General features: G+C 43.4%; 30 protein-coding genes and 2 pseudogenes. 14 read left to right on the plus strand and 18 right to left on the minus strand.

The window, feature by feature from the left end:
- A pseudogene (locus MiSe_RS18925) lies at positions 1-1,511 on the minus strand (tetratricopeptide repeat protein); the annotation flags it as partial.
- A gap of 345 nt (positions 1,512-1,856) precedes the next feature.
- Positions 1,857-3,485: a peptide chain release factor 3 gene (gene prfC, locus MiSe_RS18930; RefSeq protein ID WP_226583570.1), complete on the minus strand. Its 1,629-nt coding sequence runs from the start codon at positions 3,483-3,485 to the stop codon at positions 1,857-1,859.
- A gap of 174 nt (positions 3,486-3,659) precedes the next feature.
- On the opposite strand from prfC, the gene MiSe_RS18935 reads away from it, so the two are divergent.
- Positions 3,660-3,995 carry a DUF4870 domain-containing protein gene (locus tag MiSe_RS18935; RefSeq protein ID WP_226583573.1) on the plus strand — a complete coding sequence of 112 codons (336 nt, stop codon included), beginning with the start codon at positions 3,660-3,662 and terminating at the stop codon, positions 3,993-3,995.
- 1,005 nt (positions 3,996-5,000) lie between these two features.
- Here the strand turns inward: MiSe_RS18935 and MiSe_RS18940 are convergent.
- Complete coding sequence (locus MiSe_RS18940) at positions 5,001-5,462, minus strand: hypothetical protein (protein WP_226583576.1); 462 nt, start codon at positions 5,460-5,462, stop codon at positions 5,001-5,003.
- Positions 5,463-6,099: 637 nt separating this feature from the next.
- On the opposite strand from MiSe_RS18940, the gene cruF reads away from it, so the two are divergent.
- From cruF to MiSe_RS18965, 5 genes are all read left to right on the plus strand, one after another.
- On the plus strand, positions 6,100-7,041 hold the full coding sequence (cruF, locus tag MiSe_RS18945) for a gamma-carotene 1'-hydroxylase CruF (RefSeq protein ID WP_226583579.1): 942 nt from the start codon (positions 6,100-6,102) through the stop codon (positions 7,039-7,041).
- Positions 7,038-8,234, plus strand: a complete 1,197-nt coding sequence (cruG, locus tag MiSe_RS18950; RefSeq protein WP_226583581.1) for a 2'-O-glycosyltransferase CruG — start codon at positions 7,038-7,040, stop codon at positions 8,232-8,234. The genes cruF and cruG overlap by 4 nt, the downstream gene beginning before the upstream one ends.
- Before the next feature lie 95 nt (positions 8,235-8,329).
- Positions 8,330-8,818 carry a hypothetical protein gene (locus MiSe_RS18955; protein ID WP_226583584.1) on the plus strand — a complete coding sequence of 163 codons (489 nt, stop codon included), beginning with the start codon at positions 8,330-8,332 and terminating at the stop codon, positions 8,816-8,818.
- Positions 8,819-8,820: 2 nt separating this feature from the next.
- Complete coding sequence (locus MiSe_RS18960) at positions 8,821-9,327, plus strand: hypothetical protein (RefSeq protein ID WP_226583587.1); 507 nt, start codon at positions 8,821-8,823, stop codon at positions 9,325-9,327.
- A 203-nt stretch (positions 9,328-9,530) separates the two neighbouring features.
- Positions 9,531-10,010, plus strand: coding sequence for a hypothetical protein (locus MiSe_RS18965; protein ID WP_226583590.1), 480 nt, complete (start codon positions 9,531-9,533; stop codon positions 10,008-10,010).
- 1,038 nt (positions 10,011-11,048) lie between these two features.
- On the opposite strand, the gene MiSe_RS18970 is transcribed toward MiSe_RS18965, so the two are convergent.
- On the minus strand, positions 11,049-11,936 hold the full coding sequence (locus MiSe_RS18970; protein WP_226583593.1) for a bestrophin family protein: 888 nt from the start codon (positions 11,934-11,936) through the stop codon (positions 11,049-11,051).
- Positions 11,937-12,155: 219 nt separating this feature from the next.
- Positions 12,156-13,304, minus strand: coding sequence for a nucleoside hydrolase (locus MiSe_RS18975; protein ID WP_226583596.1), 1,149 nt, complete (start codon positions 13,302-13,304; stop codon positions 12,156-12,158).
- Positions 13,305-13,493: 189 nt separating this feature from the next.
- Between MiSe_RS18975 and MiSe_RS51055 the strand changes: the two genes are divergently transcribed.
- The 3 genes from MiSe_RS51055 (at position 13,494) to MiSe_RS18985 (ending at position 31,630) form a co-directional block, all read left to right on the plus strand.
- Positions 13,494-13,622 carry a hypothetical protein gene (locus tag MiSe_RS51055; RefSeq protein ID WP_264196574.1) on the plus strand — a complete coding sequence of 43 codons (129 nt, stop codon included), beginning with the start codon at positions 13,494-13,496 and terminating at the stop codon, positions 13,620-13,622.
- Positions 13,623-14,917: 1,295 nt separating this feature from the next.
- On the plus strand, positions 14,918-31,045 hold the full coding sequence (locus tag MiSe_RS18980; RefSeq protein WP_226583598.1) for a DUF4347 domain-containing protein: 16,128 nt from the start codon (positions 14,918-14,920) through the stop codon (positions 31,043-31,045).
- A 222-nt stretch (positions 31,046-31,267) separates the two neighbouring features.
- The gene (locus MiSe_RS18985; protein WP_226583601.1) at positions 31,268-31,630 is read left to right on the plus strand and encodes an HAD family hydrolase; all 363 of its coding nucleotides are present in this window, start codon (positions 31,268-31,270) and stop codon (positions 31,628-31,630) included.
- A gap of 328 nt (positions 31,631-31,958) precedes the next feature.
- Here the strand turns inward: MiSe_RS18985 and gntT are convergent, their stop codons facing one another.
- The 8 genes and pseudogenes from gntT to MiSe_RS53870 form a co-directional block, all read right to left on the minus strand.
- A complete protein-coding gene (gntT, locus tag MiSe_RS18990; RefSeq protein WP_226583604.1) occupies positions 31,959-33,320 on the minus strand; it encodes a guanitoxin biosynthesis MATE family efflux transporter GntT in 1,362 nt (453 codons plus the stop codon).
- A gap of 190 nt (positions 33,321-33,510) precedes the next feature.
- Positions 33,511-34,890 (minus strand): acyltransferase family protein, encoded by a 1,380-nt coding sequence (locus MiSe_RS18995; protein WP_226583607.1) that lies wholly within the window; start codon positions 34,888-34,890, stop codon positions 33,511-33,513.
- Positions 34,891-34,911: 21 nt separating this feature from the next.
- Positions 34,912-35,703 (minus strand): phytanoyl-CoA dioxygenase family protein, encoded by a 792-nt coding sequence (locus tag MiSe_RS19000; protein WP_226583610.1) that lies wholly within the window; start codon positions 35,701-35,703, stop codon positions 34,912-34,914.
- A gap of 151 nt (positions 35,704-35,854) precedes the next feature.
- Complete coding sequence (locus tag MiSe_RS19005; protein WP_226583612.1) at positions 35,855-37,210, minus strand: aromatic ring-hydroxylating dioxygenase subunit alpha; 1,356 nt, start codon at positions 37,208-37,210, stop codon at positions 35,855-35,857.
- A 118-nt stretch (positions 37,211-37,328) separates the two neighbouring features.
- Positions 37,329-38,243 carry a CgnE/CgnB domain-containing protein gene (locus tag MiSe_RS19010; RefSeq protein ID WP_226583616.1) on the minus strand — a complete coding sequence of 305 codons (915 nt, stop codon included), beginning with the start codon at positions 38,241-38,243 and terminating at the stop codon, positions 37,329-37,331.
- A 747-nt stretch (positions 38,244-38,990) separates the two neighbouring features.
- Positions 38,991-39,911 (minus strand): CgnE/CgnB domain-containing protein, encoded by a 921-nt coding sequence (locus MiSe_RS19015; RefSeq protein WP_226583620.1) that lies wholly within the window; start codon positions 39,909-39,911, stop codon positions 38,991-38,993.
- 269 nt (positions 39,912-40,180) lie between these two features.
- A complete protein-coding gene (locus tag MiSe_RS19020) occupies positions 40,181-40,750 on the minus strand; it encodes a tetratricopeptide repeat protein (RefSeq protein WP_226583622.1) in 570 nt (189 codons plus the stop codon).
- 121 nt (positions 40,751-40,871) lie between these two features.
- A pseudogene (locus tag MiSe_RS53870) lies at positions 40,872-41,275 on the minus strand (NAD+ synthase); the annotation flags it as partial.
- Positions 41,276-42,005: 730 nt separating this feature from the next.
- On the opposite strand from MiSe_RS53870, the gene MiSe_RS19030 reads away from it, so the two are divergent.
- Positions 42,006-43,598 carry a hypothetical protein gene (locus MiSe_RS19030; RefSeq protein ID WP_226583625.1) on the plus strand — a complete coding sequence of 531 codons (1,593 nt, stop codon included), beginning with the start codon at positions 42,006-42,008 and terminating at the stop codon, positions 43,596-43,598.
- A gap of 456 nt (positions 43,599-44,054) precedes the next feature.
- Here MiSe_RS19030 and MiSe_RS19035 read toward each other — a convergent pair whose 3' ends face one another.
- The 4 genes from MiSe_RS19035 to MiSe_RS19050 form a co-directional block, all read right to left on the minus strand.
- On the minus strand, positions 44,055-45,536 hold the full coding sequence (locus tag MiSe_RS19035; RefSeq protein ID WP_226583628.1) for a bifunctional metallophosphatase/5'-nucleotidase: 1,482 nt from the start codon (positions 45,534-45,536) through the stop codon (positions 44,055-44,057).
- Between the two features lie 424 nt (positions 45,537-45,960).
- Positions 45,961-46,359 carry a hypothetical protein gene (locus MiSe_RS19040; RefSeq protein ID WP_226583631.1) on the minus strand — a complete coding sequence of 133 codons (399 nt, stop codon included), beginning with the start codon at positions 46,357-46,359 and terminating at the stop codon, positions 45,961-45,963.
- 1,051 nt (positions 46,360-47,410) lie between these two features.
- A complete protein-coding gene (locus MiSe_RS19045) occupies positions 47,411-48,403 on the minus strand; it encodes a DMT family transporter (protein ID WP_226583637.1) in 993 nt (330 codons plus the stop codon).
- Between the two features lie 142 nt (positions 48,404-48,545).
- Positions 48,546-49,940: a hypothetical protein gene (locus tag MiSe_RS19050; protein ID WP_226583640.1), complete on the minus strand. Its 1,395-nt coding sequence runs from the start codon at positions 49,938-49,940 to the stop codon at positions 48,546-48,548.
- 155 nt (positions 49,941-50,095) lie between these two features.
- Here MiSe_RS19050 and MiSe_RS19060 point away from each other — a divergent pair, with 155 nt between their 5' ends.
- A complete protein-coding gene (locus MiSe_RS19060) occupies positions 50,096-50,974 on the plus strand; it encodes a LysR family transcriptional regulator (RefSeq protein WP_307731465.1) in 879 nt (292 codons plus the stop codon).
- Complete coding sequence (locus MiSe_RS19065) at positions 50,922-51,365, plus strand: LysR family substrate-binding domain-containing protein (protein WP_226583643.1); 444 nt, start codon at positions 50,922-50,924, stop codon at positions 51,363-51,365. The genes MiSe_RS19060 and MiSe_RS19065 overlap by 53 nt, the downstream gene beginning before the upstream one ends.
- Before the next feature lie 232 nt (positions 51,366-51,597).
- Here MiSe_RS19065 and MiSe_RS19070 read toward each other — a convergent pair whose 3' ends face one another.
- The gene (locus tag MiSe_RS19070) at positions 51,598-52,224 is read right to left on the minus strand and encodes a Uma2 family endonuclease (RefSeq protein ID WP_226583646.1); all 627 of its coding nucleotides are present in this window, start codon (positions 52,222-52,224) and stop codon (positions 51,598-51,600) included.
- Between the two features lie 204 nt (positions 52,225-52,428).
- Between MiSe_RS19070 and MiSe_RS19075 the strand changes: the two genes are divergently transcribed.
- Positions 52,429-52,734: an SGNH/GDSL hydrolase family protein gene (locus MiSe_RS19075; protein WP_226583649.1), complete on the plus strand. Its 306-nt coding sequence runs from the start codon at positions 52,429-52,431 to the stop codon at positions 52,732-52,734.
- Positions 52,735-52,739: 5 nt separating this feature from the next.
- Positions 52,740-53,567 (plus strand): SGNH/GDSL hydrolase family protein, encoded by an 828-nt coding sequence (locus tag MiSe_RS19080; RefSeq protein ID WP_226583652.1) that lies wholly within the window; start codon positions 52,740-52,742, stop codon positions 53,565-53,567.
- Positions 53,568-54,003: the final 436 nt, after the last annotated feature.

The raw sequence follows: 54,003 nt of genomic DNA on the forward strand, positions 1-54,003 counted from the left end.
ATCGCATTTTCAATATTCTCTGCCTTCTCTCCCAATATCCTGTTACTGTAAGCATTACCCAGATTATTTTGCGTACCTGCCCAATCAACCGGAAAAGCATCGCGGGTTCTAATAGTCAGTGCCGCATTATAAGCAGCGATCGCATTTTCAATATTCTCTGCCTTCTCTCCCAATATCCTGTAAAGGTAAGCATTACCCATATTATTTTGCGTCGTTGCCCAATTAACCGGAAAAGCATCGCGGGTTCTAATAGTCAGTGCCGCATTATAAGCAGCGATCGCATTTTCAATATTCTCTGCCTTCTCTCCCAATATCCTGTAAAGGTAAGCATTACCCATATTATTTTGCGTCGTTGCCCAATTAACCGGAAAAGCATCGCGGGTTCTAATAGTCAGTGCCGCATTATAAGCAGCGATCGCATTTTCAATATTCTCTGCCTTCTCTCCCAATATCCTGTAAAGGTAAGCATTACCCATATTATTTTGCGTCGTTGCCCAATTAACCGGAAAAGCATCGCGGGTTCTAATAGTCAGTGCCGCATGATAAGCAGCGATCGCATTTTCAATATTCTCTGCCTTCTCTCCCAATATCCTGTTACTGTAAGCATTACCCAGATTATTTTGCGTACCTGCCCAATCAACCGGAAAAGCATCGCGGGTTCTAATAGTCAGTGCCGCATTATAAGCAGCGATCGCATTTTCAATATTCTCTGCCTTCTCTCCCAATATCCTGTAAAGGTAAGCATTACCCAGATTATTTTGCGTCATTGCCCAATCAACCGGAAAAGCTTCGCGGGTGTAAATAGTCAGTGCCGCATTATAAGCAGCGATCGCATTTTCAATATTCTCTGCCTTCTCTCCCAATATCCTGTTACTGTAAGCATTACCCAGATTATTTTGCGTCATTGCCCAATCAACCGGAAAAGCATCGCGGGTGTAAATAGTCAGTGCGATTTCATAGCCTGCAATGGCTATTTCCATATTGCTGGCTTTGTTTCCCAAGGGGAAGTCCTGAATCAGATTGCTAAAATTGCCAATAACTGCCGCAATCGATTGTGCTGCATCTGCTTCTACTTGTGCCAAGGTTGCGCTTGCCCAACGCCGCAATATTTCTGCGAAAATTAGATTGATTTTATCTGTATTAGCTGCCAATAAGGGATAAACAACCTCCGCGTCGCCGTTGCTGTCTGATATTGCTTGTAGTAGATTGAGTAAAAATTGCAAATAAGCCTGTAAATCTGACTCGCTGAGAGATTCTAAGTTCTGTGCTTGATTAACTGGCGATGATAAATTCAATGCTTCTACCAGTTTATTTTTCAAATTTATCAACCAATTTGCTGTATTTTCATCTCCCTCCTGCGAATACATTTGGGCTAACGCTTCCAGCACCTGCAAAAAGTCAGCATCGAGTAATTCTTGGTTGGCTGCTAAAATTTCTGGTTCTTCTCCATTGGGGCAATTTAGCAGTTGTTGGATCAGGTTAAGATAAGCTTCTTGGCGTTGTTCGTTCATCGGCGGGGCGGCTATCGGTTAATCTGTTTCTATTCTCAGATCTTGCACTACTCCACTCACCCGCCGTGGAATCAATTCCACGGCTAATAGCTCAATTCCATTAAAATGGAATGAAAGCCTTTAATGATAAGTCTTTAGTCCTGTTTAGAGGACTTTCGCTATTAGCCAGCGATTTGAATCGCTGGCGGGTCAGCGGGTAAGTGCAAGATCTGAGTAATGATGACTACATTGGCATAATTGTGTTTTCCGGACAAATAATGATTTATAAACCGGGTTTCTGCGTATATCTCTAGTTATAACTTAACGATTTTTCAGAGAAACCCGGTTTATTTGCGTCACTCCTGACTACAAAGATTGCGGTTGCTGTCCCGAAACTACCGGCGCTACCGAACTCAATTTTAAATCTGGATGATCGCCTTGAATTTGATGCAAATTCCATTCATTCTTAAACAGTAAAACCGGGCGTCCCCAACCATCTTTTACCGTCACGGTATTAAACAAGCGCCCAACTTTAGCTAACGCTTCCCAACCGCCAGTCACCCATCGGGCAACGCTGTAAGGTAAGACATCGAGTTGAGTTTCCACCCCATATTCATTTTGCAAGCGGAACTGCACGACATCAAATTGCAACTGTCCCACTGCGGCTAAAATTGGGTCTCGTTTAGCTTCATCGGCGGAATACATAATTTGTACCGCGCCTTCTTCTTGCAATTCAGAAACGCCTTTGCGGAATTGCTTAAACTTAGAAGGATTGGGATTTCTCAGAAAAGCAAATAGTTCTGGAGAGAAACAGGGAATCCCTTCGTACTCTAATTTCTGACCCGTGTAAATCGTATCGCCAATCGCGAACACTCCCGGATTATTTAACCCAATCACATCTCCCGCATAAGCTTCTTCAATTGATTCCCGGTCTTGGGCAAATAATTTCTGAGGTCTTGACAAACGCACCGTTTTACCAGTCCGGGCGTGATTGACCACCATATCTTTTTCAAACTTGCCGGTACAGACGCGGACGAAAGCAACTCTATCCCGGTGTTTCGGGTCCATATTCGCTTGCAATTTAAACACAAATCCGGAAAAATCTGGATTTGTCGGCGGAATTTCGCCTGCTGATGAGTTGCGAGATCCGGGTTTGGCAGCAAGTTCCAGAAAAGCGTTTAAAAATAGCTGGACGCCAAAGTTAGTCATGGCGCTACCGAAAAATACTGGCGTCAATTCACCTTGGTGTACTCTTTCGATATCGAGTTCTGGTCCCAATCCTTCCAAAACTTCTAAATCTTGTTTGAGTTGGTAGTATAAGTCTTGTTCTAGCAGTTGTTCAACGTCTGGATCTCCCAGAGCTACCGTTGTATCTTTTGCTTCCCGACTACCGTGGGCGGTGCGTTCAAATAGGTGAATTTGGTGTTGGTGTCGGTCAAACACGCCTTTGAAGCGATCGCCCATGCCAATAGGCCAGTTTACCGCATAAGTCTGCAAACCCAATTCTTTCTCAATTTCGTCCAGCAACTCCAAGGGTTCCCGCCCCGGACGATCCATTTTATTCACAAAGGTAAAAATGGGCAACCTCCGCATCCGGCAGACTTCAAACAGCTTGCGAGTCTGGGGTTCCAACCCTTTAGCAGCATCGATCAACATTACGGCATTATCAGCAGCTGCTAAAGTCCGATAGGTATCTTCGCTAAAATCTTGGTGTCCGGGGGTATCTAGCAAGTTAATCTGACAAAGGTCATACTCAAACTGCAACACCGTCGAGGTAATCGAAATCCCCCGCTGTTGTTCCATTTCCATCCAGTCCGAGGTTGCCTTACGCTGGGCGCGCCGTGCCTTAACGGCGCCAGCTTCGTGAATCGCACCCCCGTAGAGTAGCAGTTTTTCGGTCAGCGTCGTCTTACCCGCGTCGGGGTGGGAGATAATCGCAAAGTTGCGACGACGTTCGACGGCAGTTTCGATTTCGGTCTGAAGTTCCGTAGTCATGCAAAAATTGAGTGGGAAAAATTTAGCAACGGGAGCGCCATAACAATACTAGGATAACTACTGATGCGCCCTACCCCCCTTTGGGGTACGGAAATCTCCTCCACCGAGCTGTGGATTGAATGTGGTAGCTTCGTAACCAAAGAATAAACTAGACTGCACTAGGGAAGAGGTTATATGTACGACGCGGACAAACGGAAGCTTTTATCGGCATTGTGTCACGGATCGATCTTTTTTAGCCTGTTGGTCGTGTCTATCGGCATCCCCATAGCAATTTTGCTCGTATCCGATGACCCAGTGGTGAAGGAAAATGCTAAAGAATCTCTCAACTTCCACTTTAACGTTTGGCTCTACGGCATTATCTTTGGCATTCTATGTTGGATATTAATTGGTTTCGTGCTGCTGGCTATTTTGCAGGTTGTCAACATAGTTCTGCCAATTTTGGCGATTCTCCACTGTTTGAACAAGAGCGAAGATGCCTACCGCTACCCCTTTATTTTCCGCTTGATCTAAGGATTCTGTCTTAGCAATACGGCTTTTGGGCGCTGGGCCTAGTAGTTCGCTAAAAGATTTAAGACTACCAGAAACCCGGTTTTTCTAAAAAACCGGGTTTCTGGTACTATTTTTTACCACAAAATCGCCCCACGGCTTGAAGGCTGTAGGGCAAAGCGACAGTTAAACGCTTTATTAGTATCGTCTAACTTTTGTGCCGCTCGATACCGGGGTTGTGACGATTTATCGAGTGTGCTATACAGAACTTGGCTAAACTTACCTAAATTTCACCATTCAACTAGAAACTCAAGTTGCTAGTTATCTCATGAATAGAAGCTAATGGCTAATGGCTAATGGCTAGAAACTCAAGTTGCTAGTTATCTCATGAATAGAAGCTAATGGCTAATGGCTAATGGCTAATGTCAGTAAAAATCCTATATTAGCAATTAGCCATTAGCAACGCCCTTGTTTATAACTAGAAACTTGCGTTATAAGTAATTTCTAGAGGGTCTGCTTAGAGCTTCCAGCAAGGGAGTCGGTTGCAACAGTCCACAGGCGTCAATTCAGGTTTTGCCCACCCTATGAAGCTTTTGAGCGTTTTACTTTTGAAGCTAAGAGCCATTGTTCATCCATTATTTTCAGCCAAATTAACTAATCGTGGTAACACGATCGACCTTTTGAGCGGCTGGCTAGTTCTGCATCGACTGTGGTTTACAAACCAGACAATTTTTAGCCTTGGTTTTCGGCATTGTTAAGGAATATAGCACAAAAGTGCATCGCCATCAATAACTATAAGTTTGTTTATAACTTACTCAAGTTGCGTAACTAACTCAAGTTGCTAGTTATCTCTCTGGGAGCGGCTAATGGCGTTACTAGGCAGATCCCTGGTCACGAGGCTAATGGCGAGATTGGTAAAAATCCTTTATTAGCAATTAGCAATTAGCAATTAGCAACGCGCTTGTTTATAACTAGCAACTTGCGTTAACTATAAGTAAGTTTAGTAAACTTTGGCGATTTAATCTAGCTCTATGGGGTGGCGTGCAATGGTAATATTGGGTCTGGATAAAGGTAATTCTGTCCGGTCCAACCCAAGGCAAAGCCAATCAGAGAAATCACGGTTAAAATCCAAAAAGCTTGCCACTGACCAAGCCCCGCTCTATAAAGGTCTAGTCTGGCTAGCAGTCCGGCTGAGACTAAAACCAAGACGCGGATGACAATATCAATCCATACCACAATCGCGGCGGCAAGAAAAGACACTACCAGCACGATGATGAAAGCATTGATATCCGAACTGAGGGTACGGAGAATAATCTTTCGGATATTGGAAAAAGGCGCTGCTAAGGTTTCCGCCAGCAGCAATACGAATGCCGCCGCCAACAGCACGATGTACCAGGGAGACTTAGAGGCGGACAAGATCCACCCTAAGGCAGTATAAGTCACCAACAGTAACATTAAAGATAGTTTAGGTAGTTTTTTGACGCTCAGCATATCTGGGTTTTCTGGTTTTTCTTTTAACTTACCCCTACCTGTGGCTTTTGCCTCTTCCTCTCCCTCTCACTTGACTCTTTACCCACACCACAAGACGCTCTGACGCGGGAGAACAAGACAGGGGGACAGGGGGACAGGGGGACAGGGGGAATCAAGAGGACAAGAGGATATGGGGGATTGCTTTTCGTGTGAGGTAGACCTTGGTTTGTGTAGCGGCACCCTTAAGGGTGCCGCTACACAAACCAAGGTCTACCATCACCGAGTGCAAACCGCTATATGGGGAGGCAAAGACGCGGGTAACTCTTCCATCAACCTCTCCCTTGTCACCGCTCTCCCTTCTCCTCCAGGACTTACGCCCGCGGAACCAAAAACAAAGGTGATGCGTCAATCTCGCGATTGGAAACCCTGGATTTTGGCGAGAAACCGGGTTTTTTTGCGTAAGTGCTGTCCTCTTCTACACCAAAAACAAAGGTGATGCGTCAATCTCGCGACTGGAAACCCTGGATTTTTGGGAGAAACCGGGTTTTTTTGCGTAAGTGCTGTTTTTTTCAACTGCCCACATCATATAAATTTTTGTTAAACGTTTGTAAACTATTAAGAAGCGCCTGACAAGCGTCATCTATGTATGGGAGATCGTATGAAGCAACTGATTAGGGTTGAGGGCTTCTGTCTGATTGGACACATTGTCACAATGGTTTTTGGATGGGCGGGGCTGTTATTGGTTTTACCCCATCCGGAAGTGATATTGAATTTACCAGGGTTTGGGCAGAACTTGTTCCAGTGGAGTATGGCTGGGGGCGCTGTGGTAAATATCATTTTAGGCGCGATCGCTGTAGCGATTTTTGCCTATCGTACCCTGGGCGCGTGGCACTGGCTGACGTTTATGCTACCAGCGGTATGCATATCTTTAAGCAGCGAATTGCTGGGCACGGGTACGGGCTTCCCATTTGGTGACTATCATTACCTGAATGGTTTGGGTTATAAAATTGCGGGGTTAGTGCCGTTTACCATCCCCATTTCCTGGTTTTATATGGGGTTGGCTTCGTATTTAATCGCCCGTGTGGCGCTGAAGCTGGATCAAAAGCCGTCTTGGGTGCGTTGGGTAGGCGCGATCGCCATCGGTGCTATCCTCTTCACTTCTTGGGATTTTGCCCTAGAACCAGCCATGAGTCAAACATCGGTTCCTTTTTGGTACTGGGAAAAAGCAGGCGCTTTCTTTGGCACGCCCTACCAAAATTATGCCGGTTGGTTTGGCACTAGCGCTCTATTTATGACCGTAGCAGCAACGATCTGGACTCGTAAGCCCGTCTTGGTGCAGCAAGAAACCCCTCAACCTTTAACGCGAAATCAACTCGGTTTGCCGTTAATTATTTATTTGAGTAACTACGCTTACGCAGCCGTGTTAAGCTTAGCTTCTGGGTTTGCAATACCCGTTTTATTGGGCTTGTTGACTGGCGTTGTCCCGGCAATCGCGCTGTATGCGATCGCGCAACCCGCTAAAGCCCCAGTAGCAGCACCAAAATCTGCTACCATCAACACCGAAATCGCCATAACTGCTGTAAAACTCGGAGTTAAGTGAATTTAGATTCGTTGACAGTACAGGGTGCAATCGCGCTGGGGTTGCTATTAATACAAGCCCCAGCCACGGCTATTTTACTTTCGCGACTGCTAAAAGGGCCGTCGCGTCGTCCTCCGATTGAACCTTGTACCGCCACGCCGGATCTGTTAGGTACCGTCAGCGCGATCGTTCCGACTTTAAACGAGGCTAAGCGCATCCGTCCCTGTTTGGCAGGATTAAGCCGCCAAAGCTACGAAGTGCGGGAAATTATTGTTGTAGACAGTCGCTCGTCTGATGGTACTCTCGATTTGGTGAAAGCCGCCGCAGAAAAAGATCCGCGCTTTCGCCCGATTACAGATGACCCTTTACCGCCCGGATGGGTAGGGCGCCCTTGGGCATTGCATACGGGTTTTTTGCATAGTAGCGATGGAAGCGAATGGATCTTGGGCATCGACGCCGATACTCAACCTCGTCCTGGGTTAGTCGCCGCTTTGGTAAAAACAGCCCAAGCTGAAGGATACGATCTGGTTTCCCTCTCGCCCCAATTTATCCTCAAATACCGAGGGGAGTGGTGGTTACAACCGGCACTCTTGATGACGCTGCTGTATCGGTTCGAATCGGCTGGGGTAAATTCCGACACGCCAGAACGAGTGATGGCAAACGGTCAGTGCTTCCTGTGTCGTCGGTCGGTGTTGGCAGCCGTAGGTGGATACACGAGCGCCAGAAGTTCGTTTTGCGACGATGTTACCTTGGCACGAAATATTGCCGCCGCTGGGTATAAAGTAGGGTTTTTGGATGGGGCGAAGGTATTAAAAGTCAGGATGTACGAAGGTGCAGCCGAAACTTGGAAAGAGTGGGGGCGCAGTCTGGATCTGAAAGACGCCGCTTCTCCCGCACAGGTTTGGAGCGATTTGTGGTTGCTATTATCTGTGCAAGGATTACCTTTACCGATTTTATTAGTTTCTCCTCTGCTCCCCATCACCTCTGCTCCCCTGCTTCTCTTATTGGCGCTAAACTTATTTTTGGTGCTGATTAGGGTGGGGTTGCTGTTTGCGATCGCGCCATCTTATCAAGGAAAAAACAAGAATTCTCCTCACTTTTTAGATTTACCTTTTACCTTTTATCTTTCTCCTTTAGCAGATCCCTTAGCTTTTGTGCGAATCTTGCTATCTTCTGTGCAAAAACCTACCCAGTGGCGGGGGCGTAGTTATTAGGCTTGAGAATCCGGGTTTCTTAGAGAAACCCGGATTCTGTGGCGCTACGTATAATAATACGTATATAGACTGATTTGCCTCATCAGAGTTGGACTATGTTTACTGGAGCGTCAGCTAGTGTTTACGGTGATGAATTAATTACCGCGACTGAATTAAATCGGCAACCGGGACGAATTTTAGATTTAGCATGGGAACGTCCTGTAACTATAACTAGATCCGATCAACACTTTGCTTTGTTGCGTCGCGATCGCATGACTGATATGGTCAAGGCAGCTACGATCGGTCAAGTTGTGTGTGAAGCGATCGATGTTGCCTATCGATTGCGCCTGGGAGAACAGATTGATTCATCGCATCCCTATGGATGGTTAAAAGTATTTGATAATGAAGAACTGTGCGAACTAATCGCAGAAGTAGAGAGTGCATACCGTCTTGAAGCCTGGGATCGTCTTGATGCTACACTCCATGAGTGGCATGAGAGTGCGATCGCCATCGGCAGTAAAGAACTCGCGGCGGCTTTTAATGATGAAGTTGATGAAGTTTTACTGACTCAACCAATAACTGAAAGCACTACCGAATTGACTTAACTATGACTAATTCGTCTGGAGCAGATCAAAATGAAAATGAGAGTGTAGGGAAAGAAGAAGAACAACCGACACCACCCGATACTCTTGGCTCCCAAGATCAAGCTATATCAGCACCTATTTCCTCCGATTTGGTAGTGCCACCAGAAGAACAATTGACAGCACCACCGACTGCGCCTGATACTCTGGAAAACTTTGCAGAACAAGCAACACAATTACCTGTATCTTCTTGGCTGGTGGTAGCAAAAAATCGACGAGTTAACAGGGATTGGGAAGCCTTGCTGTTACGCGCTCCAGAAAATGCTCGCCGCTGCTATCAGGATTTATCTACTGCGCCTATGGTGAGGAAGCCTAAGCGAGTTTTTCCTTTGAAAGGCAAACGCTACTTGGGCGCGTGGGAATACGAAGTAACAAGCTCTGACCGAGTATTTTATGTACCTGATGAAGAAAAGCGAAAAGTGCTAGTTTACTATGCAGGAACTCATCCAAAAACTGCTCCCACCCCTCCGTGAAATCATGGGAAATTACCATGGGTAAATTTTTGATTTTCGGGTTGATATTGGCTTTAGTTTTTTTCGCTACAACATTACTCGGTTATCGAGATAAAGTCTTGACTGCACCTAGTGATGTGCAAGCGGAGAGATTCAGTCAGCTGACAACTAAATAAACTACTAACTCAAATGCTGTCGAAGTGAATGGAATTAGCTTTGAAACTTTGATTCCAAAACGAGTCTGGACAATTCCAGCTAAAAACTCCCAAGCCGAAAACCCGGTCGAAATTGGTATTCGCATTACCAATAAAACTCAAGCACCTGTTCGCTTTACTGGGTTCGATCCCTTAGAGGTTATCAAACTAGGGATAGAAAGACCAGATGGCTTAGTATTAGGTACGTATATAAGGCGGGCAATAGTATTTGGTAACTCTCGAGAGTATCCACAACACAATTATAATTGTCAATTAGTTTTGCCTGGAAAAAGCTTGACTTTTTTTCCAGAAGCCAAGCTCTTTTGGGAGGATGAGCAGCTTACGTTGGGTGAACCTGACCGAAAGGGTAGTCGATGGTTTATTAAATTGCCAGAAGTTGGCACTTATAAAGTGCGCTTCATCTACAACAATCCCTCTCCGGGACTAGCGGTAGAAGGGTGTTTTGACCCAAACGCCGTTAGCCGAACATACATAGAAACAGGACTCTGAACAGGTAAGGTTCTCACTCCCTTTGTGGAGGTTCAAATAGTTGAGTAAGGGTAGTAAGGGTAGGGTGCGTTAGACGAGAGTACGGCAGCGAGGCGAGACTCTAAAAAGTAGTAAGGGTAGGGTGCGTTAGACGAGAGTACGGCAGCGAGGCGAGACTATAAAAAGAACAAATAATATTAATAGACTTCTCCAGAAACTACCCCAAAGGAGGGATCCAATGCCCAACCCACAAGAATTATTGCAGAGGTATAATACACAATTAATGGTGCCGTACTCTCGTCTAACGCACCCGACAAACAACAAATAATATTAATACACAATTAATCGTGGGTTACACTTCGTTAACGCACCCGACAAACAACAAATAATATTAATACACAATTAATCGTGGGTTACACTTCGTTAACGCACCCGACAAACAACAAATAATATTAATACACAATTAATCGTGGGTTACACTTCGTTAACGCACCCGACAAACAACAAATAATATTACAGCGGCTTGCAGCCGCGTGAGGTACAGCGAAATCGCGCCTTTTGTGTAGCGGCACCCTTAAGGGTGCCGCTACACAAACCAAGGTGTACCTCATCCGAATGAAATCCGCTATAATACACAATTAATGGTGCGTTACACTTCGTTAACGCACCCGACAAACTACTGTATTATTTTATTCCGAAACAGTAGTAAGGGTAGGGTGCGTTAGATGAGAGTACGGCAGCGAGGCGAGAGTCTAAAAACAACAAATAATATTAATAGACTTCTCCAGAAACTACCCCAAAGGCGGGATCCAATGCCCACCCCACAAGAATTATTGCAGAGGTATAATACACAATTAATGGTGCCGTACTCTCGTCTAACGCACCCGACAAACTACTGTATTATTTTATTCGCAGACAGTCGAGATTCCCTGCTGAAAAACCTTCACCGCTTCAGCTAAATTAGTCTCTACGCTCAAAATGCAGCGTTTGAGAAGCTGAATATCCAGCGTTTCCAATCCTGTTTTCGTAGAAACCGGGAATCTGAGTTTCTCTGCTGTTTTAATTTGTTTGATAAGCAATGAATTCTTCAATATTGTTCTGAATGGTTTGACAAATTTTATCTAGTGGTAAGTCATTATGATCGTAACCGAAGGGATTTTCGATTTCCACTCCAATTTCCTCAATCCCAAACAAAGCAAAACTGACAATTGCTACGAATATACCTGTCCACCAACCTAGATCTTTGACAAACTGAAAAGGCAGAATTAAACAGTAGATGAGTACCAGTTGATTCAGATGAATGACGTAGGCTGCGGGGATTGGTGTTTTCAAAATGCGTTCGCAGCCGCCTACATTATCCATCAAGTTATTCATCAGAGTGTGAATGGTAGCCAATTGGTGATTAGTTAAAAGACCTCGCTTGTATTCCTGCTGCAAGTAATCTCCTAACCAACGAGTAATTTCTAAGGGCATATTTTGAATATTTTGCAAAATGCTATATTGAGAGGGCGAAATCCAAGGTTTTAACTCCTCACTAGCTGGTTCATAACGGAGATATAGCTTTTCGGAGATCGCAAACGCTGGCAATAAACTTAATGCAGTAATTTTGCGATCTCGATCTCCAGGTTCAACTTCGTCAACTGCAACCCAAATTTGCCAAGCTAGATTGCGGATAGTGTTAACTGTACTACCCCAAAGTTTCCTTCCTTCCCAAAATCGATCATAAGCTGTATTAGTACGAAAAACTAGCAATAAACCTAAAACAATGCTGGGAATTACACTACCTAAAATGGGTTGGGAAACTGGCACTTGATTGGCGTAAAGAAACGAAATCAGAATGGCAAATCCACCACAGAAGAGAGAAGGTGACAAAACTCCTGGAATAACAGAACCTTTTAATCTCAAGGTTTCTTTAAACCATATTTTTTTTGCAGTAGCTTTTGACATTTTTATTTCCCATAAAATTGAAGCAAGGTACCTGGCGAGATAACTTACATCCTCACGAGACTGAGCCAGATGCAATTAGGATTCCTATGCTGCTAGATATCTGGAGCGGCATATGAGGAATTAATTTGGATTTTTCTGATGTCTGATTTTATGGGAAAAGCAATTAATTCGGCAATATCATTATCCAATTTATGGCAAAGTTTGTCAAAGGGAATGTCGTTAGCATAATATGCAAAGGGATTTTCCAGGACTGACGCAAGAGGAGGCCAGAAACCCGGTTTCGACCAGGCTCTCTGGTTGCGAAACCAAGGATTTTTCGGCTCGCGCTTTGTTTCTTTGCGTAAGTCCTGTGAGTGTAAAAAGTCCAACCTCTGTCACTCGTAAGACAAGTTGATCGAATAGCTGCATAAACCGTTGAGTATCTACATCTAAACAAGCCTCTACGTTAGGCGGATTCGTTTTCTCATCTCGGCGATCGCGCCGATCTGCTAGTGACATGCCAGTCGTAAATCGTCCTTGAGTTTCCACCATCATATAGAGGGACTCAGTTTTGACCAAACTCGGATCTATCGCCACCGCCATCGCCAAGGGATCGTGTAAATAACACCCGTAAAAGCCTTCGTTGTCACGGTAGAAAGCCATATAAATTTGCGTGCAGTCGGCAATAAACTGGGTAACTTTTGAAGGACGACGCTGTAAGTTATCTTCAACAATTTGACGGGGTAAGGGAGCTTTCATCGCCACATCTAAACCGACTAAGGTGAGAGGAATTTCCGACTCCATCACGATTTGAGCGGCATCAGGATCGACAAAAAAGTTAAATTCAGCGGCGGCTGAAATATTTCCGGGTACAGTAACAGCGCCACCCATGATGACAATTCGCCCTACTTTTTTCATGGTTGCACTATCTTTCTGAATCGCTGTTGCTAGATTCGTCAGCGGTCCTAGTGCAATAATGGTCAGACTGTCACCGTACTCTTGAGCTGCTTGAAGCAATACATCGATCGCATTCTCTTGAGATGGCTCAATAGTCAGTTGGGGATAGCGAGGTGTACCATCAGCTTGCTTAAACCGATCGAGTTCACCCAAACCATCTGCCCCATGAATTCCTGCGGCATTAAATGGAGGTTTTTTCAGAGGTTTTTCACAACCTTTGGCAACAATAGGCAACCTATCGGGTTCCACAATACTCACTACGCGCAACACATTATTCGCTGCCTGATCTACGTTAATATTGCCAGCGACAACTGTGACGGCTTTCAGGTCTAATTGAGGTGAATTTAATGCCATAATCAGAGCCAAGGCATCATCAACACCAGCGTCTGTATCGACTATTACTGGTATGGGCTGATTTTGAACGTCTATCATGCTAGTTAACGCAAGTTGCTAGTTATCTTTTTAGGGCTGCTAATCGCTAATGGCTAATAGCTAATGGCTAATGGTAGAACCGAAAAATATTCCCATCAGCAATTAGCAATTAGCGATTAGCAATGAGAGCAACCCACGATAATTATAACTAGCAACTTGGGTTAGTTACTGATCGATTTAACTGAGATCTTGCACCTAATCCTGGCGATGAGAAATCGCGGCTATATAAACCAAAAGCGATTGGCAAACGGCAGATGCGGTGCGATCGCGCCTGGACTGGTTGTCCTAGTCGTTCCGATTGTACTCGCTCACGCTTGAGGGCATCGGTGTCAACTTATATTATGTCCGGTCGATTACCCTGAATTAGGAGTAGGGAACAGGCAACACCTGGGTGAAAAAACTTTTAACCAATTGATGCCTTGCCCCTACAAGACAACGCCACCCCATGCAACACCTGGGTGAAAAAACTTTTAACCAATTGATGCCTTGCCCCTACAAGACAACGCACAACAGAAGGTTTTGATTACGGGTGATTCAACGCACATTATAGTTACATCCTCCCAACACCAAGCCTCCTTCGGCTATGGTGTGGGCTTCCAATCCTCACGAATTGGCATTCCTAGATCGGCACTTATCTAGATAACCCAAGTTGCTAGTTATCACTATCGTGGGTTGCACAGCAGAAGCTAATCGCTAATTGCTAATTGCTGATGGGAATATTTTTCGGGTCTACCATTAGCCATTAGCTATTAGCCATTAACCTGTCTTCAGCCCTAAAAAGATAACTAGCAACTTGCGTTAGATACGAAGCCTAGCGTACTCGGAACATCAAGAAAAAAAATGGAGGTTTTGTGAAAAAGGTTTCGCGGTTTTTCTGCCTTGATTTTCGGCAATCTAGTTTAACTTAACGCAAGTTGCTAGTTACATCAAGCGGTACTGGTAATGGCTAATGGCTAATGGCTAATGGGTAGTTGTCAAGAAGGCAAAAGCCTGTTAACCCAATTAGCAATTAGCCATTAGCAATTAGCAAGCGAGCAATTACCGCTGTCACAAGTTATAACTAGCAACTTGGGTTAACTTACCACAAAAATACCTCCTCGTTGCGAGTCGCTATGGTTAAGTTTAGTTAAGCTTTTTTAGCGATTTAATCATGGTCCGATGTCCACTCCACGACTTGGAAATCCCTGAGGACTTGGCAAAAAACCCGGTTTCTAGAAAAAATCGTGGGTGTAGAGTCGGGAGATTGACCCAGAAACCGGGTTTCTGGTTTTTGGCCCCGCGTGGGTAAGTCCTGTCCTGGAAAAAAAATCTGAGTTAGGTATTGCCTATTTCCTCCGAACCTAGTAAGCTAACTAAGGTTTGAAGAAAGACTGAAAAATATACCAGTCGAATGACTAAGAAGAGATATGGCATAATTTGGCCTTAACCTCTTCTTAGGAAAGACTTGTGCTTTACATAAAGCACAGGTTAAACACATGGAAAATGGGTTTAACCTGTGCTAGGTATGCCCTCTTTTTTAATCAATACAACGCCCCGTTGTCATGAAAAGAAAACCGCTCAAAACCTTAATAGCCCTCGCCCTGGGATTGTTTTTCTGAGTAAATATCTCTTTGGTGAAAACGGCGGCAAGTGCCCTCAACCTCACCACACTCCAATTACCAGAAACAGTCGTTTTTATAGACCCTGGTGTCAACGACTACCAGAAACTAGCTAAATCTGTCGCGCCCAATACGCGGGCTTTTATACTTGATGACCATCAAGATGGGGTGGGACAGATTGCGAAGGTACTGGGACAATACAAGGATTTAAAGAGCATTCAAATAGTCTCTCACGGGACAGCAGGCGCTCTGAAACTAGGGGATGGAGAGTTAACGGCTGAAAATGTCGGTAACTATAGCGAGGGGTTAGGTCAGTGGGGGAAAGCACTGGCTACAGGAGGAGATATTCTCCTTTATGGGTGTGATGTAGCAGCGACTGAAGTGGGCGAGCAGTTTCTGCAACAGGTGAGCGAGTTAACAGGGGCGGATGTAGCAGCTTCTAAGGATAAAACAGGCAATAGTAACCTCGGTGGAGACTGGTCTTTAGAGTATCAGAGTGGTTTGGTCGCGTCGTCTCTGGCGTTTCAGGAAGAGGCGATGAGAGAATACAGCGGAGTGCTGGAAATTATTAAAGTAACTAATACCAATGATAGTGGGGCGGGTTCGTTAAGAGATGCGATTACAAGAGCTTTAAATAGTGCAGAAGAAACAATTATTGACTTAAGAGGGATTAGCGGAACTATTACACTCTCTGGTTCTTTGCCGACTATTACCGGAGGTGGCAAACTCTTCATCGTTGGGGATGGCGATCAGACTATTAGTGGGGCAGGTAACCACCAAATCCTTAGTGTTAATACTACTAATACTACGGATTTGCTGACTTTTGATACCCTAACACTCTCGAACGGATTAGCCAAAGGTGAAGATGTCCAAGATGGTGGTGGCGGCGGCCTAGGTGCTGGTGGCGCTTTGTTTATTGATCAGGGAAAAGTCGTCGTTCAAGATGTTACTTTTTCAGGAAATAGAGCATTGGGTGGAAATGCGAATGGAAAGGCTGGACAGGGAGGATACCTTAATCAACAGGGTAGTAAAGGTGGTTCAGGGGGCAAATTCAATGTTACTAACGAATTCTATGACAACCAGGAAAACATTCCGGGGGATGGTGGAGAGGGAGGCAAAACTTGCTCACAAAAGGATTGTCCGGCTGGTAAAGAACAAAATGGAGAATCAGGATTATGGGGAACAGGAGGCGGTGGTGCCGGTGGTGGTGGTGGTGATGATAAAGGAGCAGGTATGGAAGCAGGCAGGAATGGAGGCTCTGGAGGTGCTGGAGGCTACGGAGGTGGCGGCGGCGGCGGCGGCGGCGGCGGCAAAGATGAAGGGGAAGGCGGGGATAACTGGCATGGTTTTGGAGGCTCTGGAGGTGCTGGAGGATCTGGACTTGGTGGTAATGGAGCTGAGGGTGAAGGAAGAGTGGGGCATGAGAATGATAACAACTTTGCTGGACCGGGAGGTCAAGGAGGCGGTGGTGCTGGCTTAGGTGGTGCTATCTTCGCCAAGAAAGACGCTGAGTTAAGAGTTATCAATAGCAATTTCAGCAGCAACCTTGTTAAAGGTGGAACAGGGGCGAATTCTGGTCAGGCAAAGGGTTCAGCTATCTTTCAAGAAAATAATGGAGAAGGGGTTAGTGATGGCAACTCTGTTGACTTCAACGACAATATACCTACACTCAAGATTCAAGTAGTCAATCCAGGTAGCACTGTTGAAGAAGGAGAGAACGCCAGATTTACAATAACCGCTGACAATCCCTCTAATGTTGATGTTCAAGTCTATTACTACATCAGTAACGTTAATGTTGATGAAATGATAGATAAGGACTTTAGATCTAAGCAATATGACAGAATAACCTTGAAGTCCGCGTCGAAAACAGTAACGTTAGAGATTACTACCTTAATCGATAAAGACAAAGAGGGAGATGAAAGCTTTACAATAACGCTTTTACCAACCAATGAGTACAAGCGCGGCACAAGCACAGAATCTTCCGCCACAATAACCATTAAAGATATTAACTACATAGCTTCAATTGATTCTAGTCAATCCAAACTAGAAATTACAGAAGCATCCGATCCTTTGGAATCTTCCACCAAGAGCAATGAAATTAACGTAGATGAATTAAAATCCCTCGGTTATGTCACCGTCAAATTAGATAGTGCCGTCAACGGAAATCATTTTAACAACGCCCTAGCTGCTGGCTTACCTGTTTACTACAAGATTGAACCGAAAGTAAATGAGGGAGCAGCACAGGACTATCTCGCCCCTCAGTATAACTACAATGACACGGTACACACAGATCATCAAATCGTAGATGCTGTCGTCGTCCCGGTCGATAAAGATAGTGCGAAGATCTATTTTGCGGCCCTTCCTGATGTAGTTAAGGAAGCACCAGAAGAATTTACCCTCACCCTAGAGACATTTACTGATAGCAATATCAATCATGCTCTGGATAATGTCCTGGGTAGTGAATACCAATTTTATGAATTGGGCAGTGCTAGTGCTGATCTCACAATTAATGATAGTGACGAATTCAAGGCAGAACTAATCGTCGTCGATAGCATTAATGAAGAAGTAGTCAGTGATGACAACCCTCTGGTTCCCAGCGACGGTAAAGTTAGCTTCAAAGTCAAATTAGGCAGTCAGCCAACTGCAGATGTAACAGTTAAGCCAACTGCAGATGTAACAGTTAATGGTATTACCTTTACCTCAAATAATTGGAATCAGTATCAACCTCTTCAAGTTACAGCTACAGCAGATAAGCCTGTTACCTTAAGCGCTACTAGCAAAGATAGCAATTACAATATATCTCGCAGTTTACCGACTGCCGCTCAATACAACAAATTGAAGATTGCTGAAGGGGATATCCCTGATGTCAGTAAGCGTGAATTGTTTATCAACGTAAAAGCAAACTTTCCCACAGTTGTTAAAGAGGCAGGGAAAAGTGACGAGAGCGGATTTAGCATCAATCTGAATCAACCTGTATCAAGAGAATTGACGGTTCACTACACTCTTACAGGGCTGGCTCAACTAGGAACAGACTACGAGATACTTGGACAAGGAACTATCGGAAGTTTAATTATTCCCAAATATACCCGTAGTGTTGATATACCCATCAATGCCATCGATAACTTTATCGTTGATGGAGACCGCGATATTAAAATTACCCTTGCTGAGTCAAGTGAATTTACTATTGACGGTGACGGAAACCCAGCTACTGTAACGATTATAGACAACGACAAAGCGGATCTAATTATCAGCCAACACAACCCAGATCGACCCAGCGATGAGGATATCGCCTACTTAATTCCTAAACTTCAAATTGTTGGAGAAGATGATCAGGGAGGGTTAATCGTCCAAGAAAACGATCCTCTCGTAGAAAAAATCACCTTCACCAAAGTGGGAGGAAAAGGTCGTGCTATCTCTACTGGCGCTAGCGGTCAAGGATTGACCAAAGAAATTTGGGTTGAGAGCATCGGTGATATCGTTGAGATCGGTGATATCACAGAGAATGGAGTCGTGGATTTAGAGGATTTAATTTTAAGTCCATATTTCCCGGATCAGCCTTCAGAAGCTTCTCTGATTCCAGATTTTAGTGTTGAGCAAAATACAGGTGCTTTCGGACGGTTGCGCGGGTTGCTCGCTGCCCCTGAGACAGGAGATTATACATTTACCGTTGAGGGAAATAATACAGCCGAGCTTTGGTTCAACAAAAATGGCTCTAATTACGAGGGCAGAGAGAAAATAGCAAGCGGTGACACCATTTCCTTAGAGGCAGGTAAGCAATATTACATCGAAGCGCTTTACAAAGAACAAACTGGCAGCGGAACACTAAGTGTCAAATGGACAACACCTAGCTCACAAACAGCACAAATCATCACCAGTGAATATTTAACTCCGTTCCAATTGAACAAAGGCTTTATCAAAGAAGTCTGGGAAGGAATACCAGGAACGACGGTTGAGGATTTAACCTCGAACGAAAATTATCCTCATAACCCTGATTCAGTAACTTGGCTATCTAGATTATTCGACGTTGCTCCCAATAGTGGAGATAACTCTGGAACAAGAATTCGGGGTAATTTAATTCCCCCGGAAACTGGGATGTACAAATTCTGGATTGCCTCGAATGACAATTCAGTACTGAAGTTGAATCCAGAAGGTACAAACCCAGATCAAGCCCAGACAATAGCTAAAGTAGAAGAAGCAAAAGCTTATGGAACGGCAAAAATGACAGCGCCTGCAATACCTCCACTTCAAGCAGGGGAGGTAGTTCAGGTTGACTTGACGCGGAATAACGAGGGGAGAAAATGGATATTTGAGTTGACTACTAATGTTAGTCCAACATACTATAAGGATGACTGTTTGTCGCTTGCTAATGAGAAAGGAGAGGAAGCAAACTACTTATTACCGTACACAGTTTGCAAGAAAAACAATAAAGAAAATGAAAATATTGGTAATGAATACAGATATACCTGGGAAATCAGTCTCAATAACAATGCTGAAACTGCTCTAGAAAAGGCAATTTCATTTAAAGTTAAAACTCAGAATTCTGCTGTCAGCAAAAATCCAACTCTTAAAGAACCAAAGATTGATGATCATGATTTAACTCCACCTCCTAGCTTTCCTGAGTATCAACAATGGGATTGGGGGCAAAGCCAAAAATCAGAAGAAATTTTCCTAGAGCAAGGAAAGCAATATTATATAGAAGCCCTTCACAAAGAATCTACCGGAGATGAAGCTCATCTATCGGTAGCGTGGCAAACTCTTAATAGCAACGTGCCACAAGTGATCTCTGCTGACTATCTCACCCCGTCAAGTATAGTCATTCCCGTCAGAATATCGGCAACGGTGGAAGATAAAAGCAATAGCGAAATTCAGCTCAAAGTCGAAGATCAGGAATTTCAATACAACGGGAAAACATACAAAGTTTCTGGGTTAACGCTTAAGAGTGACGCTAACCTAAATTTTTCTTCCGGATTTATTGGAAAAATTGAAACTGATACCGCTATCAATAACGCGGGTAACACTCCGGTACCGCTGACCCCTGTCGAACTCAGTGCAGAGAATGACCGTGAAGTTACGTTAACGGAAGGACAAGTAGTGCGATTGGGCTATCAGTTGGCGACACAACCAAAGGTTGATGTCACCGTAAGTCTCAGCGTTGATGGAGAAGACCGGGGAGCAGACATAGAACTATCCAAGACGGAATTCACCTTCACCCCGGAAAAATGGAATGAACCTCAATTTGTAGAAGTAACTGCTATTAAAGCTGCTGGAAACTACGCAGATTCTCAGCTCCAGATAGTACCTGAATCGCTGCAAGGAGAAAGTCAATACGGTGAGGGTGAACGATTTGTAAATGTCTTAATTGTCCCGAAACAGTTAAGCGATGACTACAGAATTACCATCAAAGCTAATCAGGAAATTAAAGACATTGGATTCGATGACACAACTGTAGATGCAAGCCATAATTTAAGCGCCATTCAGGTTCAATACCGCGACGAATCTGATGCTGACCCAGAACAAATTACTTCTTGGAACTGGAAAATTGACAATGGATCGTTAATTGCTGAAGAAGGCGCACAAGAGTTACTCCGCCTGGAATGGAGTGCCCTCACTCTCCCCATTCCCCAGGGAAGTAACCCCGACTTGAATTTAAACGTAAAAGTCACTCCATACTTCTTGACCTCAGGGTGGAGTAAGGGAGAAATAACCATTTCGGGAATCAAAATCTACTTTGCATCTACGGATGGGGTAGCAAAAGACCCGGATGCTAAAGTCACAGTAAGTTTAGTGAACGGTCAACCGACAGTAGAAGCACACTTCCAGTTAGTCGGTCAGACGGGAGTAACTAATGTGACATCTTTCTCTTATACTCCCCAAGGTGCAGACTTGCCGATTGTCGCTTCTGTCACTGATCAAGAAAGCATCATCACAGAATTCGGGGAACTCAAGGTCGATGAATCTGGCGAGTGGAAATTTGAACCCAATATTAATTTCACCGCTGGGAAAAAGATTGACTTTACCGTCAATTCAGGTTCTCAAAACATCCCCATTACCCCACCTGCAAACTACGATACGCAAGCGCAGATTATCACCAGTCAACTCGCCCTACCTGATAAAAACGCCACCCTGGTTACAATATCTGCCACTTCTGCTTCAGTACAAGAAGGGGAAACAACCCAGTTGACGTTTAAACTCGCTCAGCCACCTGAGCAAGACACCAAGATTTACTATGAAGTCGAGACACCAAATGTCAACGCCCCTGGCAATATCGCCCTGAATATAGACGGAAAGCGCTACATCAATATTGGCGAAAATGGCATCCCTCTAGGGACAGAATTTACGGTAGAACTTTGGGCGCGTCCCAATCAATTGACTGGAATTCAGGGGTTATTAGCAGCTGGTGAACAATACCTGCGTTTGAACAATCGTAAAATCGAGTTCAACATTGCATCAGGAGAGAAATCTGTCAATATACCTGACACGATTCGTGATGATGAGTGGTTCCATATCGCTTATACGGTAGATGCTTCTGGTCAATCCAGCCTATATATCAACGGACAAAAACAATGGAGTGAGAAACAATCACCTCTAGCATCCGCACCCAACATTACAAGCATCGGCAAAACAGGAAACGCTGATTACTTAAAAGGTCAGATTGATGAAGTGCGTTTGTGGGATGTTGCTCGAACAGAAACGCAAATCCAGCGATCGCGCTCAATAACTGTCTCGAAGGAAGACGAACACCTCAAAGGTTACTGGAACTTCAATCAATTAACTCCCCTCAATCTCGTGGGTGAAACCAGTACATCTCAATTGATTGCTGCGGACGGAACAGAAATTTCAGATTGGAAGAATCCCGCACTGTGGGAAGTTCGACAATCAGCAACTTCAAGAGAAGATTACGAACCCATCAGCGGATTTCAAGAAACTCAAACCAACCTCTTCAATCTCGACGCTGGAAAACTCGGCGGTCGTACCACCTTTGCAGTTGCTGATTTCAATAAAGATGGAAAAACCGACGCGGTGGTTCTAGATGATTACGGCAACCTTTATTACTACCAGAACAAAGGACAGACAAAATCAGGTAACCCACAATTCAATACCACCAAACTTAGCATCAAACTAGAAGGAGCTAAACCCCTCACCGCTGGCGACATCGATGGAGATGGAGACATTGACCTGCTAGTAGGAAGCGAAAACGGAACCATCGAATTGATTGAGAACAAAGGTAATGCGATCGATCCAGCATTTAGCTCCCCCACCCAGGAAAAATCCGATGGTAGCGTCCTCAGCTTTGGGCAACCCGTATCCCCGACGCTAGTAGATCTCGATGGCGATGGCACCTTAGAACTGTTAACCATCACTAACTCTGGAGAGATTTCCTACTTCAGTAACACCAGCAAAACAGGTTTCTCCAGACAACAACAGAGTCCTGTGAAAACTCTGTCCACACCATCCGCCGAAGGATACTTCCTACAATTCATCGATCTCGATGGAGATGGCGATAAAGACTTGCTAATCGACCACCCCAAAAACCGAGCTGGAGAGTTGCCAGGTAAATTACGCTACCTAGAAAACTTCGGTACATCGGAAAAACCCTACTTCGTCGAGGCAACTAACTCCTTAATCCCCAAATATATTGCTCCTGTCCTCCATCAGACCGCTTATCGGGAACAAACCCTGAGCCATCCTTACGACCAAGTAGAATTCTATACCTTTACAGATTGGGATGGAGATGGTGATGCAGACCTCTTGGTAAGTGATAACGAGGGAGTTATTCACTTGCAAGAGAATGAGAATTTAGGGTACGTCACGATTAGAAAAGGTCAAACTGAGGCAACTATCGATGTAACGACAGTTGACGATCATAAGGTTGAACCGAAAGAGTTTATTAAAGTCAATATCTCTTCAGGTTTAGTCGATAGTCAAAACTACTACACCGACACCTTGCATAACTCTGCCGTTATTGAGATTATCGATAACGATAAAGCGGAAATAGTGTTGCTAAATGGCGATGGGACACCGATATCTCAACCAGTAACTCTGGCAGAAAACAACCCAGTACGGACAACCTATAAAGTTAAATTAAGCAGTCGTCCAGAGCAGGGAGTTTATCTCAAGATCGCGAGTAATAGTATCAAAGATGGATTAGTCGCCAAAAACAACGCAGGTGAATTAAAATTTAAAGACGAAATTACTCTCTACTTTTTACCTGATGAATGGGATACACAGAAATCATTTGTAATCGTTGGAGAGGATGATGAAAATGACGACGATCAGGCTGAATTTAAATATGTCATCAAAGCGAGCAGCGCTGATTACATCTATAACAGCGTAGTCAATCAGATTAATGCTGTTAGCGAGAATAATGACAAAGCTGGAGTCGATATATCCTTTGATCATCTCCCCAATGAAGAAGGAACAGTGAGTCTAGCGGAAGGGGCAATCAACACGGTCAAAGTCAAATTAACCAGCCAACCCACCTCACCTGTAACCGTCATCCTAGATCCAATTGACAAGCAGTTGACCCTCTATCCACAGCGGAAGATCGTAGAAATTAAAACCGCTGACCCCGTTACTAGAAAGTTTAAGAAGAGTCGCTCAGCTACATTTAACGGCGAATATGGAACCTTAACTTGGGAACCTGATGGGCGCTACACTTACACTCAAACTAAACCAGCTGATAAAGCAGGACTGACCGATAACTTCTCCTACGCGATCGATGATGGTTACGGCGAGATTAGCCACGACCACCTAGGGATTGATCTGCCTTTCGAGGAAGGAGTAGAAACTCAGCCTCTAATCACCAAGACAGGGAACCTCTTCTACAACCCCAATCAACTTGCAGGAGATCCAATCCGACTCACCTTTGATCAGAAAAATTGGAACCTAGAGCGAACTGTAGCAGTAGCCGCTGTTGATGACGATATAGTCGAGTACAACCACGGTTCCCAACTCAAGGTAAAACTAACTGATTCAGAAATAGCAGTCACGGGAACTTATGGAGCGATCGATTGGACACGGGAAGGAGAATTCACCTATACCCCACTGAGTGGATTAACCATAGAAGCTGGACAAACCCTGAATGAGCGGTTCTACTTTACCCAAAGCACAGATCTCAAGGCGAACCATGTACTCGATTTCACCATCGCCCTTGCCGATCAATCTGAAGCGACAGAAGAAACAAATCTCATCGTTACAGCGAAGATTGATGGGACAGATCTTGAACCACCTCTCACATCAGAGGATGGAAAATATACAGGACAATTGCCTAACAACCCAATCACGGGACTAGGAATCCAGAAAATGGATGCCGTTTATAACGCTATCCCTCTCAATCCTATTCCAGTCAATATTGAGGACAATGACAAACCCATCGTCCGCGCCACCGTTAACTTGAACGCCCAAGAAAACACTCATCCAGGTTACTTTACCGTCACCGTTGATAGCGGGCCAGTGGAATATCCAGGAGGGATTGGCATTAAATACACGGTCTTCGGGACTGAAGATGGCAACGGCGCAACCGCTGAAAGACAACGCCATGAAGGAGATCCAGGACCAGATTTTCAAGGGTACGACACAGAAACACTTCGCACAGGGACTCTCTATATCCCAGAAGGTAAAAAAAGCGCGAGTCTGCCTCTGTTCCCCATCGACGACTCCACTCCCGAAGAATCTCTAGCGGAGCGATTTGAAAAGATTATCTTGAAAATTGAAGCTCCGAACGCAGGGGATTACTACGCATTAGATGCAAGAAACCCTGACACTCAACAAGCGGGAGTGCGCATTATCGATAACGAAGAAGTCGGACTTAAGTTCCTACTTCCCGATTCAGGGTTCGCAGTAGATGAAGGTGGAGAAACCTTCTTCCGAGTAGGGTTGAAGTCTCAACCTCAACAAGATGTTGAACTCAAGTTCTACTACAACGACATTCTCTATAACAATTACCCTGACGCTACTTATCTAGAAATCGATCCCGTAACATTTGATCGCAACAACTGGAATCAGTGGCAGTTAGTGAGGATTGGTGCTTTCAACAACCTCGTTTCTAACGATGATGATCTCACTCCCCGCTATACCGATATTTACTTCACCTTGGGAGTAGGGAGTGAAGATCCCTTCTACAACTCTATGAAAGGGGCGATTAACCAAGTTCTCGACGCAGGCGAAATTAAAACTGAGTACACGATCACGAAGGTTAAGGAACAGACGATCTCTAGTGAAGAGAAGGTCTCTGGGGAGTACGGAAATATCAAAGTTAAATCGAATGGAGACTATACCTACGAGATCAAATCTAATCTGCTATCGGCACTCAGCGAGAAAAGTCGCCAACAGTTGCCAGAAACTGGAAAACTGCTTGATATATTCGATTACACCTTAAAACCCAATGGCGAAACAACTGAAGTTAAGCAGCAGTTAGCCGTTGAAATCAGGGCTCTCAATGTAACAACAGCAACTGCTGAACAAGTTGGCACTGATATTCCAGGACTTCACGGGACGCTTAACTTGAAGGCTGATGGTAGCTATACTTATACCCTCGATGTAAACGATGTAAACAAAGTCTCTACAGAGCCAGAGCCAAACTGGGTAATCAGCGATCGCTTTGTCTATTACCTAGAAGATCAAGACGAAAACGATCAAACCACCGAAACTCGATACACCTTAAATCTTGTAATCACCCAGAATGGAGATCAGCGCATAGCAGAAGCTAATGGCGAGGGGATCGAGATTGAGGGTGATGTAATCACGGGGAATGCGATCGTCACCAGTGGTGTGATAGGAACACCAACGGAGGAAGATCCCAAGATTACTAAAGCAGGTACGACGACCCTTGAAACGGTTGTCACCAATATGTATATCCGAGATCAAAACGGTAAAGACCTGCGGGATAAAGATAAACGAGTATTAGCTAATCCCATTTTCGATACAAACCCGCTCGGATTCGCGGATGATTCAGTCGCAGTCACCGAAAATAAATCAATCCAAGGTAGCTATGGAACACTGACCCTAAAATTGGATGGTAGCTATACTTACAAGTTCGAGAACAGCGAGGTTAAAGGAGTTGATGAAAATAATGAAGATTGGGTAGTCCATGACCGCTTCAGTTATCACCTCAGCGATCAGACCGATGGTTACTTAGAATTAGTGACCTTTAAGGAAAATGAAAACCCAAATCCAGTTGTTACAGCTAATGGTTTAGCACTCCAGAGTGATGACGGGATAACGTTTACAGGAAACTTAATCGATAGTACGGAGACGGAGGTTACAGTTGAGCGAGTTGGGAACGGGCGTTTCAGTTTCCTACTACAAGAACAAACCCTTGACCGAGCAAAAGTTAGCGAGGGATTAGTTCTCGCCTTCGAGTCTTTGCAAGAGGCTGTATACAATACCGATGTTCCCCTAATTGGTCGCTTAGGTGGCGAAACCGCTAGTGATGGAGGAAATACAGCTAACGAAAGCCGGACTCCAAGCTTCTTAGATCGCTTCACCGGTCCTCTTAAAAGCGCTATCCTGGCACAACCGCACTTGACCACCAAAGGTTTAGAAAAAGCGCTACAGAAAGCGATAAATAACGCTTTCGGCACAGAGGTTCCTGTAAGAGTCATCAAATTCGATACCGAGAAGTTGCTGTTTAAATTTAGTCTGGGTCATGGCTATCCATTCGTTAACGAAGAATTCGCTACGGATCTAGGTTTACCCAAAGTGATGACTCTCGATGGGCAATTTATACTCAGCGCGAAATATAACCTAGACGTGGTAGCTGGTGTGAAGTACCGTAAGGGTTTTGACGCCTTTATCGTCACGGATAAGAAAGCTTTAGATGAGTTGCTCGGCGATCCCAAGACCAAGGGAACTGACCTCTTCAGTGTCCAGACATCGAGTGGTGCTGTTAATCCAATAGATGTTTATTTTTCCGGGTCAGGTGGTTTGAATCCGGAAAAACCTACAATCTCTCCTCCTGTTGGTGTTGAGTTTGATTGGGAATTCGGCCAACTTCCACCGGATCTAAGTATCAGCGTCGGCCCTGCAATTAAAAAATCGGGTAACACTATCAATCATCTAGGGAAAATCGTTGGCATAGCGAAAAAAGATGGCAAGGAAGCTAAATTTATCGAGATTTCTCTAGAACAGCCATCTGCTATCTATGCTAATTCTCAAGAAAAAATTCAACTTAAAGCCACTGTCGATCCGGAGAATCTCTTAGGAAGCGTTACAGCTGAACTGAAAGGTAAACGGGAGTTGCTTCAAGTGGCTCTTGAGCATTTAACGTCACAAGAAATCGTCTTCAAGACGACAGAAATAAAAGTAGCCGATGTCTATGGCGAAGTGTCTCAACCCTTGAAAATAGACTTTAAGGTTAAAGTCGAGAAATATACCGATCCGACTGTGTTTAGCGTTTCGGCTCAGACCTACAAGGCGTCGGTGGACTTTGACAAAGAAAATAATCCTGAAAAGCCTGAAGAGAACCGAGTCATAGTTGCAGGAAATACCCTGACAGGAGATACTTTTAAGACCCAAAACAAGGCAGTAAAAATATCTGAGGGTGATTCTACCTGTAGTAAATTGAATGCTGATGGAAAGGAAAAGCAATGTAACACGACATCTGGGGTTGTTAAGATAACAGGAACACAAAGTAATGGTCAATACAACTGGAAATTGTCTTTCAAAGCTAATCCTGCAAACAAGGTCTCCGGTTGGAATACTCAGGGAACTAAGTCAGTTAAAGTTACGATCACCGAGCAAAAAAACGCGAACACGAGCTGTATTTTGCCGGAGTGTAAGTTGGATAAAAACTATACCCTACTGCGAGAGTCTCGCCCCTGGTTTATTCAGAATCCCACTTCTGATACTGACGATCCCAATAGCTTGAATCTCGTTACCAAAGTTTCTGCTGAGATAGAGGCTACTCTAGATGTCAGTGGTGCAGCCGAATTGTATCTCTTATCCGCGAGCGTAAAACAAGCGCCAATGCAACCAGCTAATCCGGCTAAGGGTGGATCTATTCCCGAAGTCTATAAGCAGTTAGTTGGAAAGAAACAAGAACCCGTGCCGGTAATAGGCAATCAAACCACCAGAATCAAAGGTAAGTTCGGGACGCTAATTATCAAGGCAGATGGAACTTACAGTTATGAATTAGATCCAGCCTTATATGATGACAATGAGACTCGCTCGATTGTGATCGCGGACAAAAACCAAGATGATCTCAAACTCAATGGGATTCCTAGTTTAGAAGCATTGTTTGATGTACCCCTACCAGACTGGGCAACAATTCCACCAGAATTAACAAATGTAACCACACTTAAGAACCTGTACGATAATGTCAAAGCTGGAGAGACGGGAATTGGAGTTTCCGAACTTAAAGATCAATTCTTCATTGCTACCAACCAGGAGAATAATTTCAAGAAATTAGAACTAACCCTGAAACCTCAAAAAGTTCTTGAGGATAGTTTCAATAATCAGCCCTTAAACTCAGCATTATCTTTTGACGACAAAACACATACTTGGAATGGGGGAGTTATTTTCTCCGGACCTGGTACTCAAGTTGTCGAACAAGTGTCATCAGGAAAAATTCAACCTGTTGGTAAAGCCAGAGGATTCTTTGAAGTTGCGATAAAAGATCCAGGGACAAAGGAGGTCAATGGAATTCTCAGTTTGGATGAAATTAAAGGCTTGAAAAAGGCGTTTCAATGGTCTGTAGGTGGGGATACTTCCCTGTTTCTCGACATCAACGCGGGGCTTGGCAAGTTTGGAACTGGAGGTGTAGCTAGTCCTTACGAGGAAAGTCTTCCTCTCCCCAACGTTAAATTCAAACTTGGCCTCGACTTAGGATACAAATTTGTCGGGGATTTAGGAAATGTTGCTCGCCAAGGCAAGTTCACTTTTGGGATTTACGATCTCACTTTAGATCTAGGTTCTCTCATTTCCAAGAAGTTAGAACCCCTGATTCAGGACATTGATGAAGTTATGGAACCGATTAAGCCGGTAGCCAAAGCCTTAACTGCGGACGTGAAGGTGTTCAATGAACTGGGGTTACAAGGGGTATTCGATCAAAATAGAAACGGCTACGTAACTCTGATCGAAGTACCGGAAAGCTTAATGCTACTATATGCTGGCTCACAGAGAGATGAGAAAGTCGAACAGATTCGCAAAATCAATAAATTCCTCGATTTTATCGGTGGAATATCCACTCTCATTAACGTCGTCGATAACCTCAGTAATCAATTAGAAGGAGCGTCCGCATTCGATTTGGATATCATCTCTTCTGATGGTTACTTAGTTAAACCAATAGATGTCAGGATTGTTCCTCCAACTGGTGCTACACCTAGTCCTCTGACCAGTGTTCAATTCATGCCTTACGCTGATTCTTTTGGTAACATTTTGATTGGTTCAAGCTACAGTTACCAATATGGTAAGACTATGGGTGGGGCAGTTAACGATCAGACAGTGAGTGATAACCCCGCCACTGCTGCTTGCCCGAATCAAACTCCCCCGAATCAAACTTGCCAGAATCAAAGTGGAAATCAAGCGAATAATAAATCATTAACAGCGGTTAAGGGTCAGCTTCAAAAGCTGCAAAATTTGGGATGGATAGATTTCCCGATTTTATCAAACCCTCTAGATGTGCTGAAATTGATTTTCGGGGAACCGGCGACTTTAATCCAGGTAGACGTACCCGATTTTGAATTAAACTTCGAGTTGAGCAAGGCATTCCCGGTCTTTTGGCCTGTTTCCGGAATTATCGATGGAGACATACATCTAGGGACTAATATCGACCTAGCCTTGGATACCTTTGGGTTTCAGGAATGGATCGGCACGGGAGACGTCAAGAAGATTCTTAATGGCATGTTTGTACCAGATTGGACGGCGAAGAGCTATGAAATGGGTGGAGACACCGCAGGTAAACGTCCCTACTTAGGTGAGCAACAAACTGTCGGCGGCAAGCAAGTCTACGATAAAAACGAGCTTTACGCCAATTCTTCTATCTCGGTGGGCGGTGGTTTAAATTTCATCGGCTTCGGTGGGTTTATGGGTGGTGGTATCGGTGCGGATGGTGGATTCGACATCATCGATGTTGGAGAAATCTCCGACACAGACCAAAAATACGACGGAAAAATCCGAGCTTTGGAAATTTTTGAGCGCCTTGATGATCCTCTAAGCCTCTTTGATCTGAAGCTAAAACTTTACGCCTTCGTTGAGTGTCTGGTTAAACTATTTGGCGCAACCGTCTGGGAGCGAGACTTAGCAAGATTCCAGCTGGCAGAATTTACCCTTGGGGGATCCTCCAGCGAAGTGGGACGGGCGCTTGACTCAACGATTGTCGGCGGTACGGTCTTCTTTGATGCCAATTTCAACGGTATCTTTGATGCGGGAGAACCGTTGACCTTCACTGATTTTCAAGGCCATTATGCGATCGACATTCCCTACCTTTCCTTCGATAAAAATGACAATGGACACATTGATGAAGATGAGGGACGGATTGTCTTGGTTGATGGAATCGATACTTCTACTAACCTTCCTGTCTACAGTCCCTTGTCTGTGGTTCCTGGGGTAGAGATGATCACTCCTTTAACAACCCTGATGACAGGATTGGTGGATTCAGGAATGTCTCTAGAAGAGTCGCAACGCCAGATTAAGACAGCCTTTGGTATTGAGCAAGGCTTAGACTTAACCACCTACGATCCTGTAGCGGGACTCAAACAAGGAGATGATAAAGCTTTAAAAGTTTACGAAGCTCAGATTCTCGCCAATAACCTCATGTTCCACTCTGCCCGCATCTATAGCGAATTTACGGGAGTACAGACCAAAAACGCTTACTCGGCTGTCATTCCAGCCGTCGCCAAAGGAGTCGCAGATTTCGCTAAGGACGCAGCGGTCCGATTTGGGGATAAAGTCCAGCTGGAACAGGTGGTGCTGAAGCCTCTAGTGAGTGCGATTGAGGCTAAACGAGGCTTGTCTCTAAGTACCGACGAGTTAGCTAAGTTAGAAGAGGTATCCAGTTACCTAGCCGCAGCCTATGATTCTGTAATCAAGAGTGTTGATGCTAGCGAGAATCGCGTTGAACCTCTGACATTACTATCGGGTGAACAAGCTCGTCTTAAACTGGATGTTACTGCCGGATTAAACGAGATTTTAAATTCTGATTAACTGTCAAGGAGAATCTAGGCGGGTGATATGATGTCCGCCTAATTACCCTTGGTAAAAATCTCTCCGCTTCACCGTGTCACCCTTCTCCCAAGTCATTCCTAATTATGGGTGTTTAACCGGACATGATATGATACCAAATCCGTACCTCAGGCCCCCTTTTTCCCCACAGACACCGCAGCCTCTTGCTGATAAACTCTCGCCCGCAAGAAAGCGCTTGCGATCTTGCTAGCGCATTTAACTGAAACCTGTGACTCGGAGAAACCAGATCTGATTACTGATATCGAAACCACCCCAACCACTACAGGTGATTTGGAAATGACTGGGGTAATCGCTCAAGCACTTTCACTTTATCGTCGTCGCTATTCTACGATTGGATTGTTGGAAAACTCTCTTTATCCTGAAATTCCAGCAACCTTAAAAACCATTCCCTCGGCTGGTTGTAAAATCTTTGTTGCGACTTCAAAACCGCATATTTATGCCAAGCGGATTCTTGAAAATTTCAACTTGTTATCGCTGTTCAATGGCGTTTACGGGAGCGAAATTGACCAAGAAGATGCTCTGACAAAGGAGTTGGGGAGACGCTAAGAGTGTACCCTGACCAATATCTCTGCACCTGGTCGCAAGCCCCCTCATGGTGCTTAAATCTATTCGCAATTGGCATATCTAGAACATCGAGCCAGTAATCGCCCCATCTTATATTGTACCACAGACTCCGGTTTGATTGAGGCGAAAGGTTGTTAACATGACATCTTTGTCACCTTTGCGACCGCGTATTTTTTCTATGAATTAAAAATCTGGCAATTTGGGATTTTACTTGCTGCTCAGCAGAAGACTCCCTCTTATCCTCTGCCGCAGTTTCTCCAGCTTCCCCAGCATAGGTATTTTTAGATTGGTTTGGGAGTAGGTATGAGGATTAAGTTTCAACAACTGTCGGAGAAGTGGTAGTATTCTCAACATTAGTTCTTAAGGTTTCTATCAACCGTAACCCAAATATTGCAATACCTATTAATGGGGTTAATGACATAGAGAACCACAACAAATGGTTATTGTGAAAATACCAGGCTGCTATAGCAATGGGCACAAATCCTAGCCCAAAGGAAACTAAAGCAGAATTCCGTAATATTTTCCCTTCCGTTAAACCCCCAAAGTATCCCTCAAATATCCAAGTAATTCCAAAAAATGCCTGGTAAGGTAATAGCCAGAGAGTAAAATTAGAGATGTATGCCGTTATTTCCCTGTGGTTGGTTAACAGCCCAAATACAGTCTGGGGAAAGAGGATATACAGAATTGCCACAGGAATAGAAAGGAATAAGCTAGTGAGAATGGAAATCTTTAACAAGGGTTCAAGCTTTTCGGAATCTCCCTTGCCTTTCAAGTTTCCAGTTAGGCTTTGGGTAGCAAATCCTACTCCCTGAATCACAAACATATTAAAAGCTGCTGCTTGAATCAGTAGGCTATTTTCAGCCAGCATAGTTGTCCCCATTGCTGAACTCACTTCTACGAAAATGGATAAAGTAGAAACTAAAGTTAAATTCCTAACTAACATATCCCCATTTAGTTTAAAGGTGGCTTTGATAGCTGACCAATCTAAAACTTTTTGAATAGTTGCTGATACGATTGACCAATCGATGTAAAAACCGACTATAATCAAACCCACAAAAAACGATAAATACTGGCTCATTGCTGTGGTCAACCCTGCCCCCGTACTTCCCCAACCCCAGCGAATAATAAATATGTAATCTAGCACCACATTAGTAAGGCTTTCCAGGAAAGATAACAGGACAACAAAGCCATTCATCTCCCGTCCGAAAAACCAACCAACTAAAACGAAATTGAACAATACCGCAGGCGCACCCCAAATCCGGGCATTGTAATAGTCAATACCTGCATTTTTTACCTCGGTTGCGCCTACCAAAAAGGTAAACCCCAACTTTTGCAAAGGGTACTGAAGAATCAGAATCAATATACCTATCGCTAAGGCAATTAGACCATTCCGCAGTAAAACCAACAGTATAGCTTCTCGATCATCTGCTCCCACAGCTTGTGCTGTCATACCATTGCTGGAAAACCGTAAAAAGTTTAACACGCGATATAGATAGTTAAACAAAACCATCGCTAAGGTTACTCCAGCCAAGTAACGGATGTCAGATAAGTGTCCTAAAAAAGCTAGGTCTATCAAACCTGACAAAGGCACAACAATACTGGAGAGAATATTCATCAGCGCCAATCGGAAAAAGCGAGGCAGGAAATCATACCGATGATTAAGTGTTATCATTAGTTTCAATCTCTTAATTTATCCTACTAGAATTTGATAAATTCTCCACTCTGGGTTGTACTCATAAATATCTGGGTTGTACTCATAAATATTAATTATTTTACCGGAATCAATGGTGCATTCAATAATTAAGATAAGAAAATAGGTTTGATCGATTCTAAAAGCTGTCTACTGGGTATGTTGGATAAATTTATACTCTGGATTTTTCCCCTAAACTCAAAAATAAGCTATTAGATGAAAGATACTCAATTAGAGGTTTCTCTAAAATTATATAAGAACAATACCCAGCAGTTATAGAGACAACCCACGAGATTAAAATCAGTAAGTCTATTGGTATTAATTGATGTAAGTTTAAATCAAACCATAATGTCATTATGAATGATAAGACAAACATATGAATTAAATAAATAGAGTAAGAGGTATTACCGAGAGATAGGAGAAAAGAGTGAGGCTTATAATCAATGGCTTTTTCTAAAAATACTGCACCTGCTATTAATAAAGCACTTGGTATTCCCCACCAAAAAAATCTAACTGAATCCTGCCACCAAGCCAAAGTTCCTGAATACTGGGGATATTGGAAGAAAATATAAGTGCTAATACTAGCAACACCTGTCCAAAAAAGCAATTTACTTTGTTTTACAGTCAAATCAACTCCTTTGAGATACCAAACTCCTATCAAACAACCAAAAACAAATTCAAGACAGATAGGAGCTGTGATTAGACTTAATATAGCTCCTGGATTATTTATAAAAATAGAAGCACTTGAACTTAAAGAAAAAAAAGTTATTATAAAAAGTAAGAAATATTTTTCTGGTATAAATCTTAAAGTAAAAGCTAAAATTATGTAGAAGTACATTTCTACATTGAGTGACCAACCAACAGAAAGAATAGGATAAAATTTTCTAAAAGAGCTAGAAGGTGGAATAAAAAAATAAGAATAAAAAATTGTTTTCATTGAAGTTATTGCATCAAAAAAACTTGCACTAAATGTAAAAAACATTTTTGAAAAAAAATTATTATAAAATAATACCAATAAAATAGTTAAAGTTGTGTAAAACCAGTAAATAGGTACAACTCTAAAAATTATTTTTAGGAAAAATTTAACTGATATTTCTCGCTGGTGAAACTTGTTTTTAGTAACAATAACCATCACAAATCCGCTCATCACAAAAAAAAATATATCGACCCCGATTGCTCCAAAATCTTTTAAATGAAAAAAGTTGTTTAATAACCCGTTATCAACATTATATTGATCGGAAAAAATCTCAATTAAACCTTGAGTATGAAACAGTACTACAAGACTTGCAGCTATACCTCGGAGTGCTTGAATGGAATAAACAATTTTTTGGGGCGACATAATGAAAGGCTTTTCATAAAAAACGATATTATCTAATTCTTTAATCTTGAAAGAAGCTTCCCTCAAACAGTAAGAGATTGCATCCCCTGGAAATCTGGCATCATGCTTTTGACGAGAGAAACGTTCTTGTTGAGATGCCGCCACAATTTCGCCATTAATTACTAATGCTGCGGCACTGTCATGATAGTAAGCTGAAATTCCCAGTATTTTCATTGCTTGTCTAGTAATTTTATCCTATTTATTAGTCAGTAGGCGAATTGATTCATTTTCACTAAGAGGTAGCAGCGGTGTGATATCTGAAGTTGACAAGTAAGGAGGTTTTTCTTTTTTGTGGGAAAGGGCGCTCTCTTCAGTACAACTGTAAGTAATTACAAAATTACTACGTTCAAAAGGAGAAATATTACCAACTGAACCATGCAATGTATCGTAGTGTACGAATAAAACCGAACCAGCCGCTCCTTTCGGTGCTACAATCCCCCCTCTATTTACAAATTTGGCGATTGTTTCTTTGGCTAGCGTAAAGGATGAGTTAGTCGTTGAAGAGGAATTAGCAGCTTCAAGTATACCTTCTTTGTGAGAACCTGGTATGTAATATACTGGGCTGTTAAATTCATTTACGTCATCTAAGAAAAGGATGACATTTCCACCTTTTGGCGAGGGAATTTCTTCGTAATACTGGGCAAATGCGGAGTCTTGATGCCATCCCCACATCCCTCCGGTGAAAGCTGGCTTCATCACAATTTTACTGCGGAAAACATATAAGTCTTTTCCGAAAAGTTGTTGTGCAGGTTGCAGCAGACGGGGGTGACGAACTAAATTGCGGAAGATTTGATTCGTAAAATGGATTCCGTAGAGAGTGCGTAAGGTTTTCCCATCTTCTTCCCAAACCTTACCAACGGCTTCATCTGCTATTACCGTTGGTATTTGATCGCGGATTAGCAACATTTCATCAGGGGAAAAAAGTTCTTTAATGAATAAAAAACCCTCTACTTCGTACTCTTCTACTTGTTCTCTAGTTAGTTTCATAGAGTCGGGTATGTTTTAAAATAGGGTGTAGATAAATGGTGCGATCTGCTTGCAGCAGCGCGAAGCGCTATTGCAGATGACTGTACAAAGATAATTAAACCTCCCACCACTAACAGAGTTACGATAATCGGAATCAGTGTTTTTCAATGATTCAATTTATTTTTTCTGTTGTTATGTATTGACGAAGATAATTACGTTCAAGTAATATTTTCACTTTCTGAGCTGCAGATGCTATACTCAATGACAAAATAAATAAACTAACTCCAATGATACGTGCTTGATAATTTTCTGTAATCATAGCTATAGCAGCAAGAATAATTGCTGCTATAATAAAGCTTTGTTTTACTCGATTACTTATCTGATGAACTCGATTGCAAGAATTACAGATTTGAGTGTGACGGGTGAAGCGATTCCCTATCTCTACTGATTGTAGAACACCATTAAGATTGCTTGTTTCATATCCTTGATAAAATGGCAAATCAATTCCGTATTTATCTAACCACTTACGATATTCAATTACCAAGACATCAGAAGTTTTCAATGGCAAAAACAATTCTTTCATACTCTTGGCTAAATTTTCTATTTGCATCTGTTGTTCTCGGATAAGTTCTGCATCTCCCTCCAAAATGAAATGACGGGAACAATGCTCAAGCCAGCGAGGTTGTAATTTATTGCGCCAAGTAAGTACGCTATCATAATTCCTAAGTAGAATCTTGCATTTTCCTCTACCTGTCGGTATGGAATATAAGTCTGCACCCCCAAACAAACTTTGTTCTTTCCAAGATGCATATCTCACTAAATTGGGAGCAATAAACTCAAGAGATACCCAAGGTTCATTTGTTTGTTGATTTCTATATCTACCCCGAATTCCTCGACTTGAAACATCAATTACCTCCATTTCTAGAGGTTGTGCGTCTTTTCGCTTAAAACGTTTACCATTATGGTTAATTGGAAAATGAGCTGGATCAATAACATTTTCTATAAAATATGATTGGTCATAAGGAAGGTCTAGTAAATAATCGGTTTTTATAAATTTAGGATCGTCTAATTCTGCTAACACAGGAATCAGTTTTTCGTCAGACTCTTCTGCGTTTCCAGGCCACATCCAGACAATGCCTTGTCTTTCTATCACAGTAAAAGATTTTACACAAGCATTATGGGGGATTTTACTTCCTGGTGACAACTGAGGAATATGCAGACATTTTCCATTAGCATTAAACTGCCAACCGTGATATAAACATTCTAGTTTGCCATCAACGACTTGTCCTTGAGAAAGTTTAGCTGTTCGATGAGGACAAATGTCTTGTAAACAGCCAAATTTGCCATTAGCATCTCTGAATAATACTAATGGTTCATCATACACAGAAAATCCATAAGGTCGCTTCTGAGGTAAATCTTGTACAAAAATAATAGGATACCAGCAATTTATCCAATTAAATTCTTGAGATATTTCTGGTCTATGTGAGGCAGATATCAAAGATTCTGTATTACGGAAATCAGGAAGCATTTTTAGAAATTTTTGTTCTTAGTAGTTTATTGAACTATCCCGATCGGAAAGCTCACAAAGTTCGCTATCAACAATCAACACAAGTGCTACTGTCATGAAAATAAAGTTTTCCCAGTAATCAAATCAGTTTTAAGGTTTGGGAAATAAAGTCAATGTGGGGAGCTTTTTGTGCCATACCTATGCCAACGTGCGTGCCATAAACTCCCTCATTAAGGACTGAATTGATTCCCCAATTAATCGTTTCCAGAATACCATTGTTACACCCAAATGCTATTTCCGTGAGACTCAAATTCCTTTCCATGTGGTAAGTCATATCTAATAAAACTGATGTTAAGTCCTGACCGTCTACAATCAAGCGTGCGATCGTATTATCTTCTATCTCAAGGTACTTTTCTTGACTTGATGCAACCCGCTCTGCTAGGTATTTTAAAGGTTTAATATTCTCTTCTTTTGTATCTTCAGTTGTCGTTTGATACAGAATACCATCAAAGAAGAAAGTACCGTCTACAGAAAAGCTTGCTTTATCCCCCTTAGTGTTAACGATTGAGCTTTCTAAAAATTCTGCAATCGAGTAAAACCATCCTGGATCCAGTTCCTCATCATTGTTGGCTATTTCTATGCTTTCACCAAGGTGACAATTTAGTTTACTGCCTCTCCAGTCAGATAAGGATAATTCGCTGTCGGCTTCCGCTATTTTTTGATAAAGGTTAGATCTGATGTTTAAGCATTGCTCAATATCAGCAGCTAGAATTTGCTTAAATGAATAGTCGATTGTTTCCAAACTTCCATCAAACTTGACTGCTGGTAGATGAACTATCCGGCTTTTTGATGTTTGCCACAATTCTTTGAGTTTGTAGTAATACCTATAATCTGAAAAGATTAAAAATGCTACCTCTTGACTCTCAAAGTTATATAGATCGAATAATTTAGTTTTATAGCCTTGCTCTGTTAAGTAAAGATTAACCTCAAGACTATCGACAATTATAGGAATCTGTTTTTGAATTAAAGATTGATGAAACTCCCGAATATCCATGCTGATTGCTTGTTTATTATACTTGAGAATTGAAACTTTACATAGTGTTAATGGTATGAATAGCTGGTGAAGTCATCCATCCTCCCATCTCCCTGATTTTATTTACATGTGAGGTTTCCTCTCAACTAGGAGTTCCTCACCGTAATACATCAATACTTCAGACACTATCTCCAGAAAAACCACAACCAAAAACCAAGAATAGGGTATTTTCTTCCTTTGGCGACTGGTTATATAAACTATTGCCTTCTGGGAAGAATTTTCTCAAAATCGAAAATTCCGGTTTGAATGCTAACGTCTATTAGCACCATGCTACTCGGTTGATAAATACCCTAGTCTTCTTCTTAAGCGTTAGACCAAAACCTACCAGTATATATTACCAAGCTTGGTGCGAGTTTCTTTGTTCACTTGCTCAAGTTTCCGGGTTTCTTTTTTTTGGTTTTCCATGGTAATTAATCCTCGATTGTTGATGGTTAATCTAGGTTCTATTTAGCTTGCCAAAATTTTAGATTCAGATCTCCTGAATTCTCGGCAAATCTAAACTTATTCTATAAAAGCATTCTTTTTTTTAATTGGCAATAGGGATAATATTTAGTTTTTTATATATTTATTGACTTATGTTAAGTGTATGGTTATAAAATTTTTTATTATATCTCGATTATTTTTTTTGTCAATATAGATAAATTTGTTATGATGTGATGTGGTAACAATCCACTCCAGATTTTGTTACTTTTTACGGTGATAATGTTCTTAATCTTCAACCAATTTGATGGTTTGGGAAATAAAGTCAATGTAAGGACATTTTTGAGCCATTCCTATGCCTAAGTGCATTCCATACATCCCTTGGTTCATCAGTGAATTAACTTGCCAATCAATATTTTTAACTAGAGCAGTATTACAGCCAAAACCTATCTCAGTAAGAGTCAAATTGCGCTCTAGTTCATAATTCATATTTAGTAGTATCGAAGTCTCATCCCTACCGTCTATGACTAGGCGAGTTATGGCATTATCTTCAAACTCAACATATTTTTCTTCACTTGATGCTACCCGATTTAATAAATAGGTTAAAGCCTCGCGGTTGCCATCTCTAACTACTGGGTTTGCACAAGCATATATTATGCCATCAAAAAAGAACGTTCCCTCTACTGAAAAACTGGATTTATTACCCTTAATATTTACTAGAGAACTTTCCCAAAACTCAGCGATTGAGTAAAACCATCCGGAATTAAGTTCATCCGTAGTATTAAGAACTTCTAAGCTTTCTGACAAATAGCACTTCAGTTTACTACCTCTGAGATCGGATAAATATAATGCTTCTTCTGCCTCAGCAATTTTATCATAAGCCTTAGCTCTCAAACCCAACGCCTGTTCGAGATTACCAGAAAGAAGCTGCTCGAATGAATAAGCAATTGCCTTAAGACTGGGATCGTACCTAACAGCTAGTAGATGGACAACTGTACTTTCCGATGTCTGGGATAGTTCGATCAGGCGATCGTGATAATGGTAATCTGAAATTATGGCAAATACGGCTTGTTTACGGGTAAAATCATAATCATCAAACAAAATGGTTTGATATCCTTGCTCTCTCAAGTAGGTATTAACCGGATCTCTATCAACCAGGATTGGCATTTCCTTTGCAATTAAGGTTTGATAAAAATATCTAATATCCATATAATCGCTCCTTGGTTGACAAAAAATAAACTAGCTTTAACGCCTTGGGAATAAAGTAAAGAGGATAATTTTGCTCCTATCTATAGCAGAGAGCGCGCTTGCTCAAATATAGGATATCTTTCTCCTTTCCCTTTCTCTATCCTGACTCTATTATTGCACTCAAACGAGAACCGCTATAATTCTCCCGGTGGTGGTTGTAATTTCAGCATAATAAACTGTTGATTGACGATTGCTTGGGGTTGAGTGGGATTTAGTTGCAAGGCGGTTTGTCAGGCAACTAATGCTTCTGGATATTTCTCTAAAAATCGTAAGGCGATACCTTTACCTGCCCAAAAATCGGCATTGGCGGGAACAATTTCGCTGGCTTGCTCGTAAGCGGTAACCGCGTCGCTATAGCGGTTTAATGCCATTAAAGCTAAAGCTTTATTATACCACGCTTCGGCAGATTTGGGATTAATGCCAATTGCTCTATCTGCTGAGGCAACGGCTTCCTGATTTTTTTCTAAACGCCATAATAAGGCACTTTTATTCACCCAAATTTGTGCTAAAGTGAGACGATACCCGACATTTGCATCTCCTAATAAGGCGCGATCGTAAGCAGATAAAGCATCTTCAAATTTGCCTAGGGTAGTGAGAATTCTACCTTGATTAAACCAGGCTTGCGATGAGTTAGGATTTAAAGCAATGGCTTGGGCGGTTGCGCCGAGCGCTTGCTCAAATCGTCCCATATACCATAGGGTAGCACCGCGATTAATCCAAGGAGCGGGATAATTGGGAGAAATTGCGATCGCCGTATTCCCAGAGGCTAATGCTTCTTCAAATCGCTTTGCTCCAGTCAAAGCGTTAGCCCGATGATTCCAACCAAAGCAATCCCTTCTTCTCCCCAGCGCCCATCTCCTTCTTGAATTGCTTAGAGGCAGAATCTGGTGCGATTAAATTGCCTGGATTCTCTTCAGCAGAGTCCTGATTTGCGAGCAAAAACGAATTACTATGAAGTCCTGGGTCAAAATAGGGATTTTCATCAAGAACATCATAAGTCGGTAATAGTCGTTTATGAAATAACTATTGTACTTTCCCCTGCTCTCAAAGAGCAATACTATTAAATAGCGGCTTACCACCAGCAATATGGGTTTGAGGATTGGGTATAACTGTTCGTAACAAAACCGCTAGGGAAGGCGGTAACTGCTGAGTCAATTGTGCCAAAGTTGTTAGTTTTGGATTGATGGGACAAAACTGGGATTCAGCAACAAGTCTCTGGCAGGATAACCGCAAAGAGAGAGTTCCGGCGTGAGTAAGAGGCGTACACCCTGACTGACAGCGTGGTTAAGTAGGTACAAGTAAATAAAGTGAAAATAGTTATGCAAGTGTGGGGCGGGCGGGACGCCCACCCCACAAGAGTCTGAAATTCTTGTGGGGTGGGCGTCCCGCCCGCCTCTTGTTCAATTTAGTTATACTCACCTAGTTAACTCAAGTTGCTAGTTATCTCATGAATAGAAGCTAATGGCTAATGGCTAATGGCGAGATTGGTAAAAATCCTATATTAGCAAGCTCGCCAGCTTGCAACGCCAAAGTTTATAACTAGCAACTTGCGTTAGTTAGCAGCATCCAGAATATATTGGGCGTTACCTGCCAAGTCGCCAATAGTGGGATTAAGTTGAGCGATCTCAAGTTTTATGGGAGTTGCTTGTACCGCAGACAATATCCAAACTCTAGCTTGAAAAATACTGAATAGCTAATAGCTGATAGCCGAGCAGAAATGTTGAATTTTCGGACAATCTTGCTCAAGCTAATTCCCACACCAGCCAAAAGCCATTTAGGCAAATTTGTCAAAAACCATAACTCTATCAATATCAATTGATGTAAAATTTTGTGTCGCGAGTGAAAAGAGGAATACACCGACAGGGATATAATCAACCGCAGAGTTTAAAAAGCTGCTCAATAAAACCTCTTGCCAAGGCAAAGGTTTGAGGAGCTTCTGTTGCTTATTTCTTGTTAAGAGTTACCGAATAAAAGAAAGGAGTCTAATATATCACACCTTTGGGAATTGTGCCTTTTGAAGGCCAAACTTTTTGATCAAAGGAGTTGTTCAAGTTAATGAGTATTCCGATTCAGGTTTCACCGGCGACGAACGATCTGACCCTGTCCATAGATCAGACGTTCGCCGAAGTGGTGAAAGTCAGTATCCCGAAATCTGGGGTAGTCCCCAAAGTGGATGTCTATTTTCTCGCCGACACGACAGGTAGCATGAGGACGGCGATCGACGCTGTCAAGAGCGGCATAGTGGATGTGATGACCAGAATCCAGGCTCTAGGGTCTGATGTCTGGTTCGGGGTTGGCGACTACAAGGACTTTCCGGCTCCTGTTGCCGACGAACATCCCTACGCCTTCGCACACCAATGTAGCCTGAGTGCCAATATCGCCCAAGTCAAAGCCGCGATCGATTCCTGGACGACCTCCCCGGGTAGGGACACTCCAGAAGCTCAGTTCTATGGACTAGATCAGGTTGCCGAACCACCAGGTGGCAGGATTGGTTGGCGTGGAGATTCCAAGCGGATTATTGTTTGGTTTGGCGACGCCGCCGGTCACGACGCAGTCTGCAAGGGAATCTCCAACCTATCCTACGACATCACCGAGGCATCGCTTACCGCCAAGCTAGTCGCCGAGAAGATCAAGGTGCTGGCACTGAGCATGAACACCAACTATCGCGCTCCAGCAGGACTCGACGACGACCCCAAAACCGCAGCCAGCGGGTATAAGACTAAGTGCGGAGAACCAGGCGGCACCCCCGGACAAGGGACAAGAATTGCCAAGGCGACGGGTTGCAAGCTAGTCCAAGGTGTGAGTGTGGATACGATTATCGACACCATCGCCACGGAATTGGCAGCACAGATCACCGCGATCGGGAACGTCAGTCTGGTAGCCAGCGGTGCCACGGCACCATTTGTGCAAGCGATCGCACCAGTCGCCGGATATGGTCCACTCAGCAGAGACCAAGACCATGTAATTAACTTTGACGTTTCCTGGATTGGCACCGTAGCAGCTACAACCGAGGTTCAGGTCTTCAACGGCTCCCTCGACGTCGTAGTTGACGGAGAAGTCATCGGCGGCAAGACAGTCAAAATCACAGTCCCAAGTTCTGTTCCAGAACTACCCCCAATTGAACCCGAGGAGGATATTCCAATGATACGCCCAGATGATGTTTCCGGTACCTGGATGTTGATTCACCAAGTGACGGGTACTTATTTACAAGCTATAGGTTACAATCCCGATGTCAACGATTATGTCCATACCTGGAACCTCGATCCTCCTAATACTACGGCAGGATATCAAGGACACCTGTGGAATCTGGTCAAGCAGACCGATGGCACTTACCACATCCGGAGCTGGGAGAAAGATTTCGTCTACAAGGAGCAGTTGTATCTGCAAGCGCCAGCCAAACCTGGGGCTGACGGGTACCCAAGGTTGCAACGGCGCAGCCAAACTGAGTTGCAGTCCTGGGTATTGGTTCCAGTCAGCGGCGATCCCGACACTTACGCCATCCAACCCAAGTCATTCCCCGAATATTCCCTAGGTCTTTATAGCAATAATTGTCAAAACAGCATAAGTGTGGTTGCCAACCGCACCTGGGGAAAACCAACTTTCCATCACTATTGGCGACTGAGCAAGGATTACACTGGGGGGAACTAAATCTCAGTACAGACTGCTATCTACCATGGCGGTACCAATGCCAAGGGTAGTTGCTTAAAACTTTCTGGAACACAGACATTGTTTTGTTCCTTAATCTGTGGGAACTAATAACTCAAGTTGCTAGTTATCTCATGATGAATAGAAGCGAATGGCTAATGGCTAATGGCTAATGTCAGTAAAAATCCTATATTAGCAATTAGCAATTAGCAAGCTTGCAACGCCCTTGTTTATAACTAGCAACTTGCGTTAATAGTTCCCACAGAATTATCTGCATTCAGAGGAGTTATTCAAGTTCATCAGTATTCTGATTCAGGTTTCACCGGCGACGAACGATCTTGGCACGGTAGTTAAAACTACTCGTGCCGCCTTTCCTCTTCGGTCTAAAGACACGAAGAGGAAAGGCATCCCGATGTGGATATACAGGCAAAACCTGCAATCCAACGGTTGATTTCGTCTCTACTTGTAGACTAATCTTCCTTCGATATAACTGTTAAGATTTTGATGATGGCTCAAGTATTCTTCCAGGACATCTTGAGGATTGGTTGCGATTACTTTTGGGTCGCCTAATTTTGTTAATTCTTCATGGGTTATGCCTAAATTATCAGCTGAATTTTGGTAACGATAGTCATCGATACAGACGGTGTAGTGTTGCTCTTCTTGTACAGCTTGTCCCTTAATGCTTAAGGATTCCAGCCTTTTTTCGGCATCATTGTAAACTGCCTTAATCCCTTGGTTGACCTGCAAATACTGACTTTGACCCTGTATGCGGTTTTCTGGTCTCATAATATGAGCAAATATCTGAGTTAGCTGTACCCCAGTCACTCGAAATTTATAAAGAGTATTTTTGTAAGGGTAAACAGTTCTCAGATCGCTCAATGTCACTGGAGGTCCTAATTCTTTGCCTCGGATTGAACCACTGGCAACAAAAACTACATCGAAATTATCGAGTTGAGCAAAGATATCAGCGATTAAGTTCCCCAATTCAGTTTCTTGTTCACGCTTAGGATGAGTCAGTTTCCGTGCTAATCGTCCAATCAGTCGATTATACTTGCGGTCTACCTCTTCTTTGAACGAAGCAATCAGCTTTTCGATTTCGGGATCGGGATCTGCCAGATTATTATCGACCGGAAGGAGTTGCCACTTCCATTCAACAATGCTGTTCGTATCGTCATCGACTACAATATCGAAACGTCCGATCTGGTCTGTCCCTACTCCAGCTTGTGCAATCAGAATATTGTTAACTTCCGCTGGTTGTTCTAAAAATGTATGGGAGTGTCCGCCGATGATCATATCCACACCCCACGCCGGGTCTAGCATTGCTGCCAGTTTTTTATCCGCTTCAAAACCGATGTGTGTCAGAATAATGGTTAAGTCAATGTCATCGTTTTTGTAGGCGTTGCAAATCTTGCCAACTTCTGCGGATGCATCTTCTAGATTGATAAAGGTGCCAATACTCCTGTCACGTTTTAATGTCTTAAGAGCTTCTTCCGTCACAATGCCGATGAACATAATATCGAATCCATCGACATTGAGGATCAGATAGGGCTGCATCAAGCGTCGGTTATACTTTTTAACGTATAAATTGGCATTCACGATGGGGAAATTTGCCAGCTTTTCCAGGAATAATAAGTGAGGCAACCCATAATCTAATTCGTGGTTCCCCAAGGTCACGACATCAGGAGCCAAGTAATTCATAATTTCTATGGTTGAAAGTCCTTGGTATTCCGAATCAATCGTCGAACCTTGGAGCATATCACCAGAAATAACAAACAGCACGTTTTTCTCTTCCTGGCGCACCTTATTGATATATCCAGAAAGCAGGGACATGCCACCAATCACATGACCTTCTGCGAGACCCGTAGCTTCTGCCAGAAAGTCTCCATGCATATCATTGGAATGTAAGAGCGTGAAACGTTTAAAGCGCTCTGTGAGAGTCATAGTTTTTTACCTCTGAATAGAATTGTTTAGTAATGATATCATGTCCGGTTGCATCGGTAGCGTCAGCCAGGGCGGGTTTATTTATTACTTGGTTCGTAGTAGGGGCTACTTTAACGAAATATCTCGTGATTCGGAGTAGGGGCGTTCCACTCAATGGGCAGGTATTACTCGCCCCTACTCTGGTAAAACCCGCCCCTACTATAGACAACCAAAGCGACATGATAAACAGGACTGACGCAAAAAAACAAATGCGCTCCGAAAAATCCTGGGTGTAGAGTCGCGAGATTGACGCAGTGGGTTTTTGCTCCCGGGTGCGTAAGTCCTGACAAAGTGTTCGTCTTCAAAAATACCTATGCTCTTATCAGCGCGAATCCTAAAATCGGTAATTTTGAAAATTCTCATTGCTAACCAAACATTTTGCCTATTATGTTTGGGTCCATAACAGAGGTATTCCTTCTACCGTTCCCGAGGTTTCTATCTCTTCAATTTCCTTAACTACATTTGCTGTCAACTCTTGAGTTAGTACGTCAATCATTTGCATTTTCATAGGCACAACTATCCCCACCTTATCCATTGCTTCCATTAACATATTTTGTTCTGATTCTTCTAGAAACCCATCAGCGTTAATTAAATTCATTAATAAATCATTTTCCTCTAGCAAGGAGCGCAAATCTTTGTCTTGCTGCATAGGCAATAACAATTTTTCATACTTTTCTTGAGGAACGGAAACTGCTAAAGCCAATTGCAACATCAAGCGGAGATTGCTATTCGGAGGAATAGAACATAAAAACGCCATGATTTTGCCGATTTGTTTGCTATCCATAATTTTTTTTAAACTCTTCAGAAACATCACCCTGACGCAGTTTGATTTGCTGTATTCATTTTCAGACGACCTAGCTGCATCTTACTTAAGTGAGAAAAATATATAGATGAGTCAGGAGCCAGGAGTCAGAAGTAGGAGTAATACACCTGACTTGAGAAATGCTATATTCCCATTCCTAATTTTTGACATCCCCAGAATGCCTATTCTTTCGTTAAAATAGCTACGAACGTAATGCAATTGCCGAAAATCAAAGCCTACAGGTTCTAGTTTAACACGACAGAGCCGTAAAGTCCAATGCCTTATAATTTTGATAATTAACCCAAGTTGCTAGTTATATCATGTCCGCGAGAGATCAGTTGTGTATAGTTGATTGTGCGAAAAAGCGTTTTTTCTCCCCCATCCCCTTTGCTCCCCCATCCCCTTTGCTCTCCAAACGCAACCGATGCAACCGGACACGATATTATAACTATCGTGGGTTGCACAGCAGAAGCTAATCGCCAGCTTGCTAATTGCTTATGGGAATATTTTTCGGTTCTATCATTAGCCATTAGCTATTAGCCATTAGCCTGTCTTGGGCCCTAAAAAGATAACTAGCAACAAGCGTTAATTATAACTTTTAGGCATACCGAAGACAAACAGGGAATTACATTTCAAGAAACAAGGGGAAAGGGTAAAGGGGAAGGGGGAAAGGGATGGGATATCTCGTGTTTCTTTCATTCGTAGGGGGTGGTGCGCCGCCAGTTGAACTGCTCCTAAGAAACACGGGGAACTCTTAACAGTAAGCTAGCTGTGTTTCTTTCATTTGTTGCGAGGGAGGTTTAACACTTTTGACTTTTGACTTTTGATATCATGTCCGGTTGCATCAGTTGTATATAGTTAATTGTGCGAAACACTGTTTTTTCCCTCCCACCTGCTCACCTGCTCAAGATCCCACCTGCTCACCCGCTAGCTTAACGCTCAAATTTTATTGGTGCAAGATGTAAATTACGGCATCTTATAGCTAATTCAAGCAGAGTGCCCCAGTGCGATCGCTATCAATAAGTTTAAATTGTTAGCAACGATCCAAACGAGTGGCTTTGTAGGGTGCTTGACTGGACTTTGCCAGGTATATGCCTGCCAAAACTACCGAAAAACCTAACAAGTTCACAGGACTTAACTGTTCAGAAAAGATGATCCAGGCAAGTATAGCAGTAATCACCGGATCGAGCAGCAAGAACAGGGCAACGAACCCTGATGAAAATCTTTTGAGGTTATCAGCCTGAAGACTTTGACCAAATACTTGGCAGACCAAAGCTTGAGAAATTACGGTCAACCACCCAGCCAGGGAATAGGGAAAAAGTACATTTTCGGTAAGCAGAACGATGGGGAAGGTCAACAATGCCCCAAAGAAGGAACACCACAAGAGTAGGGTTGTTGCTGAAAATTTTGTTCGCAATTTTTCTACAGTCAACAGGTTAGCGGCAGAGAAGAGAGCAGATAGCATGGCAAGCGAGTCACCTGTGAAGTTATCTGTCGTTAAATGCAAATCGCCGAGTCCAATTAAGATAGCTCCGCTGATGGCAATTACCATGCCAAGGAGGAATCTGCCCCCAAAGCATTGATTTAAAAACAGCCATCCCATCAGAGTCGTAAAAAGCGGAGTCAAGTTATGCAGCAGATTAGAGTTGGCGACACTCGTCTGAGTTAAAGACCAAGCCCAAGTGACTAGAGTGCCAGAGAAAAAACAACTCATTGCTAGCAACAAGATTAGATCGCCAGTTGTGTAACGCTTCTGTTCTACCGACAAGTCATCAGACTTTAGGTTGCTCAAAGTCTTGAAGAAATTCAGCAATCCTAAGATGATAGTGGCTACCCAGAAGCGATTGAATATCGTGGCAACCGGGCCGAGTTCGCGTTCACTTAATTTAATAAAGATTGCGGCAAACGATAGGGCAAAGACTGCCAGAAATAACGAAAATAGACCAATACTCCAAGGGAGTTCCTGGGCGATCGCCGATGGTGTTTGTTCTATCTTTTGCGGTGATGCTTTCAGCTCAATTGTCATGTTTATTTTCCCTTTGAAGCCACACTTGCCCCACTCAAGGGTTGGGGATTTAAGCTAAATTACTGTATTGCTTGTGGGGTAGGCATCCCTGCCCGCCCCAATATGCAATTTAAATGTGGAACAGCTTATTTCTGTTGCAGGCTCATTCTTGCATCCCTTCGTATAAGAGTCGGGCAAACAGCCTGGCCCCATCATCGGTCTTCAACCGCGTATATGTGGGCGGTTCAGACATTCCCACTGTTCGCAAATCGGACAATAGCTCTGGGTGAAACTGACAAGTGAAAGATCGCCGAATCTGTTTGCTTTCAAAATCTTTGTAGATGATGCAAGTCGCAGAACATTCGGTGACAATTTCATCCTCAATGGCAGTAGAACACAAAATCTCGATGGCATCCGGCAGTTTCAGTAACCATGCCAACCGACTACCCGCTAAAATCGACCGATAGGGAATGATGGCATCGTGCAGCAGGCGATATGCCCAGTTGGCAAATAAGATCGCTTCTTCGTTGACCTCATCCGAGTGAAACATGGCAATATTGACTTCCCGCTCATATTCGATCGCGGTGTCAATCACGCCTTCGTATTGGTCAGCGGTGATTTCGTGAGCCATAATTAGCTCCTGGGGAATGCCGAGTGCCTCACCATCAGGGGATTGGTAGTGGTGCAACTGGCGATCGCCGACTTCCTTGTGTTCGTTGGGTCCGACGGCAAATTCTGGGTGATCCCAACCTTCAGCAATAACATGACCATTTCGCTTCGTAATTTTGAGGGAACTGCCAAGTTTTTCAATTTCTTGACAAACGCGCTTCAGTGCCTTCAACATTTTACCATCGCGGTCTCTCGGTAGTGCCTCTAAACTCAGAACTTGCTGAACCGCGCGCTTAATTAGATTGATGTGTCCCTGTGCCGCCAGTTGATGTCCCAAACAAATAAACAGTGCTAAGGCACTCGTCGGCGAGCGGGAAATCAGCAGCTTTTCAACCAGACAATGGAGATCATCGAGGGAACATTTGCCACCGTCAAAAGTAGAGGCATCCCGTACTGAGGGATCGCCACCTTCAACCACCACAGCTAACCCCGACGTAATCAACGGCACCACCAAGTCAGGATCGAGCAGTCCAGAAGACCAAACGGGAAACAAAATTGAATCGCAATCGGCAATTTTTTGAGCGATGAAAGCAACATTAAGCGATGCCCGGACATCTTCTCCTAATGGATTTTTGCCAACGTGTTCCCAGGGTTCAATTATGGCGATTGCATTGCGAAATAACGCGGGATGCTGCATCAGAAATTCTAGATCTGCAGGTGAGTTAATCACCTTTTCCAGGGGTTTGCCGCATCCCCATTCAAATTTGGCGTTTTCTGTGAGCAGCGATGCGTCTGGTAAAGGAGCGGGCGAGTGGCGATCGGCAAGAAATTGACCGATCAGAACATGGACAGATTCAAAATCAGAATCACCTTCACTTAAATAACCTGGACGCAACCGCCAATTGCTAGGGGTTACTGATTGATGGACAGTTTGATTGGTTGTATTCATTAAATCAACGCGATTTCGCTTAAGTGAGTACAAACAGACTGAATCTAATTACCGGAAATCGAAACCTCCAAAATTTATCCTAAGAGGACACATTGCTCCAGTCTAATGCTTTATAATTATAGCTGCTATAACTTTTAGGCATACCCAATGCAATTATGGAATTGCGGCATCTTAGATATTTCGTCGTCGTTGCCGAACAACTCAGCTTCAGCCGTGCTGCTGGAAGGCTGTATATTTCACAACCTGCGTTAAGCCGTCAAATTAAACGACTGGAAGATGAACTGGGTGTTGTGCTGTTTCTCCGAAAATCGGATGGATTAAAACTCACAGAAGCGGGAAAATTTTTTATGGAACAAGCAAAAGATATTTTGCATCGTAGTTATGTCGCTGTGCAAAGTATCAAGGCTTATTCCATAAATACAGATGAGCCTTTAGTTATTGGCTATATCCCAACAATCCTCCAGAGTTTTCTGGGTGAAACCCTACATAAATTTAGTCTTGCCTATCCTCAAGTTCCCATTCGTTTCCAGGAGATGCCGCCTAGTGAGCAAGTTCTCGCATTGCGAGATGGCGCGATTGACATTGCTTTTATGGGCAATCCACCCGATGAGTTAGGTACAGCCTTCAGGCTTGGTTTGTGTAGCGGCAGCATTAATGCTGCCGCTACACAAACCAAGGTGTACCATCACCGAGTGCAATCCGCTGTATGGGCAATCCACCCGATGATATCGTGTCCGGTTGCATCGGTTGCGTTTGGAGAGCAAAGGGGATGGGGGAGCAAAGGGGATGGGGGAGCAAAGGGGAGCTGGGGGAGCAAAGGGGATGGGGGAGCAAAGGGGAGCTGGGGGAGAAAAGGGGATGGGGGAGCAAAGGGGATGGGGGAGCAAATGGGACGGGGGAGCAAAGGGGAGCTGGGGGAGCAAAGGGGAGAAAAAACGCTTTTTCGCACAATCAACTATACACAACTGATCTCTCGCGGACATGATATTAGAAGAAGAGTTTGTCGTCAAATGCGTCAAGCAAGTGCCTGTTGATGCTTTGTTACCAGATACGCATCGATTGGCAAATCAGCCCTCGATCAATCTGATGGAACTTGCTGCTGAAAAATTTATCGGCATGTCTGAAGAAACTTTTCCAGGGCGGAACGATCGGATCCGCGATACTTGCCACAAAGCTGGCTTTAGGCCAAATCTGCACCTATTTGCCGATAGTCATGCCTCAATGATTGCTCTCGTTGCAGCAGGGCAAGGGGTAGCAGTCATGCCCAGGGAGGCAGAAGCACTGCCGCATCCAAAAGTTGTGTTTATGCCGCTGCACCATCCAATATACTACGCTCGATCAACTGCCGTGTGGAGGAAAGAAACACCTGCTCAATCTTTAGATAAATTTCGAGAAATTATATTTGAGTCTAATAGAATTTTCTAATATTTTTGTGACTGAAATATTTTCCCTAAAAAACTTACGCACGCGGGGTCAAAAACCCACTGCGTCAATCTCGCTCATGTAAACCCACGATTTTTCGGATCGCATTTGTTTTTTTGCGTAAGTCCTGCCCTAGTAAGGGTAGGGTACTCTCTTCGGCAGCGTAACGCACCGAGGCGAGACTCTAAAAACAACAAATAATCTTAATACACAATTAATGGTGCGTTACACTTGGTTAACGCACCCTACGAACTACTGTCTTATTTAATTCGCAGATAGTCGAGATTCCCTGCTGAAAAACCTTCACCGCTTCAGCTAAATTAGTCTCACCGATCAAAATGCAGCGTTTGAGAAGCTCAATATCCAGGGTTTCCCATCCTGAAAGTTTACTTTGATTTACTTCCTCATATCCATCTTCTCGCAGATGATACAGCCGCAACGTGCCATCCTGCCAAAACCACACCAAAGGGACGCCCAAAGCTAGATATTTTGGCAACTTGCTGACTTTGCCACTCGTATAAACTACTTCAATTGACAGATGGGGAATCGATTTAGCTTCGCCCAAACAAAACGATTTGTCTGCCTGGGTTGAAGCTACTCCCGCCTGCTCCTGGGTCATAGAACCAGAAGGGTAAAACCTGATACCTTGCATCAGCAGAAAAGTTGTCACTAGATAGCCAATAATTTCAGAAAAATTTTCGTGCTGGAATCCCGGCATCAGAATCTCAATCGTACCTGCAAAAAAAGACAGCTTCACTCCGGGCGAATCTTCTACAGCCTTCTGAATTAACTTAAACTGCTCCCAGGTGCCGTTGATTACCACTCGCTGATCGAGATTTTCCCTTGAGACAACTTGTGTCATGGAGTCGCACCATTATCTCCTGTCCGCATCATAACGCGCTCAGCGAGCGATCGCTTCTACAAGACAGAATACCAGTCTCGATTTGAATCGGGTTTGGTTCAAAAAGCAGGGTGACACCACTCATACGGGTTTGGCTTGTGACAGGCCACCATGCGTAAATCCCGATAACAGATGCTTTAGTACTGTAAAAAAGGATTCAGCACCATGCCCGCTAAACTTGTTGCGATTGGAGATAGTCTGACTCAAGGGTTCAAGAGTGGGAGTATTTCCCAGACGCATCTTTCTTATCCAGCGATGATTGCAAGGTGTCTGGGGGAAACCGACTTTAAAGTTCCCGACTTCGCAGGTGAAGGTGGTTTACCTGTTAACTTGGAAACTCTGTTTCAGATGCTGGCAGCAAAATTAGGCGAAAAAATAGGCGTTTCTGATTCAATTTCGGCTTTTCTGGCAACGCAAGGGTTTCTAGATCGGGTAGAAAACTACTGGGAAAGGGGTCAAATAACTGTTTAAGTACGGTGACAAATTTAAAGATTAAATGGTCTGAGGCGGCGGATTTGGATCTTCTTGCCCATCAGCGTAGTTGTAATCTGTGGTTACCCTCCCATTTCAAAACGCTGCTGTGGCAGATTGCAGATAAAATTGATGCGATCGCTGCCAAAAATGTCTTCATCGCTACTATCCCCCACGTCACGATTCCGCCAGTCAGTCGCGGCATTACTCCGGGTGCTACTGACGACCAAAAACTCAGCGAGGATGGGTATTACGAATATTACACCCACTTCTGGATTTGGGATGAAGATTTTGCTAACGCACCCGATAAATATCCCCATTTAACTCGCGATCAAGCGAGTACTATCGATGCTGCAATTAACGAGTACAATGAAGCAATTAAACTAGAGGCAAATAAACGCGGCTGGCACGTAGTCGATATATGCAATAGCCTCGCTCGACTAGCTTACCGTCGTCAGAAGAGGCATCCAAGTTACGAGTTTCCTAAAGAATTAGTGGCGGCGCTTAAATCCCATCCTGCTACGAAAGATCGATTTACATCTGATGGCAAACCGATCCTGGATACGCGCTATTTGAGGTTATATGCCGATAAAACTAATCCAGAGGACAAATATCGGGGTGGAATTTTTAGCCTCGATGGGATCCATCCCACTACGACGGGTTACGGTATCGTTGCCCATGAGTTTCTTCAAGTGATGGCGCAGGTATTGCCCGAAAAGCCAAAACCGTTAAATTGGCAAGAAATTATTAGCGCCGATACCCTGCTGGCGAACCCACCTGAGAACTTGCAAAATCTGCGGGAGATGCTCAATTTTCGGCAAAATCGCACTTGATTGCCCAATTTAATTAAAGTGATTAGTGGGGAAAATTGCTAATAGCTAATGGCTGGCTCATGGGAATATTTGACTGCCCTACCAGCTAATTGCTAATAGTTGGCTGGCTCATGGGAATATTTGACTGCCCTACCAGCTAATTGCTAATAGCTAATTGCTCATGGGAATATTTGACTGCCATACCAGCTAATTGCTAATAGCTAATGGCTGGCTCATGGGAATATTTGACTGCCCTACCAGCTAATTGCTAATAGCTAATGGCTGGCTCATGGGAATATTTGACTGCCCTACCAGCTAATTGCTAATAGTTGGCTGGCTCATGGGAATATTTGACTGCCCTACCAGCTAATTGCTAATAGCTAATGGCTGGCTCATGGGAATATTTGACTGCCCTACCAGCTAATTGCTAATAGTTGGCTGGCTCATGGGAATATTT

Origin of the sequence: Microseira wollei NIES-4236 (assembly GCF_020521235.1) — a bacterium.
GTDB classification, from domain to species: Bacteria; Cyanobacteriota; Cyanobacteriia; order Cyanobacteriales; family Aerosakkonemataceae; genus Microseira; species Microseira wollei.

Bases quoted from the DNA above. Each gene is read 5' to 3' on its own strand.
- prfC (WP_226583570.1), bottom strand. From the start codon at position 3,485: ATGACTACGGAACTTCAGACCGAAATCGAAACTGCCGTCGAACGTCGT.
- MiSe_RS18935 (WP_226583573.1), top strand. From the start codon at position 3,660: ATGTACGACGCGGACAAACGGAAGCTTTTATCGGCATTGTGTCACGGA.
- MiSe_RS18940 (WP_226583576.1), bottom strand. From the start codon at position 5,462: ATGCTGAGCGTCAAAAAACTACCTAAACTATCTTTAATGTTACTGTTG.
- cruF (WP_226583579.1), top strand. From the start codon at position 6,100: ATGAAGCAACTGATTAGGGTTGAGGGCTTCTGTCTGATTGGACACATT.
- MiSe_RS18955 (WP_226583584.1), top strand. From the start codon at position 8,330: ATGTTTACTGGAGCGTCAGCTAGTGTTTACGGTGATGAATTAATTACC.
- MiSe_RS18960 (WP_226583587.1), top strand. From the start codon at position 8,821: ATGACTAATTCGTCTGGAGCAGATCAAAATGAAAATGAGAGTGTAGGG.
- MiSe_RS18970 (WP_226583593.1), bottom strand. From the start codon at position 11,936: ATGTCAAAAGCTACTGCAAAAAAAATATGGTTTAAAGAAACCTTGAGA.
- MiSe_RS18975 (WP_226583596.1), bottom strand. From the start codon at position 13,304: ATGATAGACGTTCAAAATCAGCCCATACCAGTAATAGTCGATACAGAC.
- gntT (WP_226583604.1), bottom strand. From the start codon at position 33,320: ATGATAACACTTAATCATCGGTATGATTTCCTGCCTCGCTTTTTCCGA.
- MiSe_RS18995 (WP_226583607.1), bottom strand. From the start codon at position 34,890: ATGAAAATACTGGGAATTTCAGCTTACTATCATGACAGTGCCGCAGCA.
- MiSe_RS19000 (WP_226583610.1), bottom strand. From the start codon at position 35,703: ATGAAACTAACTAGAGAACAAGTAGAAGAGTACGAAGTAGAGGGTTTT.
- MiSe_RS19005 (WP_226583612.1), bottom strand. From the start codon at position 37,210: ATGCTTCCTGATTTCCGTAATACAGAATCTTTGATATCTGCCTCACAT.
- MiSe_RS19010 (WP_226583616.1), bottom strand. From the start codon at position 38,243: ATGGATATTCGGGAGTTTCATCAATCTTTAATTCAAAAACAGATTCCT.
- MiSe_RS19015 (WP_226583620.1), bottom strand. From the start codon at position 39,911: ATGGATATTAGATATTTTTATCAAACCTTAATTGCAAAGGAAATGCCA.
- MiSe_RS19030 (WP_226583625.1), top strand. From the start codon at position 42,006: ATGAGTATTCCGATTCAGGTTTCACCGGCGACGAACGATCTGACCCTG.
- MiSe_RS19035 (WP_226583628.1), bottom strand. From the start codon at position 45,536: ATGACTCTCACAGAGCGCTTTAAACGTTTCACGCTCTTACATTCCAAT.
- MiSe_RS19040 (WP_226583631.1), bottom strand. From the start codon at position 46,359: ATGGATAGCAAACAAATCGGCAAAATCATGGCGTTTTTATGTTCTATT.
- MiSe_RS19045 (WP_226583637.1), bottom strand. From the start codon at position 48,403: ATGACAATTGAGCTGAAAGCATCACCGCAAAAGATAGAACAAACACCA.
- MiSe_RS19050 (WP_226583640.1), bottom strand. From the start codon at position 49,940: ATGAATACAACCAATCAAACTGTCCATCAATCAGTAACCCCTAGCAAT.
- MiSe_RS19060 (WP_307731465.1), top strand. From the start codon at position 50,096: ATGGAATTGCGGCATCTTAGATATTTCGTCGTCGTTGCCGAACAACTC.
- MiSe_RS19065 (WP_226583643.1), top strand. From the start codon at position 50,922: ATGATATTAGAAGAAGAGTTTGTCGTCAAATGCGTCAAGCAAGTGCCT.
- MiSe_RS19070 (WP_226583646.1), bottom strand. From the start codon at position 52,224: ATGACACAAGTTGTCTCAAGGGAAAATCTCGATCAGCGAGTGGTAATC.
- MiSe_RS19075 (WP_226583649.1), top strand. From the start codon at position 52,429: ATGCCCGCTAAACTTGTTGCGATTGGAGATAGTCTGACTCAAGGGTTC.